This is a genomic window from Bacteroides timonensis (assembly GCF_000513195.1).
In the GTDB taxonomy this organism is placed as follows: domain Bacteria; phylum Bacteroidota; class Bacteroidia; order Bacteroidales; family Bacteroidaceae; genus Bacteroides; species Bacteroides timonensis.
The window spans coordinates 57,672-115,342 of the sequence record NZ_CBVI010000023.1; the positions used below are offsets into that span (position 1 = coordinate 57,672).

Sequence of the window (57,671 nt, forward strand, 5' to 3'; positions counted from 1 at the left end):
GGTGCCTTTGGTAACACCAACGATAATGCCGACCTGATTTCTCTTACCCACAGTTTTAATTGGGATACATTTAAGGAGCAAATGAATGGTGCTTTCTGCCGCGTTGCCGTAGAGCGTCAAGGTGCTGACCTCACAATTACCGTCAAAACCAGAACTGCTGCCGGCGAAGTATTGGGTGATATGATATTCACTTACCCCAACGGTATCACAACACCTGATATTGGTATATTCTTCACGGTAGATGGCTCATATCTTGACTTCCGTTCTGTGGGTTATATGCCTTTCTGGAGTGAAATTCAACAATAAAAACTTTAAATCAAAAGATATGATAAACAATAGCAAAGTTCATAAAGCATCGGGAAATTTGATTTCCCGACTGCTTCTGATGCTCGCCTTTACACTGGCAGGACAAATGTTGTTCGCCCAGTCAAAGCAAGTTACAGGTGTCGTAAAAGACGTCACCGGAGAAACTGTCATAGGTGCCAGCGTAGTTGAAAAAGGTACTACCAATGGTACTATAACAGATTTTGACGGAAACTTCAAATTAACAGTAAGCGACAAAGCTGTGTTGCAAATCTCTTTCGTCGGTTATCAGACGCAAGAAATCAACACAGCAGGCAAGACTTCTTTTGTCGTGACATTAAAAGAAGACTCAGAGATGCTGGAAGAAGTTGTGGTAGTAGGATATGGTGCACAGAAAAAGGAAAGTGTTGTGGGAGCTATCTCGCAAGTATCTTCCAAGGAGTTGCTCCAATCTCCTGCCGCCAACGTATCCCAAGCCATTGCCGGTAAAATATCAGGTGTCATCACCTCACAGACTTCCGGTGCTCCCGGTTCGGATGACACACAAATCTATATCCGCGGTCGTGCTACATTTGCCGGTGATGCCCAACCGCTTGTATTGGTAGATGGCGTGGAACGTGAATTCTCACAGATAGCCCCGGACGATATTGAGACGATTTCGGTATTGAAAGATGCTTCGGCAACAGCCGTTTATGGTGTACGTGGCGCAAACGGCGTTATGTTGATTACGACCAAACGCGGTAGAGAACAGAAACCGGAAGTAAGCCTGACCGCCAACTGGCAGATACAAAGCCCGACGCGCACGGATACTTACCTGAACTCTTACCAGTCTGTCAGCCTGCTGGAAGAAGCCCTCGCCAACGACGGACTTCCTTCACAGTTCTCTGCCAACGACCTGGAAATGTATCGCAGATCGGTTGCCGGCGAATTGAGCGGCTTAGAGGCAATGCTATATCCCAATGTAGACTGGTATGATGAGGTATTGAAGAGTTCTTCTCCCGCACAACGTTATAACGTCAGTGTACGTGGCGGTACAAAGCGTATGCGCTATTATGCCTCCGGTGAGCTATACGATCAAAAAGGGTTGATTAAAAATCTGAGCAACGACAAGTATGGCAACACCTCAAGCCCAAGCTTCCGTCGTTATGCATTCCGCGCTAATATGGACTTGTTCTTGACGAAAGATCTGACTTTCTCTGTCAACTTCGGTACTCGTTTTGAAGAGCGTAAAGGTTCCAATACGACTGAAAGAGCTGATTATAGCCAGATATTCTATGAAATGAACCACACACCCGGATGGCTTTTCCCCGTATCTACAGTAGTACAAAACGGTGAAAAACAGGAAACCATCTATGGTGGTAGCTCACAGTATCAGAACAACATCGTGGCATCTCTGACGAAAGGCGGATATTACAAAGCTACGAATACCATCAATGAAACCAACTTCATCCTTGATTACAAGATGGATTGGCTGACCGAAGGATTGAGCGTAAAGGGTATGGCTTCATTCGACTACGACTCTTACGACAAAACACTCTACGGAGCAAGTTTCGCCACTTACGAACTGAACAATCGGGATGATTTCGGTAACATTGATGCCTACAATCGCTTCAACTCTGATGGCGAATTAACGGGCAGCAAGGATTCTTATACGATTTATAAACTCTACATGGAAGCGCAAATCAATTATGCCCGCAAGTTCGGCAGACATGATGTAACAGCTATGGCGCTCTACAATCAGAATGACTATCGCTACAGAGCCGATCTTGCCAAGCGTTATCAAGGTCTGGTAGGTCGTGCCACTTATGGTTACGACGACCGCTATCTGGCAGAGGTTAACTTCGGTTACAACGGCTCGGAGAACTTCATGAAAGGCAAACGTTTCGGTTTCTTCCCCGCTTTCTCTTTAGGTTGGCGCATCAGCAACGAATCTTTCATGGAGAACACTAAGGAGTGGTTAAACAACCTGAAGTTGCGCGCTTCTTACGGTCAGGTAGGTAACGATATATATACTGTAGGCGGAGTGGCACAACGCTTCCTCTATGAAGAGAAATGGAGCCAGATCAGCAATGATTACATGTTCGGTACCAGCGGCCAGTCCGGCATCTACGAAACTCAATATCCTAACTATGCCGTTACGTGGGAGCGTGCCCACAAGTACAATGTCGGTCTGGAGTTCGGATTGTGGAACGGATTGCTGAATGGTAATATCGACCTTTTCTATGAAAAGCGTAACGATATCCTGACCAACTACCTGACACGCCCGGAATGGGTAGGCGTAACAATGGCTGCCGGTAACCTGGGTGAAACCGTGAACAGTGGTTTTGAGATTGAACTAAAACACAACAACCGTATCGGGAAGGACTTCCAATACAACGTCGGCCTGACATTCTCTCATGCCAAAAATGAAATTAAGAACATGGATGAGCCAGCACTGAAAACGGACTACCGCAAGCGTGAAGGCCATCCTATCGGTCAGTACTACGGACTGGTATGCGACGGCTTCGTAACTGCCGCAGACCTCGCTGATCCTAACTTCCCGACATCGACCTTTGGCAATGTACAGGTAGGTGACCTGAAATATCGCGATATGAACAAAGACGGTTTCATTGACGAACGCGACGAAACATTCATCGGCTATAGCGATGTGCCCGAAAATACGTATGCACTCACCTTGGGATGCAACTACAAAGGTATCGGTTTCAGCGTAATGTTCCAAGGCGTAGACCACGTAAGCCGTTATTATGACGCGGAAGCGATGTACGCCTTCGTTAGTGGCGGTAAAGTGAAGGAGCACCATCTGGATCGTTGGAATCCCGCGAAGTCGGAATCCGAGAACCTGGCAAGTGCCAAATACCCATTGCTACACTACGATAGTTACGGTGACCACAACCAGCGCCAGAACTCCTTCTTCCTGAAGAACGGTGCCTTCATGCGTCTGAAGAACATCGAGTTGAGCTATACATTGCCTACCAAATGGATAGAAAAAGTAGGCATGAGCGACTGCCGCCTCTACGTGAACGGCAACAACCTCATCACTTGGGATCATCTGGACGACCTGTGTGATCCGGAAAGCAACGGTTCCAACCGCTATCCGATTATGAAGACTGTGAACTTTGGTGTAAATATTAAATTCTGATAGAAGATGAAGAAAATATTATTATATAGCATTTTTGCACTGGGTGTTGCCTCTACTACACTTACTTCCTGCGAAGATATGTTTGGAGGTTTCCTTGACAAGCAACCCAGTAATGAGCTGACGGGCGACGAAGTGTTCGGCGACTGGAACTTAATGACACAGTTCCATTATGATACTTATAACTTCCTGCGCCACGGTGCCTGCCGCATCAACAACTCTTGGTTGGACGCCGCTACAGACTTGGCGGAAACCAGTTACGCGACCGGAGGTGTACGCACCACATTCAACATTGGTAACTACTACGGAGGTGGCGGTTCGGCCGAACTTAGCGGCACTTGGGAACATTATTATCGCGGTATCCGTAAATGTAACATGATAATTACGCGCATAGAAGACGTGCCTAAAAATCCTGATTTGGGCGATGACAAACATCTTGAATATAAACAGAACTATATCTCCGAAGCCCGCTTTCTGCGTGCCTGGTTTTATTGGGAACTCTTCCTGCGTTACGGTCCTATTCCCATCGTAACAGAAGTACTCGATCCTAATGGTGATTTATTGAGTAACTATAAAACCCGTCCGAGTCTAAAAGAATATGTAGTAGACTTTGTCCTGAAAGAACTAAGCGAGTGTGAAGACGGTCTGATGACCTATGCGGACGCTTCCGACAATGCTCGTGCAGGACGTATCGGTCAGCCGATGGCCCGCGCACTCTACAGCCGCATCATGCTGTATATGGCAAGCCCACGCTACAGCAACGAATCAGGTATCACCTGGCAACAAGCAGCCGATGCTGCAAAAGGTTTCATCGAGACCTATGGCAGTAACTACTCGTTGATGCAAGGTACGGACTCAAAGACAGCATTAACCAATGCCTGGTTGTTGACTCCATATACAGAAAGCAACAAAGAAATGATCTTCTACCGCAATGATGGAACCATCGCATGGGGTGGCATTTCAAATGACACCCCGGTGGGTGAAGGTGGCAACGGCGGTCTCTGTCCGTCACAAAATCTGGTGGACATGTACGACATGATTGACGGCAGCTCCCCCTTCCGGGAATATGACGAAACCGGTGCTCCGGTTTATAACGGGGTTAATCCGAGCGTCAACGCCGCAAGCGGTTACAGCGATGCCAATATGTGGGCCAACCGTGACGGACGTCTGGCAGCTTCCATTCTTTATAATGGTGTATCCTGGGGGAATGGTGTAATCAATGTTGTCAAAGGGCAGCGTGATAATCCTGTAGGAAATGCTAACGCTACCCCGACCGGTTATTATGTACGCAAGCTTATCCCTGAAACCATATTGAGCGCAAACCATAGCGGTAATTCACGCCGTCTCTGGACTATCATCCGCTATGCGGAAATCTTGCTGAACTATGCCGAAGCTGTGAACGAGGTACAAGGTCCCTGCAAGGAAGTGTATGACCAGCTCAACCTGATTCGTCATCGCGCAGGCATCACCGGCAATGTTGCCGACCGTACAGATCTGAATACCAAAGAGAAGATGCGCAACTTCATTCGCAAAGAACGCACGGTAGAATTGGCATTCGAAGAACATCGCGCATGGGACGTACGCCGCTGGAATGTAGCGGAAGAGGCATTGGGACGCAATATCATCGGTATCGATGTAGCTGCCAATGGAACCATCACCCGCAAAGTGGCCCAAGAACGCGTGTTCCAAAATAAGATGTACCTCTATCCTATCCCTGAAGGTGAATACTGGAAGACAGGAATTGAAAACAATCCGGAATGGTAATCCTTAAATCAACTATAGAATATGTATAATTTGAATCATATCATAAAGAAAATGACCGGAGCAGGCAAAGCCTTGCTACTGGTAACTTTACTCTTTGCCACCGGCGCTGTCTGGGCACAGAACACACAGACGTTGAAAGGCCGTATTGTGGACACGGAAGGCAATCCTATTGCCGGAGCCGTGGTGAATGTAGCCGAAGAAAGCCGCATCGTCCTCTCCGACGAGAACGGTTACTTCAGTTTGAAGAATGTAAGAGCATCGGATGAAATATGCATCAGCAGCGTGGGATATAAGAATGCACAAGTAGCGGTAGACTTTAATGAAGGTTTCAAGATTGAGCTGGAATCAGACCTTGACGAATACCTCCACACCACTCCTGTGGCATTCGGGCGCAAAGCCAAGAAGCTGGTTACCGAATCAACCTCTGTAGTAACCGGTGAGGAATTGCAAAAGCATCCTATCACAGTGCTTCAGAATGCATTCACCTCTACCGTTACCGGTATGGAAACTTACGAATGGTCCAGTGAACCGGGATGGACGGAAACAGCCATGTATATCCGTGGTATCCGTACCATGAACACCGGTGCACGTGCTCCGCTGGTTATGGTGGATAATATGGAACGTGACCTTTCTTTCCTCGATGCGTTCCCTATTGAGAATATCACCATCCTGAAAGATGCTGCCGCTACTGCCATCTACGGTATGCGCGGTGCCAACGGTGCAATCCTGGTAACTACCAAACGCGGTAGTGCAGGAAAGACGAACATCGACTTCACGCAGGAGGTAGGTTTCCAGATGTTGAGCAACAAGATGGAAAACCAGAATTCCTATAACATGGCTCTGACACGCAACCGGGTGAAATATCTGGATGGTTCAGACCCTATGTACACCGACGAACAGATTGAGATGTACCGCCGCGTATGCAACGGAGAAAAGCTGGATGGCATCGATCAATACAGATACTTCAATACCAGTTGGGCTGACGAACTTTATCGCGAAACAGCTCCTATGTACAAGACCAACCTGCAAATCAGTGGTGGTAACGAACGTGCCCGCTATTATGTTTCATTCTCTTATCTCCGCCAAGAGGGTATGTGGAATGACAAGTGGACTAATTACAACGAGAACTACAACACCGGTCATACATTGAACCGCTGGAACTTACGTTCTAACATCGACATTGATGTAACCAAGCACCTCAACGTTTCTCTTGATTTGGGTGGCCGCATCGATAACATTACGCAGCCTACGGAAGGCGTATTCAGCCTGACTACATTCGGTGTTGTCGAAGCCAATCCGATGGAACCGGTATACACACCGAATGGTCAGATCTATGCCTCCAGTACCGCTAACAATGCAGGTCGCTATCTCGCCGCTTCCGGTCAGGAAAAGAACCGTCGTCGTAATTTGTATTCTACACTGAACGTCAACGGTGACTTAAGCCCCATATTGAAAGGTCTGAAAGTGAATGCAACCATTAGTTTTGACTCTTATGAAACGTTCGAATCCACTCAAAGGAACAGTGTAAATTCATATAACTATGATTATATGAATATGGATGTAACCGATCCGTCACAATTCAAATATACGCCATACACTACCTATTCGGCATTGAGTGATCCTACGCCCAACCAGCGCGAGTTCTACTACAATCTGAACTTGATGGGAGGTTTAGGTTACAGCAACAAATTCGGTCAACACACCGTTGAAGCCCGTGCATTCGCTCGCGCTTACCGTAACCAGTCGAACGGATATGCATCTTCCAACCGTTACCTTTCATACAACGGACAAGTGACTTACGACTACGCCAACCGTTATATCTTCTCCGGAAACATCTCACGCATGGGTTCTGATAATTTCAGGGAAGACCAACGTTGGGGAACTTTCTACGGTGCATCCGCAGGTTGGGTAGCTTCCGAAGAGCCCTGGTTGAAAAATAAGAATATCAACCTCTTGAAACTTCGCGCTTCTTACGGTCGTTCCGGACAATCCACCACAGGCGGAGGTCGTTACGCTTATCAGAATACGTATGGTTCCGCTACCGGTTACGGTTTCGGGTATTCCGGTTCTTACATCAACGGATTTGCGGAAACAATGGCAGGTAACGCCAATAACAAATGGGAAATCTCGGACATGCTGAATATCGGGTTGGACTTCGACTTCTGGAATAAAAAGATCTATGGTTCGGTAGATGCTTTCAAAGAATGGCGTTCCAACATTCTGGTTACTCGCACCAGTGTACCTTCCCTATTGGGAATCTCTGTTGCACAAGACTCATACGGAAAAGCAGAAACCAAAGGTTTTGAAGTTACACTCGGACATCGTCATCATATTGGTGATTTCAACTACTATATTGAAGGTATGTTAACCTACAATACGAATAAGATTACTGAAATGGACGAAACAGAACCTAACGTGGAATGGCAACGTAAAACAGGCAACCGTATCTATGACTACACTTCTGTAGCCGGTTTGTACGAAAGTTCATTCAACAACGGTGTCGGCGGTTGGAACCGTTACAAATTCATTCAATGGGCCAGCGACGCCAACCTGATTGCAACCAGCCAGCAGGATGCTATCGACCATCCGGAAAAATATCCGTATAATGCAGCCTCCAATGGTGCACAGAAACTAGGTACAGCCATATTCAAAGATTTAAATGGCGACCGCCAGATTGACTCTAACGACATGATACCGGATACATACACCATTATCCCCGAGTTGATTCCGACCCTTAACTTCGGTTTCGAATGGAAAGGTTTCGATGCCCGTGCCGTATTTACCGCTTATCTGAACCGTGATGTATTCTTGTCTCCGGCTGTTGCCTGGTCAGGATGGGGTAATCAAGGTACCCACGAAGTGGTAAAAACATGGGGTTACTATACAGACGATCCGCTTGATCCGCGCAACGTGAATGCAACCTATCCTCGTCCTACTTACGGTAGTTATAATGCCATCGATAGTGACCGCGATACGGGAACTTATCAGAATGACATTTGGATTGTAAACGGCAACTTCTTGTCACTCCGCAACGTCGAAGTAGGCTATTCATTACCCAAACGGTTGATTGCAAAGGCCAACCTGACCAAGTGCCGTCTCTACTTCAGCGGATATAACCTCTGCACATGGAGCAGCGTACCCGATGGTTGTGACCCGGAAAAGCCGATGAGCTACGTATGGTGGTATCCAAAAACCCGGACATTTACATTCGGTATAAACATTGGTTTCTAATATGAAAAACAGAGAAATATGAAAAAGATATTCAAATATATGGCAGCCGCACTGCTGGCTGTAAATTTCACCTCTTGCAGCGACTTCTTAGACAAAGAGGTAGACTTGACCCTGGATGCGGAACAGGTGTTCCAGAAATTTGAGAATACCCGCGGCTATCTGGCAAATATATATACCTACCTACCGGATGCGTTCGTAGGTTATACAGATGGCCAGTTCCGTGGTGCATCGCGCGACTGTATGACGGATAATGCACTCTCTTTCTGGAGTGTACATTATTATCACAGTGTATTGACAGACGCTTATTCCGCAACCAAACATTCGTTTGCGGAAGATTTCTGGCCAAAGAACTTCAGAGGCATCCGTGCCGCCAACAACTTCCTGAAGTATGCCCGCGAAAGCGTTGTGAAGAATACTGAAATGGAGGGTGACGACAACCGTTTGTACGACCGTTACATGGCTGAAGCCCGACTGCTCCGTGCCATCTTCCACTTCGACCAAGCCAGTTGGTTCGGTGATATCCCCATCATAGGTGAAGATGAGAACGGCGAGCCCATCATTTTCGAATACACCAATCCGGAACAAATGAACATGGCACGCACCAATTGCGCCGATGCACTGAAATGGATTGCCGACGAATGTGATAAGATAAAAGACGTGTTACCTTTCCGATATGCACAGGAAGAGCTGAACTGGGGACGCGTGAACGGTGCTGCAGCGTATGCATTGAAAGCAAGAGCATTGTTGTACAGAGCATCGGCTTTGCACAATCCTAGCAATGACGCTTCCCTATGGAGGGAAGCTGCAACGGCTGCAACGGACTTCATCACGAAAAACAGAGTCCAGAGCAATCCGTACAGACTGTATACTACGACAGATAATGATCCGAACAAGAATTATTATGAATGTTTCGTTTCCACGCCTCACCTGAACAACGAGTATATATTAAGCCGTTCAGAATGGCAAACCCGTGAAATTGAACTATTCCTGGCTCCCTGCGGGTTCAGTGGTAGTGTAAACTCAACCGGACGTACCAATCCGACACAAAACCTGATAGATAGCTATGAGACAAAAAATGGTCTTCCCATAGATAAAGATTCGTCTTACGATCCGCAAAATCCGTATTCCAACCGCGACCCGCGTCTGGAGCAAACCATTCTGCATCACGGCTCCATCTGGGGAGATGCTAAACAAGATGAAGAGCGTGAAGTAGATGTTACTTATGGTTCCGGCAAAGATTATCATGAACTGCACGGTGGAACACTCACCGGATACTACACCAAGAAGTTCCTGAATAACATGTCATTTAAGAGCCCGACTACTTATACGCACGCCTGTCCTATCTTCCGCTATGCTGAAGTATTGCTGAATGCCGCCGAAGCCATCAACGAAGCAGAAGGACCGGATAATGCCTATCAATATGTAAACGAAGTGCGTGCCCGTGTAGGCATGCCACCATACAGTGGAATGAGTCAGTCGCAGCTTCGTGAACGTATCCGCAACGAACGCCGCATCGAACTTTGCTTTGAGGATCACCGTTTCTTTGACGAACGCCGTTGGAAGTTATTCGAGGGCAAAAGTGCCGCCAGCGAAAAGAGTCTGCCCTACTACCAACAGGTTTATAACCTTTACGGTGTAGCTGTAACTCCGGGGCAAAGCACGGTGTTCAATTACGGTCCGGCGGAAATGCACCAATCACGTGCTTTCAACAGCCCGAAGAACTACTACTTCCCGATACCGGATGCCGAAATCAAGAGATTGCCTAACTTAGGACAAAATCCCGGCTGGGAAATGCAATAAAAAAATAAACTCATTAAAACTCCGAAAATATGAAACTTAATAAATGGTTAAGCATGCTAATGGTGAGTTGCTCACTGCTCATCAGTTTTACCGCTTGTGATGACGATGACAACGATAACCAAGAACTATCTCTCGGTGCACCTGTACTAACTGAGATTGCAGCTCCTACCGCTATAGCAACTTCTGATGTAATGGTCAGTCAAAAAGATTTGGATGAAGGCGCTATCAGAGTAATGGCTTATGGTTTCTGCTATGATACCTCCAAGAATCCTACCATCTACAGTGCCACAGTGAAAACTCTTCCTGAGAATGAAAAGATGGAAGCAACTCTGACTGAGTTGGCAGACAATACTGTATATTATGTACGGGCTTTTGCTACTCTTTACCCTAATGGAGTAGTTTATTCGCCTGAAGTGGAAATGACTGTAGGAGTAACAGAACCGGAAACACCTTCTGAAGAAACTCCTACTGAATAAAACTATATTAATTACGAGTTACAATTATAAAAGCAACGCTTTTAAATTGTAACTCGTAATTTGTTTCTCTATAGTACTAATTTACCAATAACAATTTACTTATGAAGTTCTTCAAGTGGACCCTATTACTCTTCAGTTATTCAGTTTTATCAGGAGCGTGCAGCAGCGAAAGCAATGAGCCTGACATAGACGAGACAACTATTTCCATTTCGGCACCATCTGTGTCAAATGTTACGGAAGATAGAGCAACTATAATTGCGACTATCACAACAAATACCCCATCCGCAATTTTAAAGAAAGGTATTTGTTATGATACCCAGTCTAATCCGACCATTTCCAACCAGACTGTTGAAATGAGCAGCGCAGGTCTGTCACTCAACCTGACCATAACGGAACTTGAGCCTGAAACTAAATACTATGCCAAGGCTTTTGCTACTGTAGCCAATGGAAGTCCTGTCTATTCAACAGAAATTTCATTCACAACAGCAGCCCGCAGCATTACTTCCGAATTGGACAAATACATAGCTCCTTCCTATCCTGATGATTATACCAGCATTGCAGACTGGAGCAACAGAAGCCAATGGAATTTAGCCAATGTACATGACCCCAGTATAGTACTAGCTGAAGACGGTTATTATTATATGTATCAGACGGATGCCTCGTATGGTAATGCGCATGAATACGGCGGACATTTTCACTGCCGTCGATCCAAAGACCTCGTGAATTGGGAATACATGGGAGGTACCATGAACTCACTACCCGACTGGGTGATTCCTAAATTGAACGAAATACGCAAAGCCATGGGGTTGAATGAAGTTCAGCCTGCCATAAATACCTTTGGCTATTGGGCACCTTGTGTCCGGAAAGTCAGAAACGGACTTTACCGCATGTACTATTCCATCGTATGCCCGGGCTTACTCAACGGTGAGAACACTTGGAGCGAACGTGCCTTTATCGGCATGATGGAAAACACCGACCCTGCCAATAATGGAGGTTGGGAAGACAAAGGATACGTCATCACAAATGCCTCTGATAAAGAATTAAATTTCAACGTCAAGCCCGATGACTGGACAAATTGCTATTATAAATGGAATGCAATCGACCCCAGTTATATTATCGACAAAGATGGCAAGCACTATCTGGTTTACGGCTCATGGCATAGCGGCATAGCGGCGCTGGAAGTAGATGCAGCCACCGGAAAGCCACTGAATACATTGCCCAAGCCTTGGGGAACGGAAGAAGATATAGCTCCTTACGGGCAACTACTCGTCACCCGCCAGATTGGGAATCGCTGGCAGGCATCCGAAGGACCGGAAATCATTTATAATCCAAACACTGGATATTATTACCTGTTCATGGCTTATGATGCATTGGATGTACCTTATAACACACGCGTGTGTCGTTCTCAAAGCATTCTGGGTCCTTACTTAGGCATTGACGGAACAGATCTCACCAGATTCGGCGGCGAAATGCTCCCCATCGTTACACACCCCTACAAGTTCAGCAACAGCAACGGATGGGTAGGTATCGCTCACTGTGCTATTTTTGACGATGGAAACGGAAATTGGTACTATGCCTCGCAAGGACGTCTGCCCAAAGATATACCGGGTATCAATGCGAGCAATGCCGTGATGATGGGGCATGTACGTTCCATCAAATGGACCAGTACGGGATGGCCGGTAGTAATGCCGGAACGTTATGGCGCCGTGCCCCAACTGCCCATAACAGAAGATGAACTGACAGGAAGTTGGGAACATATAGACCTCTCCTACTCTTACGGAAAACAAAAAATATCCAATACAATGACACTTTCTGCCGATCATAAAGTAACCGATGGTTCTTGGAAAGGCACAACGTGGAGCTATGATGCCGACAACCAGCGCATCACATTCAGCAATGGAGTGGAAGTATGTCTGCAACGGGAAGTGGATTGGGAAGCCAGCCCGAGAACTCATACGATTGTCTATGCGGGCTATACCAACAGCAAAACGTATTGGGGTAAAAAGAAGAAATAAAATAAGATTCCGTCCATATCCGGATAGTATATGAACCGTATCTGGTCCGTATCTGCTTCGTGTCTATACATTTGGACTTGATAGGGAGTTGGTAAGGAGTTGATACGGACTTGGTAGGGAATTGGTAAATCTGGACTCTAAAAACAGCCTCAACAACCCGACATTTGAGGCTGTTTTTTTACTTTTATGTTACATAACATATACAAGTGTAGCTAATACACTCAAATAAAGTGTTACTTTTACACCCAAAATCGGATAATTATCTCATTTACATTAAAAATAGAACCATGAAAAACAATTTTCTACTTGCAGGAATTGCCGCACTGATGTTATCTGCGTGCAATAACAAGCCAGCTCAGGAGTTGACTTTGTCCGGTCTGAATCCGGTGAATTTCCAAACAGAAGTGAACAATGCCAAAACAGGTCTTTACACCTTGAAGAACAAGTCGGGCATGGAAGTGTGCATTACTAACTTCGGTGGCCGTATTGTTTCCATTATGGTTCCCGACAAAAACGGGAATATGCAGGACGTTGTTCTGGGTTTCGACAGCATTGCTGACTATGTAAACATCCCGAGCGACTTCGGCGCTTCTATCGGCCGTTATGCAAACCGCATCAACCAGGGAAGAATTGTATTGGACGGAGAGACGATCCAATTACCGCAAAACAACTTCGGACACTGTTTGCATGGCGGTCCTAAAGGCTGGCAATACCAAGTATATGAAGCCAATCCGATTGATGAAACTACTCTGGAACTGACTCGTATCTCACCGGACGGTGACTCTAACTTTCCCGGCAACGTAACTGCTAAAGTTCTTTTCAAACTGACAGATGACAACGCTATAGATATAAAGTATAGCGCTACTACAGATAAGAAAACAGTCATCAACATGACTAACCACTCTTACTTCAACTTATCCGGTAATCCTTCAAAAGCTGCAACAGATCATATCTTATATGTAAATGCAGACAATTACACTCCGGTAGACAGTACTTTCATGACCACTGGAGAAATCGTAACAGTTAAAGATACTCCGATGGACTTTACTACTCCTAAAACAATAGGACAAGACATCACAAACTTCGACTTCGTTCAGTTGAAAAACGGAAATGGCTATGACCACAACTGGGTACTGAATACGAATGGAGACATTGCTCAATTAGCAGCAAAACTGACTTCACCTGAAAGCGGCATCACTCTGGAAGTATATACCAACGAACCGGGTATACAAGTTTATACCGGTAACTTCCTGGACGGAACTGTAATAGGCAAAAAAGGCATTACTTATAATCAACGTGCTTCCGTATGCTTGGAAACACAACACTATCCCGACAGTCCTAATAAGCCGGAATGGCCTAGCGTGGTATTGGAGCCGGGACAAACTTACAACAGTGAATGTATTTTCAAATTCTCAGTAGAGAAATAATAGTTAACTTTTAAATATTAGAATTGTGGAAGCATTAGATTGGATTGTAATTGGAGTCTTCGCTTTAGCTCTGATTGGTATTATTGTTTGGGTTGTCAAACAGAAACAAAATGACTCAGCGGATTATTTCCTGGGTGGACGTGACGCTACGTGGATTGCTATTGGTGCATCTATTTTTGCATCAAACATTGGTTCGGAACACTTGATCGGACTGGCTGGTGCCGGAGCATCCAGTGGTATGGCTATGGCACACTGGGAAATCCAGGGATGGATGATTCTTATTTTGGGATGGGTATTCGTACCGTTCTATTCAAGAAGTATGGTATATACGATGCCGGAATTTCTGGAACGTCGTTATAACCCGCAATCCCGTACTATATTGTCTGTAATCTCCTTGATCAGTTATGTACTGACTAAGGTAGCGGTTACGGTATATGCCGGTGGTCTGGTATTCCAACAGGTATTCGGCATTGAAGAACTATGGGGAATCGATTTCTTCTGGATTGCAGCTATCGGTCTGGTTTTGATCACTGCATTATATACAATCTTCGGTGGTATGAAGTCAGTACTTTATACTTCTGTATTGCAGACACCGATTTTATTGTTAGGTTCACTGATAATCCTTGTACTCGGTTTCAGAGAACTGGGTGGATGGGACGAAATGATGAGAATTTGTGGTGCGGTAACTGTTAATGATCAGGGCAACACCATGACGGAATTAATTCGCAGCAATAGTGACCCGAACTTCCCTTGGTTGGGAGCATTAATCGGATCAGCTATCATCGGTTTCTGGTACTGGTGTACTGACCAGTTCATCGTACAACGCGTTCTTTCAGGTAAGAACCAGAAAGAAGCACGCCGCGGTACTATCTTCGGAGCTTATCTGAAATTGTTACCTGTATTCTTGTTCTTGATTCCTGGTATGATTGCTTTTGCACTTCATCAGAAATACCTCGGTGCAGGCGGTGAAGGTTTCTTGCCGATGTTGGCTAATGGCAGCGCCAATGCCGATGCGGCTTTCCCGACACTGGTAGCCAAGTTATTGCCGGCTGGTGTGAAAGGTCTGGTGGTTTGCGGTATCCTTGCAGCTTTGATGAGTTCGTTGGCATCTTTGTTCAACTCATCTGCCATGCTGTTTACAATTGACTTCTACAAACGCTTCAAACCTAATACATCAGAAAAGAAGCTGGTAGGTATCGGTCAGGCGGCAACTGTTGTAATTGTGATTCTGGGTATTTTGTGGATACCTATCATGCGTAGCGTAGGCGATGTACTTTATACTTATTTGCAAGACGTACAGTCTGTATTGGCACCGGGTATCGCCGCAGCCTTCCTGTTGGGTATCTGCTGGAAGCGTACTTCTGCACAAGGTGGTATGTGGGGATTGATCGCCGGTATGGTAATCGGTCTGACACGTCTGGGAGCAAAAGTATATTACAGTAATGCAGGAGATGTAGCCGGTGGCACATTCAAATATCTATTCTATGATATGAACTGGTTGTTCTTCTGCGGATGGATGTTCCTGTTCTGTATCATTGTAGTGATAGTAGTCAGTCTGGCTACAGAAGCACCATCTGAAGAAAAAATACGGGGATTGGTATTCGGTACCTCTACCCCGGCACAATTGGCGGAGACACGCGCCAGCTGGAATCATTGGGATATTATCCATACGGTTATTATCCTGGGTATCACTGCCGCTTTCTATATCTATTTCTGGTAAAATAGCGACGAGCTACAAGCTACAGGCGACGAGTGCCATCCGGCATGATAGCGTAGCCACTTGTAGCTTGTAGCCTGTAGCTCGTAACTAAACATATATGATGAATAACTATTATAGTTCAAATCCGACCTTTTACGTTGGTATCGACTGCATCATCTTCGGTTTCAACGAAGGAGAACTGAGCCTGTTATTGCTGAAACGAAATTTTCAGCCGGCAATGGGTGAATGGTCTCTGATGGGTGGATTCGTGCAACAAGGTGAAAGTGTGGATAATGCTGCCAAACGTGTACTGGCGGAACTCACCGGTTTGGAAAATGTATATATGGAGCAAGTAGGGTCGTTCGGCGAAGTGGAACGTGATCCGGGAGAACGGGTTATCTCTGTTGCTTACTATGCATTGATCAACATCAACGAGTACGACCGCGAACTGGTGCACCAGCATAATGCCTACTGGGTAAACATCAATGAATTACCGCCTTTGATCTTCGACCATCCGCAAATGGTGAAACAAGCACGGGAATTGATGCAACAGAAAGCATCCACAGAGCCTATCGGCTTCAACCTGTTACCGAAGTTATTCACGCTGTCTCAACTGCAAAGCCTCTACGAAGCTATTTACGGTGAACAGATAGACAAGCGTAACTTCCGTAAACGGATAGCCGAAATGGACTACATTGAAAAAACAGATAAGATTGATAAAACAGGTTCCAAACGCGGAGCTGCCTTATACAAATTCAATGAAAAGGCATACCGCAAGGCACCGAATTTTAAACTGTGATAGAGTGATAATGTGATAGAGCGATATCGCCTTTATCGCCCTATCACATTAACACCTTATCGCATTAACAAATGAAATTATGCTGGAAGAACTGAAAGAAAAGGTATTCCATGCCAACCTTGAACTGGTGAAGCATGGACTGGTTATCTTCACCTGGGGAAATGTATCGGCTATCGACCGTGAAACGGGGCTGGTAGTCATCAAACCCAGTGGTGTAAGTTATGACGATATGAAGGCGGAAGACATGGTGGTGGTGGACCTCGACGGCAAGGTAGTGGAAGGACGATTGAAACCGTCTTCAGACACTCCGACCCACGTGGTACTCTACAAGGCTTTCCCTGAAATCGGCGGTGTGGTACACACCCACTCTACTTACGCTACTGCCTGGGCACAAGCTGGATGTGACATTCCGAATATTGGAACGACACACGCAGATTACTTCCACGATGCCATACCTTGCACGGCAGATATGACAAAGGAAGAAGTGGAAGGAGCGTATGAAATGGAAACCGGAAATGTAATCGTGAAGCGCTTTGAAGGGCTGAACCCTGTACACACGCCGGGAGTACTGGTAAAGAATCACGGCCCTTTCTCTTGGGGCAAAGACGCGCACGATGCTGTACACAATGCAGTGGTAATGGAACAAGTGGCTAAGATGGCAAGCATTGCTTATGCTGTCAATCCGAAACTGACCATGAATCCGCTGTTGGTAGAAAAGCATTTCAACCGCAAGCATGGACCTAACGCTTATTATGGACAGTAATTTAATAAATGAAAGAATTAATAATTAAAGAATTAAACATTATGAACGCATTTGATCAATATGAAGTATGGTTCGTAACAGGAGCACAACTCTTGTACGGAGGTGACGCAGTAATCTCAGTAGATGCACACTCAAACGAAATGGTAGCCGGATTGAACGCCAGCGGCAAATTGCCGGTAAAGGTGGTTTATAAAGGTACGGTAAACTCTTCTAAAGAAGTAACTGAAGCTTTCAAAGCTGCTAACAATGATGAGAAATGTATCGGTGTTATCACCTGGATGCATACTTTCTCTCCTGCCAAGATGTGGATTCACGGTTTGCAGGAATTGAAGAAGCCGTTGCTGCATTTCCATACTCAGTTCAATAAAGAAATTCCTTGGGATACCATGGATATGGACTTCATGAACTTGAACCAGTCTGCTCACGGTGACCGTGAATTCGGCCACATAGTAACCCGTATGCGTAAAAACCGTAAGGTAGTGGTAGGTCACTGGCAAGATGAAAAAGCACAGGGCCAGATTGCAACATGGATGCGTGTTTGCGCCGGATGGGCTGATGCACAAGATATGCTGATTATCCGTTTCGGTGACCAGATGAACAACGTTGCTGTTACTGATGGTGACAAGGTATCCGCTGAACAAGTTTTGGGTTACCACGTAGACTACTGTCCGGTAAACGACCTGATGAAGTACTACAATGCAGTGGAAGACAAAGATGTACAGGCAATGGTAGATACTTACTTCAAAGAATACGACCATGCTCCTGAACTGGAAAAAGCCGGAACAGAAGCTTATACCAAAGTATGGAACTCTGCAAAAGCAGAAATCGCTCTCCGTCGTATCCTGAAAGACACAGGTGCCAAAGCATTTACCACCAACTTCAACGACCTCGGTGACTTTGACCAGATTCCGGGACTGGCTTCTCAACGTCTGATGGAAGAAGGTTATGGTTTCGGTGCGGAAGGTGACTGGAAAACTGCCGCTTTGTACCGTACCACATGGTTCATGAGTCAGGGTATGCCGAAAGGTTGTTCTTTCCTGGAAGACTACACTTTGCATTTCGACGGTGAAAAGAGCGCTATCCTCCAGGCACACATGCTGGAAGTTTGTCCGCTGATTGCCGAGGCAAAACCGAAACTGGAAGTACACCGTCTTGCCATTGGTATCGATAGCGAAACTGCACGCCTTGTATTCACCAGCAAACAAGGTGAAGGCGTAGCCGCTACTATCGTTGACCTGGGTAACCGTTTCCGCCTCATCGTGAACAAGGTAGAATGTATCAAGAGCAAACCGCTGCCCAAACTTCCCGTTGCCAGCGCATTGTGGATTCCGATGCCGAACCTCGAAGTAGGTGCCGCTGCATGGATTCTGGCAGGTGGTACTCACCACACCAGCTTCTCTTATGATCTGACTGTAGAATACTGGGAAGATTATGCAGAAATGGCAGGTATCGAAATGGTAGTCATCGATGAAAATACAACTATCAGCGAGTTCAAGAAAGAACTGCGCATGAATGAAGTATATTACATGTTGAACAAAGCGCTTTGTTGATTATGAAACTAGACGCAAAATCAACCATCGAAGCAGGCAAGGCCATTCTTGGCATAGAATTCGGTTCCACTCGAATCAAGGCTGTTTTGATTGACCAGGAAAACAAGCCCATCGCTCAAGGAAGTCACACCTGGGAGAACCAGTTGGTTGACGGACTTTGGACATATAGCGTTGAGGCCATCTGGTATGGACTGCAAGATTGTTACGCCGACCTTCGCTCAAACGTGAAGAGCCTGTATGACATAGAAATAGAAGCTCTGGCGGCAATTGGCGTCAGCGCCATGATGCATGGTTATATGGCATTCAATGATAAAGAAGAGATTCTCGTGCCCTTCCGTACTTGGAGAAACACCAATACAGGTCAGGCTGCGGCTGCTTTATCAGAACTGTTCGTTTATAATATTCCTCTGCGTTGGAGCATTTCTCACTTGTATCAGGCCATTCTGGACAACGAAGAACACGTGAAAGATATCAATTATCTGACAACGCTCGCAGGTTTTATCCATTGGCAGATGACCGGTAAAAAGGTATTAGGCATAGGCGATGCATCAGGTATGCTCCCTATAGACCCGGTTACCAAGAACTATTCCGCTGAAATGGTGGCCAAGTTCGACGAGTTAATCGCTCCGAAGGGATACGACTGGAAATTGCTGGATATTCTTCCCAAGGCATTGCCGGCTGGTGAAAATGCAGGTTTCCTGACACCGGAAGGTGCTAAGATGCTCGACGTATCCGGCCATTTGAAAGCTGGAATACCGGTTTGCCCGCCCGAAGGAGATGCAGGTACCGGTATGGTTGCAACCAATGCCGTTAAGCAGCGTACTGGAAACGTATCTGCAGGTACATCTTCATTCTCCATGATTGTATTGGAGAAAGATCTGTCAAAGCCCTACGAAATGATCGATATGGTTACTACTCCCGATGGAAGTCCCGTAGCCATGGTACACTGCAACAACTGTACATCTGATCTCAACGCATGGATCAACCTGTTCAAAGAATACCAGGAACTGCTGGGTATACCTGTAGATATGAACGAAGTATATGGAAAACTCTACAACCATGCTCTGACAGGCAATGCGGATTGTGGCGGCCTCATTTCATTCAATTACATCTCAGGCGAACCTGTAACAGGATTTGCAGATGGAAGACCGATGTTTGTACGTTCGGCCAATGACAAATTCAGCCTTGCGAACTTCATGCGGACGCACTTGTATGCTTCTGTCGGTGTCCTCAAGATTGGTAATGACATTCTTTTCAAAGAAGAAAAGGTGAAAGTTGACAGAATCACAGGACACGGAGGTTTATTCAAGACTAAGAATGTGGGCCAGAGAGTACTTGCAGCAGCACTGAATTCACCGATTTCCGTAATGGAAACGGCCGGTGAAGGTGGCGCCTGGGGTATTGCGCTGCTGGCTTCATTCCTTGTGAACAACGAGAAGAAGCAACCTCTCGACGCTTTCCTGGATGAGCAGGTGTTTGGTGGGGATGCAGGTGTTGAGATAGCGCCTACAGCTGAAGATGTGGCAGGCTTTAACGCATACATCGAAAACTACAAGGCAGCACTGCCCATCGAAGAAGCGGCGGTGAAGTTTAAGAAGTAAGCAGGTCACTGATATATTGAAAACATCTGTCATGCTGAGCGAAGCCGGAGCATCTCATCTCACCGGGTGCAAAGAGAAGAGAGCCCGCGGCAAGCTCAGGATGACAGATACTTTATGTACCGCTCGGTACGTACACCCCGTACCGCTCAGTACGTACACCCCGTACCACTCGGTACGTACACCCCGTACCACTCGGTACGCACACCCCGTACCGCTCAGTACGCACACCCCGTACCACTCGGTACGCACACCCCGTACCACTCGGTACGCACACCCCGTACCACTCGGTACGCACACCCCGTACAGCAGAGTACTAATAATTCCAAACCCAAATCCCTGATACAATATGAAATCAACCCTCATCACCTTCCTGTTCCTTTTCTGCTTTCTCCTGACCGGGAAAGCTCAAACCCAACAAGAAGTTTCCTATTTCCCTTTGCAAGACGTCAAGCTGTTGGAAAGCCCCTTCCTGCAAGCCCAACAGACTGACTTACATTACATCATGGCCATGGAGCCCGACCGCCTGCTCGCCCCTTTCCTGCGCGAAGCCGGACTGACGCCCAAAGCGCCAAGTTATACCAACTGGGAAAACACCGGACTGGACGGACACATCGGCGGACATTACATTTCCGCACTCTCTATGATGTATGCCGCTACCGGAGACACAGCCATATACAATCGGCTGAACTATATGCTCGCCGAACTACATCGTGCACAGCAAGCCGTAGGCACCGGATTCATCGGAGGCACTCCCGGAAGCCTGCAACTTTGGGAAGAAATTAAAGCCGGGAATATCCGTGCCGGAGGTTTCGACCTCAATGGCAAATGGGTACCCCTATACAATATACACAAGACTTATGCCGGACTGCGCGACGCTTACCTCTATGCCGGAAGCGACCTTGCCCGCCAGATGTTAGTGACCCTCACTGACTGGATGATAGACATCACCGCAGGACTCACCGACCAGCAAATGCAAGACATGCTCCGCAGCGAACACGGAGGACTGAACGAAACTTTCGCTGATGTTGCCGAAATCACAGGTGACAAGAAATACCTGGAACTGGCACGCCGCTTCTCCCATAAAGTGATTCTGGACCCTCTTGTGAAGGATGAAGACCGCCTGACAGGCATGCATGCCAATACACAGATACCGAAGGTTATCGGCTACAAACGTATCGCCGACCTCGCACAAGACCAGAACTGGGATCACGCCGCCCGCTTCTTCTGGAACACAGTGGTAAATCATCGTTCCGTCTGCATTGGTGGCAACAGTGTACGCGAACATTTTCATCCGGCAGACAATTTCACATCCATGCTCAATGATGTGCAAGGTCCGGAAACGTGTAATACTTACAACATGCTTCGCCTGACGAAGATGCTTTACCAGACTTCTCCCGACATTCGTTTTGCCGATTATTACGAACGTGCCCTATATAACCATATCCTTGCCTCGCAACAGCCCGAAAAGGGTGGATTTGTTTACTTCACCCCTATGCGTCCGGGACACTACCGCGTTTACTCGCAGCCGGAAACATCCATGTGGTGTTGCGTCGGTTCCGGATTGGAGAATCACACCAAATACGGAGAGTTTATTTACGCCCATGCAAAGGATACGCTGTATGTAAACCTCTTCATCCCCTCCCGTCTGACCTGGCAAGAGAAAAAGGTAACCCTGGTACAGGAAACCCGTTTCCCCGACGAAGAGCAAATCCGCTTCCGCGTGGAAAAGAGCAAGAAGAAAGCATTCAGCCTCAAACTCCGTTACCCCTCCTGGGCTAAAGGCGCCAGTGTTTCCGTTAATGGAAAAGTACAGGAAACAAATGCCCAACCGGGAGAGTACCTGACCATCCACCGCAAATGGAAAGCCGGAGACGAAATCACACTGAATATGCCCATGCAGGTTGCCCTGGAGCAAATACCGGATCAGGAAAATTTCTATGCATTCATGTATGGCCCTATCGTACTTGCCAGCCCCACAGGGACAGAGAATATGGACGGGCTTTATGCAGATGACAGCCGTGGCGGACACATTGCCCATGGCAAACAGATTTCCATGCAAGAAATACCGATGCTGATAGGTTCCGCCGCGTCTCTGCCTCAATCACTCCGGAAGATAAACGATGACTTGGTTGCATTTACTTATACCGGTAGTGTCTATCCGGCACAGAAAGAAGCGCTGAAATTGATTCCCTTCTTCCGTCTTCACGATTCCCGTTATGCTGTTTATTTCCATCAGGTAACCGAAGCCGAAGTAGAAAGTATCCGCAAAGAAGTGGCATTGAGCGAGCGTAAAGCAATGGAACTTGCCAACCAGACTGTAGATCTCATTTTCCCCGGTGAACAACAGCCAGAATCGGATCATGGCATTCTATATGAACAGGCAGAAACTGGAATCAATAAAGACCGTCACTTCCGGCGTGCCAAAGGTTGGTTCAGTTATAACCTCAAAGTAAAAGAGGAAGCCGCCCGGCTCATGATCACTGTACGGAAAGAGGATCATAACAAGGTAGCCATCCTTCTTAACAATGAAAAACTAACCGTTAGTCCTACGATCAGCAAACCTGATAAAGAGGGTTTTATAACGATCTGTTATTCTTTACCCCAAAAGTTAAGTACAGGCAGCTATCCGATACGCTTCAGTCCCGACGGAACAGAGTGGACACCTGCTATTTATGAGGTCCGCTTACTCAAATAATAACATTACAAACGTCATATAACTAATAACCATTATGAGAAACAAATTATTATTCAGCAGCGTACTTTTAGCTGCATCCGTATCGCTGTCCGCACAAAAGAGTGCAACGATCACGCTTCATGCCGACCAAGGCACACAAGTTATTCCCAAAGAAATCTACGGCCAGTTTGCCGAACACCTCGGCACTTGCATCTATGGTGGACTTTGGGTAGGAGAAAATTCGGATATCCCCAATATCAAAGGTTATCGTACCGATGTATTCAATGCACTGAAAGAACTTCAGGTTCCCGTACTTCGTTGGCCGGGTGGCTGTTTTGCCGATGAATATCACTGGATGGACGGTATCGGGCCGAAAGAGAACCGCCCCAAAATGGTAAACAATAACTGGGGAGGTACAATTGAAGACAACAGTTTCGGTACACATGAGTTCCTCAACCTCTGCGAAATGCTGGGTACTGAACCTTATATCAGCGGAAACGTAGGTAGTGGTACTGTAGAAGAACTGGCAAAATGGGTAGAATACATGACTTCCGAAGGAGATTCTCCGATGGCAAGACTTCGCCGCCAGAACGGTCGTGACAAAGCATGGAAAGTGAAATACCTCGGTGTAGGCAACGAAAGCTGGGGCTGCGGCGGAAGCATGCGTCCTGAATATTACGCTGATTTGTATCGCCGCTACTCCACCTACTGCCGCAACTACGACGGCAACCATCTGTTTAAGATTGCCAGTGGTGCCAGTGATTACGATTATAACTGGACTAAAGTCCTGATGGATCGCGTAGGCGGACGTATGAACGGACTCTCTCTCCATTATTACACCGTAACCGGCTGGAGCGGAAGTAAAGGAGCAGCCACTAAGTTCGACAAAGACGATTATTACTGGACAATGGGTAAGTGCCGTGAGATAGAAGACGTTATCAAAAAGCACTGCGACATCATGGACGAATATGATCCTAAAAAGCACGTAGCCCTTATGCTCGATGAGTGGGGTACCTGGTGGGACGAAGAACCCGGCACTATCCCAGGACACCTTTACCAACAGAATACCTTGCGTGACGCTTTCGTTGCATCTCTGAGCTTCGACATCTTCCATAAATACACCGACCGTCTGAAAATGGCGAATATTGCCCAGATAGTGAATGTATTGCAATCCATGATCCTGACAAAAGGTAAAGACATGGTGCTGACTCCCACTTATTATGTATTCAAGATGTACAATGTACACCAGGATGCCACTTTCCTCCCACTCGATCTGAACTGCGAGATCATGGATGTACGCGATAATCGCAAAGTACCTATGGTAAGTGCCACAGCTTCTAAAGACAAGGACGGCAAAATTCACATCTCAATGTCTAATATCGATGCCGACAATGCACAGGAAGTTACTATCAACCTGCCGGATGTGAAGGCTAAGAAAGCCGTTGGTGAAATCTTAACTTCTGCCAACCTGACGGATTACAACTCTTTTGAGAACCCTAATAATATAAAATTAGCTCCGTTCAAAGAGGTAAAAATCAATAAAAGCGTATTGAAGATAAAACTACCAGCCAAGTCTATTGTTACTATAGAGTTACAGTAAAATCACCCCTAAAGACTTATTGTATTTAAAACGAAAAGCGGACGGAAAGGTCACGAAAAAAGAGGTTCTTTCTATATTGCGAATTACGCATAAAGAGTTATCTTTGTCGCTGTTAAAATTAACAAGTGACACTTCAACCTGCTTTATTATAGTATTCAAATCAAATAAATATCAATATGAACGACAACAAACTTATGAACCGTGCAGCGGATAATATCCGTATCCTCGCTGCTTCTATGGTTGAGAAAGCTAATTCCGGTCACCCGGGCGGTGCCATGGGCGGTGCCGATTTTGTGAACGTACTCTTCTCTGAGTTTCTGGTGTATGATCCCGAAAATCCGGCATGGGAAGGTCGTGACCGCTTCTTCCTGGACCCGGGTCACATGTCACCGATGCTCTACTCTCAGTTGGCATTGACAGGCAAATTCACACTGGATGAATTGAAGGAGTTTCGCCAATGGGACAGTCCTACCCCGGGGCACCCTGAACGCGACATCATGCGTGGTATTGAAAACACTTCCGGTCCGCTCGGCCAAGGTCATACTTTCGCAGTGGGTGCAGCTATCGCAGCTAAATTCATGAAAGCCCGTTTCGAAGAAGTGATGCAGCAAACCATCTACGCTTATATTTCGGACGGTGGTGTACAGGAAGAAATTTCTCAGGGTGCAGGCCGTATCGCAGGTGCACTGGGACTGGATAACCTCATCATGTTCTATGATGCCAATGACATTCAGCTTTCTACTGAAACCAAAGACGTAACCATCGAAGATACTGCCAAGAAATACGAAGCTTGGGGCTGGAAGGTAATCAAGATCAACGGTAATGATCCCGATGCTATCCGTGGCGCTTTGAACGAAGCGAAAGCAGAAAACGAACGTCCGACCCTGATTATCGGTCATACCGTAATGGGTAAGGGTGCACGCAAGGCAGATGGTAGCAGCTACGAAGCTAACTGTGCGACTCACGGTGCTCCTCTGGGTGGTGATGCTTATGTAAATACCATCAAGAACCTGGGTGGCGATCCGACGAATCCATTCGTAATCTTCCCCGAAGTGAAGGAACTGTACGCAAAGCGTGCTGCCGAACTGAAAGAAATTATGGCTAAGAAATATGCCGCTAAATCAGAATGGGCAAAGGCTAATCCTGAAAAGGCTGCCAAACTCGACCTGTTCTTCTCCGGTAAAGCTCCTGAAGTAAACTGGGCAGCTATCGAGCAAAAAGCAGGTGCTGCTACACGTGCTGCATCAGCTACCGTATTGGGCGCTCTTGCTACTCAGGTAGAAAACATGATCGTTGCTTCCGCCGACCTTTCAAACTCTGATAAGACAGACGGCTTCCTAAAAAAGACGCATGCTTTCAAAAAAGGTGATTTCAGCGGTGCATTCTTCCAGGCTGGTGTTGCCGAACTGACTATGGCTTGCTGCTGTATCGGTATGGCACTGCATGGTGGTGTAATCCCTGCTTGCGGAACATTCTTCGTATTCTCTGACTATATGAAACCTGCCGTACGTATGGCTGCACTGATGGAAGTTCCCGTGAAGTTCATTTGGACACACGATGCATTCCGTGTAGGCGAAGACGGTCCTACTCATGAACCGGTAGAACAGGAAGCTCAGATCCGTCTGATGGAAAAACTGAAAAACCACAAAGGACACAACTCTATGTTGGTTCTTCGTCCGGCAGATGCAGAAGAAACAACAATTGCATGGAAACTGGCTATGGAGAATACTACTACTCCGACCGGTTTGATCTTCTCTCGTCAGGATATCGCTATGCTGCCCGCTGGAAATGACTACTCTCAGGCTGCTAAGGGTGCTTACATCGTAGCTGGTTCTGATGAGAACCCGGATGTAATATTGGTAGCCTCGGGTTCAGAAGTATCTACGCTGGTGGCAGGAACCGAATTGTTGCGCAAAGACGGCGTGAAAGTACGTATCGTATCTGCTCCTTCCGAAGGTTTGTTCCGTAGCCAGGCTCCGGGATATCAGGAAGGTGTTATCCCAGCTGATGCCAAAGTCTTCGGTCTGACAGCCGGTCTGCCTGTAAACCTGCAAGGTTTGGTAGGTGCTCACGGCAAAGTTTGGGGATTGGAATCTTTCGGTTTCTCAGCTCCTTACAAAGTACTGGATCAGAAGTTAGGTTTTACTGCTGAAAATGTTTATAAGCAAGTAAAAGCAATGTTATAAAAAGCCCTGGTGCATACCGGGCGAATGATTATTCGCCCCTACAGGTTGTAACAGGCTTGTAGGGGCGAAATATTTTTCACTTGGTATTCCATTATAGAGCCTCTAAATCAATCATACTACAACAGAAAATGAAAACAATTGGAATTTGTTCCGACCACGCCGGATTTGAATTGAAACAATACGTCAAGGGGTGGTTGGAAACTAAAGGATGGGCATACAAAGACTTCGGAACCTATACAACGGAGAGCTGTGACTATGCAGATTTTGCTCATCCCTTGGCATTATCCGTTGAAGCCGGAGAGTGTTACCCGGGTATTGCTATCTGCGGAAGTGGTGAAGGTATCAGCATGACACTGAACAAACATCAGGGCATTCGTGCTGCGCTTTGCTGGACAGCGGAAATAGCTCATCTGGCTCGCCAGCATAATGATGCCAATGTACTCGTCATGCCGGGACGCTTTATCAGCACAGAAGAAGCTGACATGATTATGAGAGAATTCTTCAGCACACAGTTTGAGGGAGGACGTCATCAAAAGCGTATTGATAAGATACCAGTGAAATAATGGTAGGTTATCAGTACAAGTAGCTTCTAAAAGAATATCTAAGAAGAAAAATATCGGTCTGTATATGCTGCGGGAAACGCATTCCCGGGTTACAGACCGATTTGCTTTTTCATTTTATAACTACCAACTATTTATAATTCAACATTTTTATAGTAAGTTTGCAACGGAAAGTAATACGAAGAGTATGGATAGCGATAAGCAGCTTTATATTATCAGTGGGTGTAATGGAGCCGGAAAGACGACTGCATCGTATACTGTATTACCTGAGGTACTGCAATGCAAGGAGTTCGTCAATGCCGACGAAATAGCGCGCGGCCTCTCCCCTTTCAACCCGGCGAACGTGGCCATCGAAGCCGGACGACTGATGCTGCAACGCATTGACGAATTACTGAAGAACAAAGAAAACTTTTCTATTGAAACTACCCTCGCCACACGTTCTTATATCCGCCTTGTCAACCAAGCACAAAAGCAGGGTTATAAGGTTAGCCTGATTTACTTCTGGCTGAACTCTCCGGAACTGGCCGTGGAACGTGTTGCACAACGTGTCAGCAATGGCGGGCACGATATCCCCAAAGAAACTGTCCTGCGCCGCTATCAGGCAGGAATCAACAATCTGTTTGATATTTATATGCCTCAAGTGGATTATTGGCTGCTGGCTGATAATAGCCATACCCCACGCGTCATTGTTGCAGAAGGCGGACGTGACATGGCAACCGAAGTACATGATGTGAAACTCTTTAACACCATACAAAATTATGTCAAATGATGAGAGAAAAGAATTGAGCCGTAAACTACACTACGGATTGGCGCTTGCCGAACGGAGAATGCTCGAAGAAAAAGCTTTGCGCAACGAGGACGTGATACAGGGCACGCCCGACGGAAAAATCAAAGCCGTACCGGCCCGGCGATTACTACGGAAAATGTATAAGGAAACTCCGGATAAGTAATCAAAAGCCTATAAAGTCATACCAATAACAACGGTCCGCATCAAAGGGAATATCTTCTCTGAGATGCGGGCTGGTTTGTTTAAGCTACAAAATCAATCAACCCCGTCAAATATTACACATTTTCTGTCAAAATCTCATCCTTGGCAACAGGACACTTCGCCTATCTTTGCCACAGATAAGTCTAAATAACCATTAACAAAGAAACAGAAAACGCATGAAAAAAGTACTCGGAATTATTTCCCTGCTTCTCTCGGCCACATTGGCAACAGCCAACTCGATAGATTTCGATAAGGCTTTCAAGGAGAGTGCAAAGATTGAAAAGCAAATCAAGAAAACATCTTTCCCAAAACAGACGTATCTCATTACGGACTTTGGTGCCAAGCCCGACACCCCGGATACTCCCTGTCATGAGGCAATCAACCAAGCTATCGTTACATGTTGCCTGAATGGTGGTGGTACGGTTGTAGTTCCCAAAGGTACATTCTACACAGGTCCCATCACACTGAAAAGCAACGTCAACTTTCATGTAGAAGAAGGAGCCGTATTGAAATTTTCAACTGACCAGAGCCTCTACTTTCCCGGAGTTATCACCCGTTGGGAAGGAATAGACTGCTATAATGCCCGCCCGTTGATTTATGCATACGGTGAAACAAATATCGCCATCACCGGTAAAGGGACTATCGACGGACAAGGCTCCAACGAAACCTGGTGGCCTATGTGTGGCGCCCCCCGCTATGGCTGGAAAGAGGGCATGGTGGCACAACGCAACGGAGGACGGGAACGCCTGCTGATGTACGGTGAAACCTCCACTCCTATTTATAAACGTGTAATGACACCTGAAGACGGATTACGTCCGCAACTTATCAACCTGTACTCATGTAATACAGTGCTGATAGAAGATGTAACTTTATTGAATTCCCCTTTCTGGGTTATTCATCCGCTATTCTGCGAAAGCCTTACCGTACGCGGCGTATACGTTTATAATCGCGGTCCCAATGGCGATGGCTGCGACCCTGAATCCTGCAAAAATGTATTGATAGAGAACTGTACCTTCGATACCGGAGATGACTGTATTGCTATCAAGTCCGGACGTAACCAGGACGGACGTAAATGGGGTATTCCCAGCGAGAACATCATTGTACGCGGCTGTTATATGAAAAAAGGACATGGCGGTGTAGTCATCGGTAGCGAAATCTCCGGCGGGTACCGCAACCTGTATGTAGAAAACTGTAAGATGGATAGCCCGGACCTCGACCGTGTTATCCGCATCAAGACCAGCACCTGCCGCGGCGGACTGATTGAAAATGTGTTCGTGCGTAACGTCACCGTAGGCCAGTGTCGCGAAGCCGTGCTGCGCATCAACCTGCAATACGAAAACCGTGAGAACTGTAACCGCGGTTTTACTCCTACTGTCCGCAACGTTCACCTAAAGAATGTAACCTGCGAAAAGAGCAAACTTGGTATCCTTATTATCGGTCTCGACGACGATGATCATGTGTACAATATCAGCGTTGAAGACTCCCACTTTAATAATGTTGCCAAAGATGGAAATGACATAAAAGGAGCTAAAGACGTTACGTTCAAAAATCTCTATATAAATGGAAAACTTGTAAAGTAGCAAAACCACATTTTACATCATATACGCCCGAAGTTGTGACATTCTGACAGAATTTCATTCAACTTCGGGCTTCTTATTTCCCCATTTTTCTTATTTTTCACAGAATACTTGTTCGTTGTCTCTAAATAAAAACTATCTTTGTATTCCAATAATCCGGAACTCAATACGATATGGAGCAACTGAAAACTATCAAAGAGCTTATCAATCAAGGAGATGTAGCAGAAGCTATCCGGCAGCTCGATGAATATCTGATCACCGACTCTACCGACCGGGATGAAGCTTTCTATCTCCTGGGAAATGCCTACCGTAAACAAGGTAACTGGCAACTGGCTTTGAACAACTACCAATATGCTATCGACCTCAATCCCGACAGCCCTGCCCGTGAAGCCTATCGTATGGCAATGGATATCCTGAATTTCTTCAATAAGGATATGTATAATCAATAACATATAAAAGTAACGTAAATTATGGCAAAGATTAAAGGAGCAATCGTAGTGGACACCGAACGGTGCAAAGGCTGCAATCTATGCGTGGTAGCCTGTCCTCTGCATGTAATAGCCCTCACCAAAGAGGTGAACGTAAAAGGGTATAACTATGCCCACCAAATATTGGAAGATACCTGCAACGGCTGTGCGTCGTGCGCCCAGGTTTGCCCGGACGGATGTATCTCTGTTTTTAAAGTAAAAGTTGAATAAATCTGTAAATCAGTAGAATATGGCAGAAGAAGTTGTATTAATGAAAGGAAACGAAGCCATCGCCCACGCCGCTATCCGTTGCGGTGCTGATGGATACTTCGGTTATCCTATTACTCCGCAATCGGAAGTATTGGAAACTCTTGCCGAACTGAAACCCTGGGAAACTACCGGTATGGTAGTACTGCAGGCAGAAAGTGAAGTGGCAGCTATTAATATGGTGTACGGCGGTGCCGGAAGTGGAAAAATGGTATTAACCTCATCGTCCAGCCCCGGTGTCAGCCTGAAACAAGAAGGTATCTCCTACCTGGCAGGTGCCGAATTACCCTGTTTGATTGTAAACGTAATGCGTGGCGGCCCCGGATTGGGAACCATCCAACCCAGTCAAGCAGACTACTTCCAGACTGTTAAGGGTGGAGGTCACGGTGACTACCGTCTGATTACTTTGGCTCCCGCTTCCGTACAGGAAATGGCTGATTTCGTTGGATTGGCCTTTGATCTTGCCTTCAAATATCGCAACCCGGCTATCATTCTTGCCGACGGTGTTATCGGTCAGATGATGGAAAAGGTTGTATTGCCTCCGCAAAAGCCCCGCCGTACAGATGCAGAAGTTATCGAGCAATGCCCGTGGGCTACTACCGGCAGAGTAAACGGACGTAAGCCCAATATCATTACTTCTCTGGAATTGAAACCGGAAGAGATGGAAAAGAATAACATCCGCTTCCAGGCTAAATACAAACTGATTGAAGAAAACGAAGTACGTTTCGAAGAAATCAATTGTAAAGATGCCGATTACCTGATTATCGCCTTCGGTTCTATGGCCCGTATCGGACAAAAAGCAATGGAACTTGCACGCGAAGAAGGTATCAAAGTCGGTATACTGCGCCCCATTACCCTTTGGCCCTTCCCCACAAAGGCCATTGCAGCCTATGCTGAAAAAGTGAAAGGCATGCTGGTTACCGAATTGAATGCGGGACAGATGGTTGAAGATGTACGCCTCGCTGTGAATGGTAAAGTAAAAGTAGAACACTTCGGGCGTCTCGGCGGTATCGTACCCGATCCGGAAGAGATTGTAAGTGCACTGAAAGAAAAATTAATCGAGAAATGAACCCTGATAAGATAAGAAGCGTATTGAATATACTCTTTATGATACTTGCCTTGGCAGCTATCATCGTATATTTCGTTGCAAAGGATGACTTCAAACTGTTCATCTATGTTTGTGGCGCAGCAATATTCGTTAAGCTGATGGAGTTTTTTATACGGTTCACCAACAGATAAGGAGAAGTGATTATGACAAAAGAAGATATTATCAAGCCTGAGAATCTGGTTTATAAGAAACCGACTCTGATGAACGATAATCCCATGCACTACTGTCCGGGATGCAGCCACGGTGTGGTACACAAGCTGATAGCCGAAGTAATCGAAGAAATGGGCATGGAAGACAAAGCAGTAGGTATCTCCCCCGTGGGATGTGCCGTGTTTATCTATAACTATCTGGATATTGACTGGCAGGAAGCTGCACACGGACGTGCACCCGCTCTTGCCACTGCAATCAAGCGCCTGTGGCCGGACAGACTGGTATTCACTTACCAGGGAGACGGTGACCTGGCATGTATCGGTACGGCAGAAACAATCCATGCACTGAACCGCGGTGAGAACATTACTATCATCTTCATCAACAACGCCATTTATGGTATGACGGGTGGACAGATGGCTCCTACTACCCTGGTCGGCATGAAGACTTCTACCAGTCCTTACGGACGTGATGTTCATTTGCACGGTTATCCGCTGAAGATGGCAGATATCGCCGCACAACTGGAAGGAACCGCTTACGTTACCCGCCAGAGTGTACAAACAGTCGGTGCTATCCGCAAAGCAAAAAAAGCCATCCGCAAAGCATTCGAGAACTCCATGGCAGGCAAAGGCTCCAACCTGGTAGAAATCGTTTCCACTTGTAACTCCGGTTGGAAACAGACACCTGCGCAATCTAACAAATGGATGGAAGAGCACATGTTCCCGTTCTATCCGCTGGGTGACTTGAAAGATAAATAATCACATGCTAAAAGACTAAGAACAATGAAAGAAGAAATCATTATAGCAGGCTTCGGTGGACAAGGCGTATTATCTATGGGAAAGATTTTGGCATACTCGGGACTGATGGAAGATAAGGAAGTGAGCTGGATGCCCGCTTACGGACCGGAACAACGTGGTGGTACAGCCAACGTTACGGTGATTGTAAGCGATGAGAAAATCTCCTCTCCTATTCTGAGCAAGTATGACGCTGCCATTATTCTGAACCAGCCCTCACTGGAGAAATTCGAAAGTAAGGTAAAGACGGGCGGTATCCTGATTTACGACGGATATGGTATCATCAACCCGCCGACGCGTAAGGATATCAAAGTGTATCGTATCGACGCAATGGATGCAGCCAATGAAATGAATAATGCCAAAGCATTCAACATGATTGTGCTGGGTGGATTGCTGAAACTGAAACCGATGGTTACGCTGGATAGCGTGCTCAGAGGCTTGAAGAAGACATTGCCCGAACGTCATCATCACTTGATACCGATGAATGAAGAAGCGATTAAAAAAGGAATGGAATTGATTAAAGAGGTATAATTCCATTGACTCTTACGATAAATCAATAAGCCCTTGCAATAGTTTCTTTTTGCAAGGGCTTATTTTATAAGTTACCATATTTATATCAAAGAAATAAAAAGTACGTTTGTAAAAATAGGCAAAAAAGGCTGAATTCCGCAAGCGAATAATTTTTTATTGTATCTTTGCGCCTAATTATGAGACGCATTCTACTGACATATATACTTCTATTCGTATTGGGATTGCTGGCAGCACAGGCACAGCGGCCACTCAATACATTGGATAACCGTGACCGCTATGGGAATCAGGTTGACCCGTCAACACAACCAGATAGCCTGGATACCAGCACTGACGTTCAAAGTATTCCGCCTAAACTCTATATGTGGCAATTAAGTGAGACTCTGGGTAACCGGACCATCGTTCCTGCCGACACTCTTTCCTTGAATTTCCAGAATACAAACCTGGTAGACGGTATGACGGGACAATACAATTTCCTGGGTAATCTCGGTTCTCCCCGTCTTTCACGTATATTCTTTGATCGTGAAAGCACCGAACCGACTATTTTTATGACGCCATTCTCCAGTTTCTTTGTTCGTCCCGATCAGGTATTCTTCACCAACAGTAATGTTCCTTATACAAATCTGACTTATTATAAGGCGGGCAATAAGGTAAACGGTGAAGAGCGATTCAAATCTTATTTTTCTGTCAATGTAAACAAACGGTTGGCATTTGGCTTCAATTTCGATTACCTGTACGGACGTGGATACTACTCCAATCAGTCTACTTCGCACTTCAATGCCGGCATATTCGGAAGTTATATTGGTGAACGCTACCAACTGCAAGCTGTCTACAACAACTTCTTCATGAAGATGAATGAAAACGGCGGTATAGCAAATGACGGTTACATTACCCGCCCCGATACAATGGCTGACGGTAAGAAAGAATATGAATCCACCACTATTCCTGTGAAGCTGGAACAGACTTCCAACCGTAACAAAGACTTCTATATTTACCTTACGCAACGCTATCGGTTAGGATTCAAGCGGAGAGTATTGAAAGAAGTAGCCCAAAACAATAACGTTAAACAAAACTTCGCTCCCACGGCAGCATCTACTGCCATGATTCCCGACACCGCCATTACAGACAGCTTAGGTATGGATAGTTTAGGTGCTGACAGTTTAGGCACCGACAGCCTTTCAGCAGAAAGGCTTGCAATGAGAAAAAGCCTGAGTCTGGATAGCCTTAACAACGCCACCGCCTTGGCAGAAGATACCAACTACGTTGAAGAATTCGTCCCTGTCACAAGTTTCATTCATACTTTTAAAGTGGAGCGCTCACGCCATCGTTTCCAATCATACAACGAACCGGAGGGTATGTATGAAAACACTTACTTCAATAAAAACGGAAGTGTCAGCCGGGACTCCACCACAGCATTCAGCATAAAGAACATCTTTGGCATAGCCCTGTTGGAAGGTTTCAACAAATATGCCAAAGCAGGATTAACCGCTTATATCTCTCATAAGTTCAGCCGTTATGACCTGATGAATGCAGATTCCATGACGGTAGACCGCTTTACGGAACAAGAAATATTTGTGGGCGGTGAACTTGCCAAACGACAAGGTAAAGTCCTTCACTATTCCATAGATGGTGAAATAGGTATTATGGACAAAGCGCTGGGGCAATTCCGTGTACATGGTAATATGGATTTGAATTTCCGATTGGGAAAAGATACGGTAAACCTTATCGCACGAGGTTTTGTGACGAATACACTACCATCTTTCTATATGCGGCATTATCACTCCAACCATTTCTTCTGGGACAATGACAATATGGAGAAAGAATTCCGTACCCGTGTAGAAGGCGAATTAAACATTGACCGCTGGGGTACTAATCTTCGTGCCGGTGTAGAAAACATCAAAAACTATACCTATTTCAACCAGAAAGCTGTACCCGAGCAGTATAGCGGTAATATACAAATACTTTCAGCAACACTGAAACAGAACTTCCGTGCAGGTATTTTCCATTTGGATAACGAAGTAACCTGGCAAAAGTCAAGCAATGAAACAATTCTCCCATTGCCACAACTTTCACTATACTCCAACTTATACATTCTGACCAAGTTGGCAAAGAAAGTTCTTACAGTGCAATTGGGAGCCGATGTGCGCTATTTCACCAAATACAATGCGCCGGCCTATACGCCTGCCGTTCAACAATTCCACCTGCAACCGGGAAATGACCAGGTAGAGATAGGTGGTTATCCTATAGTGAACATTTATGCAAACCTGCAACTGAAGCGTACGCGGCTATTCGCTATGTACTCTCACGTAAATCAAGGCATGGGTACGCGTAATTCTTTCCTTGTACCACACTACCCCATCAACCCGAGCCTGCTTAAGCTAGGTGTTTCGTGGAATTTCTACGATTAAAACTCTTTCCACATGAAGATCCCGAAAGCCAAGATTCTGAAATACGCTGCTATGGGTATAATAGCTGCCTTCATTGCTACCTTCTTTTTTAAAAAGGAGAAGCAGCAAGGGCATCCGCGTGACTATGCAGAAATTGCAGCCGAGAAAATAATCCGTGCTGCCACAGAATATAACTCCATCAGTTTCTATGTTGACGGAGATACGCTATCGGGCTTTCATTATGAACTGATAGAAGCGTTTGCCCGTGACCATGGCTGGAAAGCTGCCATCACTCCCGAAATGAGTTTTGACAAACGGCTGGAAGGACTTGCAACAGGCGAGTTCGATGTTATCGCTTATGGTATTCTCGCCACCAGTGAACTGAAAGACTCTTTGCTCCTTACTACTCCGATTGTACTTAATAAACAGGTTCTCGTACAGCGCAAAGCCATATCTCCCACTGACTCTCTATTCGTTAAAAGTCAGTTAGACCTGGCAGGCAAAACCCTGCACGTAGTGAAAGGATCGCCTTCCATCCTCCGTATTCGTAATCTGGGAAACGAAATTGGTGACACTATATATATTAAGGAAATAGATAAATACGGTTCGGAACAGCTGATATCACTTGTAGCTCATGGGGATATAGATTATGCCGTATGCGATGAAAGCATCGCCCGTGCCGTAGCGGATAGTCTTCCACAGATAGATATCAATACCGATATCAGTTTTACCCAGTTCTATTCCTGGGGAGTCAGCAAACAATCACCTGTTCTATTGGACAGCCTCAACAGCTGGCTTCAGACTTTTCGGAACAGTGATGAGTTTAAATCTATCTACCGTAAATATTACCGGACTTCAAATAAAAGATAAGTTCCTTTCAAACAAGCTTATACAATAAAACCGGAAGTTCCCTGTGCGGAACTTCCGGTTTTATTCTTTTCCATTCCTAGTTTCATGCCTTGAAACTAATTGCATCAAGCAAGGCTCTCTACTTCCCGAAGCCACATCTCTGATGATGCATCGCTTGGCATACGCCAATCCCCGCGCGGACTGATAGAAATACTACCTACTTTAGGTCCGTCCGGCAGACAAGAGCGCTTAAATTGTTGATTGAAAAAGCGACGGAAGAATGTCTGCAACCATTTCTTGATTGTCTCTTCATCATACACGTCCTTAAATGTACGCGCTGCAAGGAAGAATATCTTGGAAGGACGGAAACCACAACGAAGGAAATAATACAGGAAGAAATCATGCAGCTCATAAGGACCTACCAGATCTTCCGTTATCTGTTTGATATTGCCGTTTTCATCTGCCGGAATCAATTCAGGACTAATCGGAGTATCCACAATATCCAGCAACGTCATGCGTGAAGCTTCGTCCATATCATTCTCGGCTACCCATTTCACCAGATATTTAACCAAAGTCTTAGGCACACTTCCATTCACACCATACATGGACATATGATCTCCATTATAAGTAGCCCAGCCCAATGCCAGTTCCGAAAGATCGCCCGTACCAATTACCATTCCGCAAGTCTGGTTGGCAATATCCATCAATATCTGCGTACGCTCGCGCGCCTGAGCATTTTCATAAACTACATCATGCACATCGATATCATGGTCTATATCTTTGAAATGCTGAATACAGGCTTCCTTGATGCTGACTTCACGAACAGTGATTCCCAAAGAATTCATCAGATCTACGGCATTCGTATGCGTGCGGTCTGTTGTTCCAAACCCCGGCATTGTTACACCGATAATATCTTTACGAGACCATCCCAATTTATCGAAGGTTTTGACACACACCAGTAATGCCAATGTAGAATCCAACCCACCGGAAATGCCGACTACCGCACTCTTGGCAGCAGTGTGTACCAGACGCTGAGCCAAACCGGAAACTTGTATGGAGAATATTTCCTCGCAACGCTCGTTCAACTCAACTCCTTGCGGCACAAAAGGATGAGGGTCAAAACTACGCGTCAGGTTCAGTTCTTTACTATTTACATATTCTGTAGAAACACGTACCGCCTCTCCCGGCGCGCAATGCGCCCGACAAGCGGAAAAAGTTGTATTAACACGACGTTCCGTGCGCAAATGTTCCACATCTATTTCACTGATAATCATCTGTCCCTCGAAAGAGAAACGCTTGCTGCGAGCTATTAGGCTGCCATTTTCGAAAATCAGTCCGTTCCCTGCAAACACCACATCCGTAGTAGACTCACCGAACCCACACGAACAGAAAACATAACCGGCAATGCAACGAGCCGACTGCTGGCTGATCAAAGAACACAAATAGTTGTGCTTACCAATCCCTTCATTATCCGCCGACAGATTAAACAGAATTTCCGCACCTTGCAATGCCAGTGAAGAACTGGGCGGAATAGGTGCCCATAAATCCTCACAAATTTCAATGCCGAACGTCGTATCCGCAGTTTCGAACAATAAGTCAGTTCCCATTGGAACCACCTGTCCACAAAGGCGTACGCTCCTTTCGCTCACATCTACAGCAGATGTAAACCAGCGTTTCTCATAAAATTCCTTGTAGTTGGGGAGGTAAGTCTTGGGCACTACTCCCAACACCTTTCCTTTTTGAATTACGACTGCGGCATTCAGCAATACTCCGTTCATCGCTATCGGCATGCCAAGTATGGCTATGATATCCAACTGCCTTGTATTACTTACAATCTGTATCAATCCCATTTCCGCTTCTTCAAGCAATAATTGCTGGGCAAATAAATCACCGCATGTATATCCCGTCACACACAACTCCGGAAAAGCAATGATCTGCACACCTTTCCCCTCGGCTATGATTATTTCCTTTTCAATTTCCCTGGCATTGAACTTACAGTCCGCTACCTTCACACGGGGCACAGCCGCCGCTACCTTTACATATCCGTAATTCATAAGGATGTCATTTAAAAATATGGCGGCAAAAATACGGTTATTTATCCATAAACACAAAATAATCACTTCATTCACCTCAGATATCCAAGATTATTTGTACTTTTAGCAACATTTTTAAAGCACGCCATACAAAACTCATGAGAGCTCCTAGTACAGTCCATAAATGGTTACTTTCCCTGATACTTCTAATCGGGTGCCTGTCAGTTTCCGCTAAAGAAAAAGAGTATATATTATTCCTCAGTTCCGTCAATGCAGAAGAAGCATGGATTCACGGTTTCCGGAACGAACTTCAAAAACGCTTCCCTTATGAAGGAAATATCGAATTACGTGAATACTTTCTGGCAGTCCCGGTGCTTACCAATGAAGAAGAAATCAAACAAGCCCAAGATAATCTTCTGCAAACATTTCCTACACCACCTAAAGTTGTCATAATCGTAGGAGATCCGGGATGGTTGGTCAGTGCGTCCATTTTCGACGGCCCCTGGAAAAATATCCCTGTCATACTTTGCTATTCACGCGGACGGGTTCCCTCTACTCTGCAAACATTATTAGCAAAAACTCCTTTGACAGAAGCAAACAGTATCCCTATCGAAGAATTTAACAAAAACTATAATATCACCGTACTGAAACAACCCTATTACATCAAGGAAACTCTGACACTCATCAGACAGCTTCAGCCGGAAGTCAACAGGATTGCTTTTATTTCCGACAACCGCTATATCAGCACAGTTACCCGCCAAGCCGTGAGTACGGTGATGCAAAAAGATTTTCCTGATCTGAAACTGGAACTTCTATCTTCAGAGCAAATAAGTACAGAAGAATTACTGGATACACTTACCAGTTACAGGAAAACCACCGGCGTCATCTATTACGCATGGCTCCGGCAATATGGAAATAACAAGAATTACTATCTGTCGGACCATCTCAAAAAGATACTTCCCAGTTTCCTGGAAGTTCCCGTATTTACATTAGCTGACTTAAACCTGCAAGAAAATCTCTATGCTGGCGGACATTATATCTCTATCCGCGACTTCACGGATACGGTAATGTCCACAATCAGCCGCATCCTATCGGGAGAAACTGCTTCTTCCATTCCTTACCAGAATGGCGGAGTTGCACATACCTATCTGAACTTTGCCGACCTAAAATGGTGCAAGATATCAGAAAATTTATACCCGAAAGACGCTATTTACTTCTTCCAGCCTCCTACTTTCTATCAGCAGTATAAGACTTATATCTGGATGACAATCCTATTTATCGCTTTATTCTTCAGCCTATATATCTTCTATTATATTCATTCCCAAAAGCATAAAAAGGAGCTGATTCTTGCAAAGGAACGTGCCGAAGAATCCGACCGTCTCAAATCTGCTTTTCTTGCTAATATGAGTCATGAGATACGCACTCCGCTCAATGCTATCGTGGGCTTTTCCAGTATCCTTGCCGAAACGGCTAATACTCCTGAAAGCCATGAATATATCCGGATTATTGAAGACAACAACTGCCTGTTGCTACAACTCATTAACGATATACTCGACCTGTCCAGGATAGAAGCCGGTTTGCTGGACTTCTGTTATACCGAAGTAGACATCAACGGCTGTATCCGTAAACTTGAAGATGCTTTCCATTTTAGAATGCCTGCAAATGTGGAATGTATTGCAGAGTTCGGCATGAAGAAATGCTACATCTATACAGAAACGAATCGTCTGAGTCAAGTACTTGGCAATTATCTCTCCAATGCCATTAAGTACACCACAGAGGGAAGTATCACTGTCGGCTACTATCCACCCAAAGACGGAAACATGCGATTCTATGTGCGGGACACCGGTTGCGGAATTTCTCCCGAAAAGCAGAAAGCCATTTTCCAACGTTTTGTAAAGCTGGATAACTTCAAACAAGGTACCGGCCTTGGCTTATCCATTTGCCAAATGATTGCCGAAAAGATGCATGCCACCATCGGAGTTTCTTCCGAAATAGGTAAAGGTTCCGAGTTCTGGATAGAAATACCTTACCAGCCAATTCACACTGTTTAACGAAAAGGAGGAAAAAAGAATGGAAATCTTTTGGTAAAATCGAATAAGTCTTTATCTTTGCAAGCGAAATAAAAATGTAATTATTACAAGTTTGAATTAAACGAATATGGAAGTAGTAGTAGAACGATTGCAAGGACATAACATTAAACCCTCGGTACAGCGTATTGCTATCATGAAATATCTTATGGAGCACCGCACACATCCGACGGTAGATGAGATTTATACGGCATTATCTCCTACTATACCGACACTCTCAAAAACTACAGTCTACAACACGCTGAAGATTTTGAGCGAACAAGGAGCCGCACAAACGCTTACCATCGACGAGCGTAACACATGCTATGATGCCGACACCACTCCACATTCACATTTCTTGTGCAAACGTTGCGGAAGAATCTATGACTTACCCTGTGACGATGCAATAAAAAAAGTGGTAGATACGGATATGGATGGACACGAAGTGCAGGAAATCCATTATTATTACAAAGGAATCTGTAAACAATGTAAAGAAGACTAACGTTTTTTATAAAACGAACGAATAACTAATTCAATTAAATCAAAAAGAAAATGAAAAAATTTAGATGTACTGTATGCGGTTACGTATATGAAGGTGATGCCGCTCCTGAGAAATGCCCGTTGTGTAAAGCTCCTGCCAGCAAGTTCGTAGAAGTTGTAGAAACCACAGAAGACGGTCCTCTGTCTTTTGCTGACGAACACGTGATCGGTGTAGCTAAAGGTTGTGATGATGAAATGATTAAAGACCTGAACAACCACTTCATGGGTGAATGTACAGAAGTAGGTATGTATTTGGCTATGAGCCGTCAGGCTGACCGTGAAGGTTATCCCGAAGTAGCTGAAGCTTTCAAGCGTTATGCTTGGGAAGAAGCAGAACATGCTTCTAAGTTTGCTGAACTGTTGGGTGACTGTGTATGGGATACCAAAACTAACCTCGAAAAGAGAATGAACGCTGAGTCAGGCGCTTGCGAAGACAAGAAACGTATTGCCACTCGTGCAAAAGCTCTGAATCTGGATGCTATTCATGACACTGTTCATGAAATGGCAAAAGACGAAGCTCGTCACGGTAAAGGCTTTGAAGGTCTGTACAACCGTTACTTCAAGAAATAATCCTTTTTAGTATTTTTAGGGGAAAGAGGTTGCCATTCTGGTAACCTCTTTTTCTATAATACTATTCATCCCCTCTCAAGTTATCCCACGAAATGTAACACATCATTTGCTATACGTTACATTCCCCTTTTATAAAGGGGGTTTTCCTCCATATTATGTTTGCGAGAATATCTGTTTTCAATTACTTTTGTATCACAACTGCTAACCCCAACGTAATCATGAAAACACTATTATCCATCTTATTCCTTTTCTTTGCAACCTACGGATACAGTCAATCAGAGAAACTATTTACGGTAGACCGTGAATTATCAAACAGCAATATCAATCAGATTTATCAAGCCAAAGACGGAGTTATCTGGATAGCCACCGAAGACGGACTTAATCGCTACGACGGCGCAAAGTTCAGTGTGTACAAACATAAAGAAGGGAATGACAGTTCATTAGTGGATAACAATGTACAGATACTCTTCGAAGACAACAAAGGGAACTTCCTGATAGGTACACAACGTGGATTACAACTATACGATCCGGCAACAGATCTCTTTAAAGAAATACCCATCCTGTACGAAACAGGAATAAACATGAGCGCACATATCAGTACGATCCTGGAGCGTAAGGATGGAGAATTATTAATAGGCACTTCCGGCCACGGCGTTTATTCATTGATATTAGGAGAAACAGAACCTCTTGTCAAAGAGGCGCAACTACCGGTTCCCAGTTTTTTCATCACCTACCTATTCGAAGACCAAAACGAAAACCTGTGGGTTTCTACAGAAGGCAAGGGAGTATACCGTATTGACGGATCAGGTCAAATCTATCACTATTTCATCGGAAAAGAGAATGCCTGGAATATAATCACCTCCATTTGCCTGGATGAGAAAGGGAATATCTATGCCAGTAACTTAAACAAAGGAATATTTATCTACGACCGGCAGAAAGATACTTTTACCCCTATCTCCTGCCCGATACTTCCCGACCTGCCCATCAATACGATATATGCTGCCGGACAAGGAAAAATCTATATCGGAACCATAGGTTACGGCATTAAAGTATATGATATACACACACAGAAAATAAAGGAAAGCGAGTTCAGTTTCAGTACTTTCGATTTCAGCAAAGCCGATGTACACGCCATCACAAAGGACAGGGCAGGCAACTTATGGCTGGGTATCAATGGCAAAGGGGTAATGCTTCTTCCGGCTACAACAAACCAATTCAAGTACATGGGCTACAAGTCCGCGACCACCAATAAGATAGGTTCTAACAGTATAAAAGCAGTATGTAAAGACAATGAAGGAACCTTATGGCTCGGAACAGCGAATGACGGTATATATGGTATAAAAGGAAAGAATAAACCTTCCCTGCACTTTGAGCACAAAGAGACTTCCAATTCCGTACCGTCCACAATCAACCACATCCACCAGACAGCAGACGGCAGATTGTGGCTGGCTTCGCCTTTGGAAGGGCTGGCAGAGATGGATCCCAAGACCGGCCTGTGCCAATACTATAAATTACAGGACCATCATCAAAATGAAGTGAAAAATATATCGTATCTGACATCAGACAAGAACGGTGAACGATTGTGGGTGGCCGTTATGGGCGGAGGCGTGTTTTACATCGATCTAAAAACCGGAAAAGTCAACAGATGCGATACTTTTGAAAGTGGAAAAGAATATCAGGAGAATTACAATGTACTCCACAACCGTTGGGTAGCCTCATTGCTGTACACCCGCAACAATAAGTTATATATCGGCACCTACGATGGCTTAGGATGTCTGGACGTACCCACAATGAACTTCGCCTCAACCTATGGGAAAAACAGAATATTCAGTGGCAGTATCATACTGACCCTCTTTGAGGATGAACAAGGCGACATCTGGGCAGGTACCACCAAAGGGCTTATTCATATAGACGGGAAAAGTGGAAGCTCTAAAACTTATACTACACACGATGGATTGCCTAATAATACCATTTGTGCCATTCAAGGCAATAAACAACATGGATTATGGATAAGCACCAATTACGGTATCACAAACATGGACCCGGAAACAGGTACCTTTATCAACTACTATGCAGGAAATGGGTTACAAGGAAATGAATTTAGCAAAAATGCAGCCTGTACAGATAAAGATGGATATCTCATCTTTGGAGGTATCAATGGTATCACCTTTTTCCGACCAGCAGAAATCACTACAGAAGTCAAAAAGCCCGAGGTCAGAATTGCCGACTTCTACATCCATAACAAAGCTGTTAAGAAAGGCACACGTTCCGGTAACCATAAAGTTATAGAAACAGCGGTACAGGAAGCCAGCCGGTTCCGTTTATGTCATAGAGACAACTCGTTCAGCATCGAATTCTCAGCTATGGAGTTCTATAATCCGGAACGGATCACCTATCTTTATTCCATGAATGGAGCAACCTGGGTGGCATTAGCACCGGGTGTCAACAGAGTTTCTTTCAGTGATTTGGCACCGGGTACTTATCACTTCAGGATGAAAGCCAAAGACTATACAGCCTACTCGGAAGAGAAAGAAATCATCATCCAGATAGATCCGGCATGGTGGGCATCGGGTTGGGCTAAATTAATATACGTCCTATTGATATTATCAATCATCGGATTCATTGTGATGCAGGTGCATCATCGTTACCGTATGCATCAAAAGATGTTGCAACACATCCATGCCGAGCAAATTAACGAAGCAAAGTTACAGTTCTTCATTAATATTTCTCACGAAATACGAACTCCGATGTCGCTTATCATCAGTCCCTTGCAACAACTGATGGCAAAAGATAAGGATGCAGAATGCAGAAAGCTCTACAGTACTATACAACGGAATGCCGAGCGCATCCTGCAATTGGTAAATCAATTAATGGATATCCGAAAAATAGACAAAGGTCAAATGTCCCTCATGTTTAAAAAGGCTGAAATAGTTAGTTTCACCCGTGACCTGTTAGAAACCTTCGAACAACAGACAAGGGTAAAGAAACTCGACTTAAAATTCCACACCTCCGCTCCTGAAATAGAAATGTGGATAGATCCTAAGAACTTTGATAAGATCATACTGAACCTGCTGTCGAATGCTTGTAAGTTCACGCCTGAAAACGGACAAGTGGAAATCAGCCTCAGCACAGGTGAGGATACCCACCTTCCCCAAAATGCACCTCTGCGCCGATATGTTGAGCTTACAGTTGCGGACAGTGGTATCGGCATTGCTTCCACTGAACGGGAACATATATTCGAGCGATTCTACCAGATACACAACAGTCAGAACAACTCAAATATAGGAACAGGTATCGGGCTTCATCTTACACGCTCTTTAGTGGAGCTGCATTACGGAAATATTCACGTAGAGGACAATGGCGAAGGCAAACCGGGCTCCCGGTTTATCATACGGCTACCGCTAGGAAACGGGCATTTGAAAAAGGAAGAAATAGAAGAAGCAACAACCGCCAACACCATAATAAATATCCCGGCGGCAGAACCAGCTATCATAGCTTCCCCACTACCTTATGATGACGATGAAGAAGCCAGCGGTAAAGTCCGTGCCCGCAGTCGTCGCCATGTACTTGTGGTAGAAGACGATGAAGAGATTCGCCACTACATTTGCCGCGAACTGAGCAATGACTTTTACATGACCGAATGCAGTAACGGAAAAGAAGCATTAGCATTGATATTATCCCATACGCCCGATCTGATAATCAGCGATGTGATGATGCCAGAAATGGACGGATTGACACTCTGCCGCAAGATACGACAGAATGTGAACATCAACTATCTACCCATCATCCTGCTTACCGCCCGTACCAGTGAGGAGGACAATCTGGAAGGGTTGGATACCGGTGCCGATGCTTATCTGATGAAACCATTCAGCATTGAGTTGCTGAGAAAAACTGTCTTAAACCTCATCCGCCGCCGGGAACAATTGCGTAATGCTTTCAGTGGCCGTCAGAATCAGGAGGAACAAATCTCAATCCCAGAAGTAAAATCTCCCGATGACCGGCTTATGGAACGTGTCATGCGCGTTATCAATGAGAATTTAGGCAATCCGGCATTAACTGTCGAAATGATCAGTACGGAAGTAGGTATCAGCCGTGTACATCTGCATCGCAAGCTCAAAGAACTCACGAATCAGACTACACAACAACTCATTCGTAACTTGCGTCTGAAGCAGGCAGCCACCCTGTTGGCCGACAAGCGGCATAGCATAACAGAAGTAGCCACATTAACCGGTTTTACGCATCCCACTTACTTCGCCACAGCATTCCGCGAAATGTATGGCATATCACCATCAGAGTATATGGAACGCCATATAGGGCAGGATAAAACGAAAGATGGCATCTTTTGATATGAAAGATGCCAACTTATACAACAAGAGATGCCAACTTTTGATAAAAAAGATGACATCTTTTACATAGCTATTTTAAAGTTCTTGTCCGAGGGCTTTCCGTTAGGTTAAGCCTACCGGGCATATCGCCTCCGCAATCTACTATGATCTTATGCAATACTATCGCCGGACTGAGAGGGCGAATAGTCAGAGTATGTACCCCGGCCTCCAGAGTGACATCAGGAAAAGTTACTTTTGACTCTATCACCCGTGCCGCTCCTGCAGGATACATTTTTGAATAACAGTTGGCCCAAGTCAGGTCTGAATTGTAATTCACGATTTGTTCTTCACCGTCATCTAAACGAATGGCATAACTATGCCCTCCCTTAATAAAAGGCAAGGTACTATCCAATATCAGGCGTACACGCACACCGGACAAGTCAGACTTTAATCGCATTTGATAGGTCAACGAAGCACCGGATACCGGCTTGGTATATGGCATCAAAGAAAGTCCGGAGAGTGTACGTCCCAAGTCCGGTATAACAGTCCATTGTGTACCGGGTTCCTGCACGGATGTAGCAAAACGCTCCGCTTCCATTACCACTACCCTACTGCTCTCTTCATATTCATAACCACCCATTGCCATATTTCCGTTCCGGGAAGCATCCACACGGGTTACTTTCGGCATTATATTTCCTCCTTTCGGTTCATCCCATGAAGTATAGCCTATATGGGTCTGATCCATCATGTGTTTCCATTTGCCACCGGCAATATTATTATTATAATCGGCGCATAGCTCCGCATCTCTCCGGAAGCAATACTCCACACGATCCGCCCAGGCATTGGCACGCACATCATTTTCAGCAGCCAACTGCCGATTCATGGCGGTAGCACAGTACATTTCATAAAGATTGGCCATAGCCTGCACAGGGAATAATATCAGCTCCTTATAAGCATCGCGCCTATTCTCCGGCAGCAAAGCAAACTGACGGACAGCATGTGCTTCCAATGCCAGAAACTCATCGGCCACAGCTTTAAATTCACCACTTTGCAAATTATAGGTTTTGTGATCCAACATCTCTGCCGTCACACGAGCGCAATACTTACAATAAAGATTTAAAATTCGTGCAGCTTCGCCAGCATACTCATTACCAAATTGCTGGCGGCAAAATTCTCTTGTATAATCCATCAGATTACCCGCATTAAAAGCATCAGGATTCCATGCCATTTTCAAGAAGAAATCCGTAGGAAACTCATTCGGTTTCAAATCACCTACATTCAATATCCACATCTTATCCACACCATAAGCATATGTCAGATAAAGCTGTTCCCACATATGCTGGATTTGAGTCATATTCAACCACTGATAAGCACGCGGAGCACCATGCAAATCCACATGATAGTACATGCCATAACCACCGGGATGACGTTTAACACCCGGTTCGGGCAGACGGCGAACATCTCCCCAATTGTCATCACATAACAGAATCATTACATCATCCGGTATCTGCATACCTTGATCGTAATATTCCAGTACCTCACTATAAAGCGCCCATAATTGCGGAGTCTTAGAAGCAGATTTTCCCGTAACCTCGGCTATGATACGACGCTGTTCTTTCACTATATTTTCCAACAGTTTTGTATCTGTATCAGGTCCCATCGGCGCATCACCGTCACCACGCATCGCAATGGTCACCACTTCTTCTTTACCCCGCATACGCTCTATACCTTCACGGAAAAAGCGGTCGATACCATCTTTGTTTGTCTGATAGTTCCAGGCTCCATACACTTTACGATTGCGAGCATACTCCTGATGGTTACGCGCCATAGGCTCATGGTGGGAAGTACCGATTATGATACCCATCTCATCAGCCAATGGACTGTTCATGGGATCATCCGCATAGAAAGCAGCACTCCACATAGCAGGCCATAGGAAGTTGGCTTTCAGGCGAAGCAGTAATTCATACACATGCACGTACATTTTACTATTGAAGCCACCATAACGTTCCGTGGTCCAACCTCCCATGCAAGGCCATTCATCATTAATAAAAATACCGCGATACTTCACTGCCGGTTCTCCGTCGGTATATACACCTTTCTTAATATAGAGTTCCTCATGCCGTTCCGCCGGAACATCCGCCCACCAATACCAGGGAGATACCCCTATCTGACGAGATAACTCATAAACTCCATAGATAGTTCCACGCTTATCGCTACCAGCAATTAACAACACTTCACCCGGTATTCCTTCCACCGGATCCTTTACTGTGGTGATTATAAACTTCTCATTCTTGCCTTTCAACTCGCGGGTATCCAGTTTCTTCGATTTCACCAATTGCTTTATGAATGGAGACTCGTCAAAAGAACCAATAAGAATACGTACATTTTGCCCATCCGTACTTCCCTTCCGTTTTGCATCGGTCACTAATGCAGGACGTATATCGGCCACTTTATAAAAATCCTCCTGCAAATTATGTACAGCCGTTAATACTCCTTTATGTTCCTCATCAGCACATAAAATACTGAAACTCCTTTGTTGAGATGTTACAAGCTCCAACGTACCTTCTTCCCGAATGAAAGAGACAAACTTATCCGCCGCTTGCAGTGTCGAAGCCAGAGTGAGACAAAGTTGCAGGCAGACAATCCGTGTTTTTAATGATATTCTCATCATGTAGAAATAAATTAGATTAATAATACTATGAAACAAAGGTACACGGCTTCCAGAAGCCTGCCAAAGATCACTGTTACAGATACTTTCGAGCATATTACGAGCTAAAAGAATAAGGCTGTGTTACATCAATTAAAGTCTATGATACACCTCTAATATAGAATGCAACATCAGTTAATCTTTCTGCAATAGCAACATATTTATTACTATTATTATACTTCCTACTTTTGCTTCGGGAACAAAAAGGTTCTTTATCATTATTTATTAATCTTAAAACTAAAAGAATTATGGAAAGCATGTATGACAACAGTTAATCCTAACTTTATGACATCAGAGAAAACATAGTTATTAACTATCTTAAACTAATGGTAATGAAAAATGTAAAAAAGAAAATTCAAAGGATTCCTTACTTGTTCCTTTTGATGCTTTTTAGCTGCCTGACAGCTTCGGCACAACAAGGAATAACAGTGAAAGGAACAGTCGTGGACGACAATGGCGAGACTATAATTGGAGCCTCGGTAGTTGTAAAAGGAAATAATTCAATAGGTACGATCTCAGATATAGACGGTAATTTTGTATTGACCGTGCCCAATGAAAAGTCAGTTCTTGTCGTTTCGTTTGTAGGTATGGAGCCGCAGGAAGTGAAGGCTTCTTCAAAAGGGACAATCAAAGTAGTTCTGAAAGATGATACACAGCTACTGGACGAAGTTGTTGTAGTAGGTTACGGACAGCAAAAGAAAGCGTCGGTGGTAGGAGCCATTACACAGACTTCCGGAAAAACGCTGGAGCGGTCTGGAGTAAGCAATTTAGGAGCTGCCTTAACGGGTAACCTTCCGGGAGTCATTACTTCCAGTTCTACCGGTATGCCCGGTGCCGAAGACCCGAAGATTATTATCCGCACACAGAGCTCGTGGAATAATAGCGAACCCCTGGTACTGGTAGACGGCATCGAACGTGAAATGAGTTCAGTAGACATCTCCTCGGTGGAGAACATTTCTGTATTGAAAGATGCATCCGCTACTGCTGTTTATGGTGTGAAAGGTGCCAACGGAGTAATCCTTATCACTACCAAACGCGGTAAGGAAGGAAAAGCCAACGTACAGATCAAGGCCAATATGACAGCTAAAGTAGTATCAAAACTCCCTGAAAAGTATGATGCTTATGACACATTCTACTTGATGAATAACTCCATTGAGCGCGAAGCTTGTCTCAATCCTGCCGGATGGGCAAACTACACACCGGCGGCCATCATCGATAAGTATCGTCATCCGGCCAATGCCGAAGAGTGGGACCGCTATCCTAATGTGGATTGGGAGGATGAGCTTTTCAAGAAAGTCGCTATGTCCTATAATACCAGCGTCAACGTATCAGGTGGTACTAAAGTTGTAAATTACTTCGCAGCTGTAGATTTCGTAAACGAAGGTGACTTGTTCAAGAGCTTTGAAAACGGACGTGGTTACAACTCCGGCTTTGGCTATAACCGCATCAACGTACGCAGTAATCTGGACTTCCATTTGACAAAAACGACCAAATTCTCTACCAACCTGTTTGGTTCGAATGCACAACGTCAGCTGCCTTGGGATATGAGCGACAATGACACCGGTTTCTGGAACTCAGCTTATAAATCCGCTCCCGACGCCATGCGTCCCATCTACTCCAATGGTATGTGGGGATGGTATGCGCCGCGTGATGCCGATGTACCCAACTCAGCCTATTTCCTGGCTGTAGGCGGTAAAGAGAAACGCACCACCACCAAAATGACTACTGACTTCATTTTGGAGCAGGACCTGGCTATGCTGACCAAAGGACTGAGATTCAAGGCGAATTTCTCTATGGACTACACTTTTGCGGAGAACAAACGCGGCCTCAGTGACCAGTACAACGATGCACAACGCATCTGGGTGGATCCGGATACAGGCAATATCTCCTATAAATATGACCCTGATACAGGAACAGGACTCGACAAAGTCACTAATCCGATCTATTGGTTACAACAATCCGGTAGTGCAAATATTGGAGCCACTTATCGCAAACTATACTACTCCATGCAGTTTGACTATGCCCGTACCTTCGGCAAGCATGAAGTGACCGGTCTTGGCCTTTTCAGCCGATTAAAAGAGGCACAGGGAAGTGTGTTCCCCATCTATCGGGAAGACTGGGTATTCCGTTTTACCTATAACTACGCCATGCGCTATTTCTTCGAGGCGAATGGTGCTTATAACGGTTCCGAAAAGTTCGGTCCTGATTATCGTTTCGCCTTCTTCCCCTCCCTCTCACTGGGTTGGATGATCAGTGAAGAGAGTTTCATGAAAAAACTGAAGTTCGTCGATATGTTAAAGCTTCGCGCTTCTTGGGGACGAGTAGGTGATGATGCCGTGGTCGCTCCGTGGCAGAGATTTACAGCAGGTCGTTTCTTATACAAAGATCAGTTGAGTTATGGTGGTAACACTGTCATGGGTAGCATCAATCCGGACAACTCTCCTTATACTCACTGGAAAATCTCTTCTCTGGGTAACCCGAATGTCTCTTGGGAAACTGTAGAGAAACGTAATATTGGTTTAGACTACGCTTTCTTTAATGGACTGATAGCAGGTTCAGTAGATGTATTCAACGATACCCGTACGGACATTATAATTAGCGGTGACAGCCGTGCCATTCCGTCTTATTTTGGTACAACGGCTCCCCGAACCAATTTAGGTAAAGTCAACAGCCACGGTTATGAATTGGAATTACGTTTAAATCATGTATTCAACAATGGTCTACGTGCCTGGCTTAACACCAGTATGACTCACGCCATCAATGAAATCAAGTTCAGAGATGACGCTCCTTTGCTACCTGCTTATCAGAAGGGAGCCGGACATACAATTAACCAAGTATATTCATATATCGACCATGGGAATCTGGCTACCTGGGACGATGTGATAGGTAGTAGTAATTGGACAACCGGAAATGACATGAAGTTACCGGGCGACTACAATATTATAGACTTCAACGGTGACGGCATAGTTGACAACGACGACCGTGCTCCTTATCAGTATGCCAGTACACCGCAGAACACCTATAATGCCTCTCTCGGTTTTGAGTGGAAAGGGTTCAGTTGCTTTGCCCAATTCTATGGCGTAACCAATGTAACCCGTGAAGTCAATTTCCCGACATTCCGTTCTACAGCCCACGTAGCTTATGCAGAAGGTCCATACTGGACACCGGGAGGTAATGCCACCCTACCCACTCCACGCTGGGGAACTACTGTAGACGCAGCTGCTACCGGAACACGTTACTGGTATGATGGTGCTTACCTTCGTCTGAAGAATGTTGAATTATCCTATACATTCAAGAACAATTGGCTGAAGAAAATGGGCATCAATTCCTGCCGTCTCTACTTGAACGGCGATAATCTCTACATGTGGACCGACATGCCGGATGACCGTGAAGCCAACTACGGTACAGGCTCTTCGGACGGTGCCTACCCTACGGTACGCCGCTTCAATTTTGGTATCGACATAACCTTATAATAACGAAGAGATAATTATGAATAAATATATAAATAAACTATTTATGATGTCGGCTATTGCAATGGCTGGCATAATGGGGATGACCTCATGTACAGACTATCTGAATAAAGCTCCGGAAAGTGACTACCAGGATAATGACCCTTACAAGAATTTTAAGAACTTTCAGGGTTTCACTGAAGAACTCTATAATTGTATCCCGGTAGTTTCAAACAACAAAGATGCCGGACATACTTGCTTCAACTATGGTGAAGATGAATACTGGGAACCACAGGAAATGCGTATGCAAGCCCGTAGTGTGGACAACGGAGACTTCTGGGCCTGGACTACTGTTTACTATGGTTACCCGAACAATCAAGGCTCGGCAGGTTCAAACAACCGAACTGATAAAGGTCACTTATGGGCCAACTCCTGGTATGCCATCCGTAAAGCCAATATCGGTATCGCCAACCTCGGCAATCTGATAAGCGCCACCGAGGAAGAACGCAATCTCATAGAAGGACAACTTTACTTCTTCCGCGCATGGTACCACTTTATGCTAATGGAATGGTGGGGCGGCATGCCGTATATTGATACAGTGTTGTCTTCGGATGTAGCTCCCACGTTAGCCCGTCTTACATGGCAAGAATGTGCGGAAAAATGCGTAGCCGACTTTGAACATGCAGCCAGCCTACTTCCTGTTGATTGGGATGCAACCACCGCCGGTAAAGTGACTTTAGGCAAAAACAATATGCGTATCAACCGTATCATGGCTTTAGCTTATAAAGGCAAGACCTTGCTTTGGGCAGGCAGCCCGTTGATGAACTGGGCTTCCGGAGGTACAAAGGAATACAATGCAGAGTTGTGCAAACGAGGTGCCGATGCTCTCGGACAAGCCCTTGCCCTCACCGAATCGACCAACCGTTACGAACTGGCTGACTTCTCCAAATATAATGACATCTTTCTGTTGCATAACTCAAGCGGCAAGCTGAACGGAGTAAAAGAGTCCATCTTTATGGAGAATATCAAGGATTATAGTGGACGCTGGCGCTGGAATATGGTTAACGACTTCCGACCTCAATCCATTGAGTATTCCGGTATTAAATGCTATCCTACCGCCAACTATGTAAACTACTATGGCATGCAGAACGGTTACCCGATTAATGACATGACAAAGGCAGATGCCGAATCAGGCTATGATCCCACACATCCCTGGAAAAACCGCGACCCACGCTTCTATAAAACCATCATGTTCGACGGTGTGAAGTGGAAAAGTACCGGTGGTGCAGGTGGAACGGCAGAACTTTTCACCGGAGGTAGAGAGAGTGAAGAAGCAAATGAAAAGAAAGGCTGCTTCACAGCCTATATGAACAGCAAACTCTGTCCGCAATTGATGAATACGGTTGACGGTTATAAAGAAAACAATATCATGATCCTCAGCCTTATGCGCCTGGCAGATGTATATCTGATGTATGCTGAAGCTACAGCTGTAGGCTACAACGGTCCGAAGGGTAAAGCTGCTACCTACGCACTCACAGCCGAAGAGGCATTGAACAAGATCCGCGAACGTGCCGGGGTAGCTCCCGTACTCGACAAGTTCCTAGGTAGTACTGCTGACTTCCTGAGCGAATTACGCCGTGAACGCGCCGTGGAACTGTCCTTCGAAGGTTTCCGTTTTGCCGACCTTCGCCGCTGGATGCTTCTCACCCAATATCCTTACACACTGAAGACCAAGATTGAGTTCGACCGTGCCGATCCTAGTGACTATAATTATGACGAACCGGAAGAAAATGCTATCAAGAACTTGCGTGAAGTAGTATTGCTTGAGCGTAAATATACCGACAGACACTATTGGTATCCACTCCCTAAAAAGGATGTTAGCATGTATGAAGGGTTCTACCAGAATCCCGGATGGTAATCTTGACGTATTAACTAATAATGACGCAAAAAATGAATAGAAAGTTTATATATATTGGCTGTACTGTTTTCGCCATGTCTCTGTTTTATGCAGGAGGTATTCAGGCGCAAGAAGAAAACAAAGATAGCCTGGTGAATGTGGCTTTCGGTACGGTTGCCCAGGAAGACTTGACGCATGCCATTTCTACGGTCAACACGTCCGAACTGACCCAAAAAGTAAATAGTTCCAGTAGCTTAGTTGGACTGGAAAGTCTGATAAGTGGATACACCGGTAACGTATGGGGGCAAGAAGCACTTGTCCTTGTGGATGGAGTACCCCGCAGTGCAAGTAATGTACGCGCTTCGGAAATAGAAAGTGTTTCGGTAATGAAAGATGCTGCTGCCGTGGTACTTTATGGTAGCCGTGCAGCAAAGGGTGTTATCCTGATCACTACCAAACGCGGTAAAAATGAACCGATGCGCATCGACGTACGGGGCAATGCAGGCATTAATGTTCCCAAATCTTATCCAAAATATTTGGATTCAGACTGCTACATGACCCTTTACAATGAAGCTTGCCGTAATGACGGGGTGTCCCCCAAATACAGCGCATCAGATATCTACAACACTGCCATGGGAACCAATCCTTATCGTTATCCGAATATTGATTTCTATAGTTCGGACTATCTGAAAAAGGCATATTATAATGCAGATGTGACAGGTGAAGTATATGGAGGTAATGATCGCACACACTATTACCTGAATTTCGGTATGGATTATAGTAACGATCTGCTGAAATATGGTGAATCAAAGAATGCCTACAATATGCGTTTCAATGTACGCGGTAACGTAGACATGACACTTGCCTCATGGCTAAAGGCTACTACCAATGCGGCAGTTGTCTTTACCAATCAGTATGCAGGTCGCGGAAACTTTTGGGGAACCGCATCCACCTTGCGTCCCAACTGGTTTGCTCCGCTATTACCCATCGACATGATGGATACCAGCGTCGCTCAAATACAGGAATATATTACCAACAGTAATCACCTGATTGACGGCAAATATCTGCTTGGAGGAACTTCCTCCGACATGACCAATCCTTTTGCTGATCTTCTGGCTGCCGGATATGTTAAGGAAAAGGCACGTATGTTTATGTTCGATGTCAGCCTTGCCGCCGATCTGGGTTCTTTCTTGAAAGGCCTGACGTTTAAGACTTCTTATAGTGTAGACTATACTTCTTACTATTCGGAAGCTTTCAGCGAGACCTACGCCGTTTATGAACCTACATGGTCTCAGGTGAATGGTAAAGATATGATTATTGCCTTGAAGAAACACAATGAAGACAAAAAAGATCCCAATGAATACGTCGGGAAGTCCACTTATGATCAGACCATGACGTTCAGTGCACAGTTTGACTATGCCCGCACTTTCGCAAAATACCACAACGTAGCAGCCACATTCATAGGTTGGGGTTATCAAACGCAGAATTCTGCTGACGAAAACCATGAAAGCAGTGATTATCACCGTACCAGTAATGTGAACTTAGGCTTACGGGCATCCTATAATTATAATCATAAATATTATGCCGATTTCAGTGGTGCCGTGATCCATTCGGCCAAATTACCCGAAGGCAAGCGTAACGCTTTCTCTCCGTCAGTCACTTTGGGGTGGAGGATCAGCAAAGAAAAGTTTATGGAGAATGTAAAGTTTATAGACGATCTGAAAATCACAGCTTCTTATGCCAACCTGCATCAGGATCTCGATATCACCGACTATTATCTGTATAAAGGCACTTTCTCCAAAAGAACAAACGAAGGCTTCTATGTACAATGGCATGATGGAACAGCCGGCGGATGGACTCCGGCTTCCAAGCGCGGTGATAACCCCAATCTGGGTTTCATCACACGTGAGGAGTTCCGTGCCGGCATTGATGCCACACTGTTCAACCGTCTGCTGAAAATAAATGCGAATTACTTCAGACAAGATACGAAAGGCTTGCTCACCCAAGGTTCATCTTCTATCTATCCTTCCTATTTTGCTTTAAGCAGCAATTCCACTTTCATGCCCTGGATCAATTATAACGAGGACAGACGCAGTGGTTTTGACTTCGCGCTGAGTGCCAACAAGAAATTCGGCGACTTTGACGTAACACTCGGTTTCAATGGTATGGTGTACTCCTCCGAAGCTCTGAAACGTGACGAACTTTACGACGAAGATTACCAGTATCGCAAAGGTCGTGCACTCGATGCTTCCTATGGTTATGTATGCGAAGGTTTCTTCCAGGATCAGACTGACATAGACAATCATGCCCGTCAAACATTTGGTACGGTAAAGCCCGGTGACCTGAAGTACAAAGATATTAACGAGGATGGTGTAATCGACAGCAAGGACCAAATTGAATTAGGAAAGAACGGTTGGTCAGCTCCTCCTTTCTCCTTCGGATTGAACTTAACTGTGAAGTGGAAAAATTTCTCGCTATTTGCCATGGGATCAGGTCAAACCGGCTCTGTAGACTTTAAAAGCAATTCCTACTACTGGAACCGCGGTACGAGCAAATTCTCAGAAGTGGTATGGGGACGTTGGACCGAAGATACAAAGGATGTGGCCACCTACCCACGCCTGACCACCACCAATGGTGACAATAACTACCGCAATTCCACTTTCTGGATGTATAAGCGTAACTATTTCCGCCTGAACCAAGTGCAGTTGACGTATGACTTCCCTGAAAATACTTTCAAAGGAACGTTTGTTCGTGGTTTAAGTGTTTATTGCGGAGGTAGCAATCTGCTTACCATCTCTAAAGAGCGGAAGCATATGGAGCTGAGTACCGGTTCCCCTCAATGCCGTAACTTCTATGCAGGTTTCAAGGCTGCATTCTGATTTTATTGATTAATAAAGAAGAAGATTATGAAAAAGAAAATTATACCTTTTATAATAGGTGCCCTGATGCTCACCGGTTGTGATGATTTGTTTTCACCAGCCATCGAAAATTTCCAAGGCGTGGAAAACATGTACAACGATGCGGAATACGCACGGGGAATATTGCACAATGTATACAGTCTGATTCCGGGCTATTACGATAACAGCGAGTATGGCACGGATGACGCCGTAACCAACCAGCCAAGTAATGTGTATCTGCAAATGGCCACCGGTGCCTGGACTACAAGTTCATATAATCCACAGAATCAGTGGACCAATTCCTACGGTGCCATTCAATACATCAACCTCTTCCTGGAGAATGTGGGAGGCGTAAAATGGTCGGATGATGAAGAACTGAACAAATTGTTTGCGCAACGCCTCACTGGCGAAGCTTACGGACTCCGTGGGATGTTCTATTTTTATCTGCTTCGTGCCCATGCCGGTTTTGGTGCAAATGGCGAACTGCTCGG

The 57,671-nt window shown here is 45.3% G+C and carries 38 protein-coding genes (2 of these 38 cut by a window edge); 36 read left to right on the forward strand and 2 right to left on the reverse strand.

The window, feature by feature from the left end; translation table 11 throughout:
- The 28 genes from BN161_RS06495 to BN161_RS06625 form a co-directional block, all read left to right on the forward strand.
- On the forward strand, nucleotides 1–306 hold the end of the coding sequence (locus tag BN161_RS06495) for a LamG-like jellyroll fold domain-containing protein (protein WP_052356193.1). The gene continues 1,533 nt to the left of window position 1, outside the view; only the last 306 of its 1,839 coding nucleotides appear in the window; its start codon lies off the left edge, out of view; its stop codon occupies nucleotides 304–306.
- A gap of 79 nt (nucleotides 307–385) precedes the next feature.
- On the forward strand, nucleotides 386–3,442 hold the full coding sequence (locus BN161_RS06500) for a SusC/RagA family TonB-linked outer membrane protein (protein WP_125910767.1): 3,057 nt from the start codon (nucleotides 386–388) through the stop codon (nucleotides 3,440–3,442).
- A 6-nt stretch (nucleotides 3,443–3,448) separates the two neighbouring features.
- Nucleotides 3,449–5,203 carry a RagB/SusD family nutrient uptake outer membrane protein gene (locus tag BN161_RS06505; protein ID WP_044264086.1) on the forward strand — a complete coding sequence of 585 codons (1,755 nt, stop codon included), beginning with the start codon at nucleotides 3,449–3,451 and terminating at the stop codon, nucleotides 5,201–5,203.
- Between the two features lie 21 nt (nucleotides 5,204–5,224).
- On the forward strand, nucleotides 5,225–8,434 hold the full coding sequence (locus BN161_RS06510) for a SusC/RagA family TonB-linked outer membrane protein (protein ID WP_044264089.1): 3,210 nt from the start codon (nucleotides 5,225–5,227) through the stop codon (nucleotides 8,432–8,434).
- An 18-nt stretch (nucleotides 8,435–8,452) separates the two neighbouring features.
- The gene (locus tag BN161_RS06515; protein WP_044264091.1) at nucleotides 8,453–10,234 is read left to right on the forward strand and encodes a RagB/SusD family nutrient uptake outer membrane protein; all 1,782 of its coding nucleotides are present in this window, start codon (nucleotides 8,453–8,455) and stop codon (nucleotides 10,232–10,234) included.
- 29 nt (nucleotides 10,235–10,263) lie between these two features.
- A complete protein-coding gene (locus BN161_RS06520; protein ID WP_044264093.1) occupies nucleotides 10,264–10,710 on the forward strand; it encodes a hypothetical protein in 447 nt (148 codons plus the stop codon).
- 101 nt (nucleotides 10,711–10,811) lie between these two features.
- Entirely contained in the window at nucleotides 10,812–12,725 is a 1,914-nt protein-coding gene (locus tag BN161_RS06525) for an arabinan endo-1,5-alpha-L-arabinosidase (RefSeq protein ID WP_044264095.1), read from the forward strand.
- Between the two features lie 287 nt (nucleotides 12,726–13,012).
- Nucleotides 13,013–14,152 (forward strand): aldose epimerase family protein, encoded by a 1,140-nt coding sequence (locus BN161_RS06530; RefSeq protein WP_044264098.1) that lies wholly within the window; start codon nucleotides 13,013–13,015, stop codon nucleotides 14,150–14,152.
- A gap of 25 nt (nucleotides 14,153–14,177) precedes the next feature.
- On the forward strand, nucleotides 14,178–15,872 hold the full coding sequence (locus BN161_RS06535; protein ID WP_044264100.1) for a sodium:solute symporter: 1,695 nt from the start codon (nucleotides 14,178–14,180) through the stop codon (nucleotides 15,870–15,872).
- A gap of 100 nt (nucleotides 15,873–15,972) precedes the next feature.
- Entirely contained in the window at nucleotides 15,973–16,650 is a 678-nt protein-coding gene (locus BN161_RS06540) for an NUDIX hydrolase (protein WP_044264199.1), read from the forward strand.
- A 79-nt stretch (nucleotides 16,651–16,729) separates the two neighbouring features.
- Nucleotides 16,730–17,413 (forward strand): L-ribulose-5-phosphate 4-epimerase, encoded by a 684-nt coding sequence (locus BN161_RS06545; protein WP_007663863.1) that lies wholly within the window; start codon nucleotides 16,730–16,732, stop codon nucleotides 17,411–17,413.
- A 41-nt stretch (nucleotides 17,414–17,454) separates the two neighbouring features.
- The gene (gene araA, locus BN161_RS06550; protein WP_044264105.1) at nucleotides 17,455–18,963 is read left to right on the forward strand and encodes an L-arabinose isomerase; all 1,509 of its coding nucleotides are present in this window, start codon (nucleotides 17,455–17,457) and stop codon (nucleotides 18,961–18,963) included.
- A 2-nt stretch (nucleotides 18,964–18,965) separates the two neighbouring features.
- Nucleotides 18,966–20,564 (forward strand): xylulokinase, encoded by a 1,599-nt coding sequence (locus BN161_RS06555; RefSeq protein WP_044264107.1) that lies wholly within the window; start codon nucleotides 18,966–18,968, stop codon nucleotides 20,562–20,564.
- A 346-nt stretch (nucleotides 20,565–20,910) separates the two neighbouring features.
- Nucleotides 20,911–23,259, forward strand: coding sequence for a beta-L-arabinofuranosidase (locus tag BN161_RS06560; protein WP_044264110.1), 2,349 nt, complete (start codon nucleotides 20,911–20,913; stop codon nucleotides 23,257–23,259).
- 34 nt (nucleotides 23,260–23,293) lie between these two features.
- On the forward strand, nucleotides 23,294–24,838 hold the full coding sequence (locus BN161_RS06565) for an alpha-N-arabinofuranosidase (RefSeq protein ID WP_044264112.1): 1,545 nt from the start codon (nucleotides 23,294–23,296) through the stop codon (nucleotides 24,836–24,838).
- A 176-nt stretch (nucleotides 24,839–25,014) separates the two neighbouring features.
- Nucleotides 25,015–27,024, forward strand: a complete 2,010-nt coding sequence (locus BN161_RS06570; RefSeq protein ID WP_044264113.1) for a transketolase family protein — start codon at nucleotides 25,015–25,017, stop codon at nucleotides 27,022–27,024.
- Between the two features lie 128 nt (nucleotides 27,025–27,152).
- Nucleotides 27,153–27,587 (forward strand): ribose 5-phosphate isomerase B, encoded by a 435-nt coding sequence (rpiB, locus tag BN161_RS06575; RefSeq protein ID WP_044264116.1) that lies wholly within the window; start codon nucleotides 27,153–27,155, stop codon nucleotides 27,585–27,587.
- 184 nt (nucleotides 27,588–27,771) lie between these two features.
- Nucleotides 27,772–28,353, forward strand: coding sequence for a zeta toxin family protein (locus tag BN161_RS06580; RefSeq protein WP_044264200.1), 582 nt, complete (start codon nucleotides 27,772–27,774; stop codon nucleotides 28,351–28,353).
- On the forward strand, nucleotides 28,343–28,534 hold the full coding sequence (locus BN161_RS06585; RefSeq protein ID WP_044264118.1) for a calponin homology domain-containing protein: 192 nt from the start codon (nucleotides 28,343–28,345) through the stop codon (nucleotides 28,532–28,534). The genes BN161_RS06580 and BN161_RS06585 overlap by 11 nt, the downstream gene beginning before the upstream one ends.
- Nucleotides 28,535–28,748: 214 nt before the next feature.
- Nucleotides 28,749–30,152, forward strand: a complete 1,404-nt coding sequence (locus BN161_RS06590; RefSeq protein ID WP_044264120.1) for a glycoside hydrolase family 28 protein — start codon at nucleotides 28,749–28,751, stop codon at nucleotides 30,150–30,152.
- A gap of 170 nt (nucleotides 30,153–30,322) precedes the next feature.
- On the forward strand, nucleotides 30,323–30,598 hold the full coding sequence (locus tag BN161_RS06595; RefSeq protein ID WP_007214998.1) for a tetratricopeptide repeat protein: 276 nt from the start codon (nucleotides 30,323–30,325) through the stop codon (nucleotides 30,596–30,598).
- 21 nt (nucleotides 30,599–30,619) lie between these two features.
- Entirely contained in the window at nucleotides 30,620–30,847 is a 228-nt protein-coding gene (locus tag BN161_RS06600) for an indolepyruvate ferredoxin oxidoreductase subunit alpha (protein ID WP_007217729.1), read from the forward strand.
- 19 nt (nucleotides 30,848–30,866) lie between these two features.
- Entirely contained in the window at nucleotides 30,867–31,952 is a 1,086-nt protein-coding gene (locus BN161_RS06605) for a 3-methyl-2-oxobutanoate dehydrogenase subunit VorB (RefSeq protein WP_044264123.1), read from the forward strand.
- Complete coding sequence (locus BN161_RS29365) at nucleotides 31,949–32,122, forward strand: hypothetical protein (RefSeq protein ID WP_007215001.1); 174 nt, start codon at nucleotides 31,949–31,951, stop codon at nucleotides 32,120–32,122. The genes BN161_RS06605 and BN161_RS29365 overlap by 4 nt, the downstream gene beginning before the upstream one ends.
- Nucleotides 32,123–32,134: 12 nt before the next feature.
- Nucleotides 32,135–32,896: a thiamine pyrophosphate-dependent enzyme gene (locus BN161_RS06610; RefSeq protein WP_044264126.1), complete on the forward strand. Its 762-nt coding sequence runs from the start codon at nucleotides 32,135–32,137 to the stop codon at nucleotides 32,894–32,896.
- Between the two features lie 24 nt (nucleotides 32,897–32,920).
- A complete protein-coding gene (locus BN161_RS06615; RefSeq protein WP_007215003.1) occupies nucleotides 32,921–33,463 on the forward strand; it encodes a 2-oxoacid:acceptor oxidoreductase family protein in 543 nt (180 codons plus the stop codon).
- 176 nt (nucleotides 33,464–33,639) lie between these two features.
- The gene (locus BN161_RS06620) at nucleotides 33,640–35,868 is read left to right on the forward strand and encodes a putative porin (protein ID WP_044264128.1); all 2,229 of its coding nucleotides are present in this window, start codon (nucleotides 33,640–33,642) and stop codon (nucleotides 35,866–35,868) included.
- 12 nt (nucleotides 35,869–35,880) lie between these two features.
- Nucleotides 35,881–36,717, forward strand: a complete 837-nt coding sequence (locus BN161_RS06625; RefSeq protein WP_081743648.1) for a transporter substrate-binding domain-containing protein — start codon at nucleotides 35,881–35,883, stop codon at nucleotides 36,715–36,717.
- A 104-nt stretch (nucleotides 36,718–36,821) separates the two neighbouring features.
- On the opposite strand, the gene BN161_RS06630 is transcribed toward BN161_RS06625, so the two are convergent.
- Nucleotides 36,822–38,750 (reverse strand): NAD(+) synthase, encoded by a 1,929-nt coding sequence (locus tag BN161_RS06630; RefSeq protein WP_044264204.1) that lies wholly within the window; start codon nucleotides 38,748–38,750, stop codon nucleotides 36,822–36,824.
- 137 nt (nucleotides 38,751–38,887) lie between these two features.
- Here BN161_RS06630 and BN161_RS06635 point away from each other — a divergent pair, with 137 nt between their 5' ends.
- The 4 genes from BN161_RS06635 to BN161_RS06650 all read left to right on the forward strand — a co-directional run bounded on the left by BN161_RS06635 (nucleotide 38,888) and on the right by BN161_RS06650 (nucleotide 46,251).
- Entirely contained in the window at nucleotides 38,888–40,780 is a 1,893-nt protein-coding gene (locus BN161_RS06635; RefSeq protein ID WP_044264130.1) for a sensor histidine kinase, read from the forward strand.
- A gap of 106 nt (nucleotides 40,781–40,886) precedes the next feature.
- Complete coding sequence (locus tag BN161_RS06640) at nucleotides 40,887–41,297, forward strand: Fur family transcriptional regulator (protein ID WP_007215009.1); 411 nt, start codon at nucleotides 40,887–40,889, stop codon at nucleotides 41,295–41,297.
- A 50-nt stretch (nucleotides 41,298–41,347) separates the two neighbouring features.
- Nucleotides 41,348–41,905, forward strand: a complete 558-nt coding sequence (locus tag BN161_RS06645; RefSeq protein ID WP_007215010.1) for an NADH peroxidase — start codon at nucleotides 41,348–41,350, stop codon at nucleotides 41,903–41,905.
- Nucleotides 41,906–42,123: 218 nt separating this feature from the next.
- On the forward strand, nucleotides 42,124–46,251 hold the full coding sequence (locus BN161_RS06650) for a hybrid sensor histidine kinase/response regulator transcription factor (protein WP_044264131.1): 4,128 nt from the start codon (nucleotides 42,124–42,126) through the stop codon (nucleotides 46,249–46,251).
- Between the two features lie 70 nt (nucleotides 46,252–46,321).
- Here the strand turns inward: BN161_RS06650 and BN161_RS06655 are convergent, their stop codons facing one another.
- On the reverse strand, nucleotides 46,322–48,901 hold the full coding sequence (locus BN161_RS06655) for a glycosyl hydrolase 115 family protein (RefSeq protein WP_081743651.1): 2,580 nt from the start codon (nucleotides 48,899–48,901) through the stop codon (nucleotides 46,322–46,324).
- A 362-nt stretch (nucleotides 48,902–49,263) separates the two neighbouring features.
- Here BN161_RS06655 and BN161_RS06660 point away from each other — a divergent pair, with 362 nt between their 5' ends.
- The 4 genes in view from BN161_RS06660 to BN161_RS06675 are tightly spaced (at most 32 nt apart) and all read left to right on the forward strand, a layout consistent with a single transcriptional unit that may run on beyond the window.
- Nucleotides 49,264–52,410 (forward strand): SusC/RagA family TonB-linked outer membrane protein, encoded by a 3,147-nt coding sequence (locus BN161_RS06660; RefSeq protein WP_044264132.1) that lies wholly within the window; start codon nucleotides 49,264–49,266, stop codon nucleotides 52,408–52,410.
- Between the two features lie 16 nt (nucleotides 52,411–52,426).
- The gene (locus tag BN161_RS06665) at nucleotides 52,427–54,304 is read left to right on the forward strand and encodes a RagB/SusD family nutrient uptake outer membrane protein (RefSeq protein WP_044264134.1); all 1,878 of its coding nucleotides are present in this window, start codon (nucleotides 52,427–52,429) and stop codon (nucleotides 54,302–54,304) included.
- 32 nt (nucleotides 54,305–54,336) lie between these two features.
- Nucleotides 54,337–57,162 (forward strand): SusC/RagA family TonB-linked outer membrane protein, encoded by a 2,826-nt coding sequence (locus BN161_RS06670; protein WP_044264137.1) that lies wholly within the window; start codon nucleotides 54,337–54,339, stop codon nucleotides 57,160–57,162.
- Nucleotides 57,163–57,189: 27 nt separating this feature from the next.
- Nucleotides 57,190–57,671 carry the 5' portion of a RagB/SusD family nutrient uptake outer membrane protein gene (locus BN161_RS06675; protein WP_044264139.1) on the forward strand. Its footprint extends 1,276 nt past the window's final position, so 482 of the gene's 1,758 nt are visible here — the first part of the coding sequence; it begins with the start codon at nucleotides 57,190–57,192; its stop codon lies off the right edge, out of view.

Coding starts and splice junctions, on each gene's coding strand:
- BN161_RS06500 (WP_125910767.1), top strand. CDS start 386: ATGCTCGCCTTTACACTGGCAGGACAAATGTTGTTCGCCCAGTCAAAG.
- BN161_RS06505 (WP_044264086.1), top strand. CDS start 3,449: ATGAAGAAAATATTATTATATAGCATTTTTGCACTGGGTGTTGCCTCT.
- BN161_RS06510 (WP_044264089.1), top strand. CDS start 5,225: ATGTATAATTTGAATCATATCATAAAGAAAATGACCGGAGCAGGCAAA.
- BN161_RS06515 (WP_044264091.1), top strand. CDS start 8,453: ATGAAAAAGATATTCAAATATATGGCAGCCGCACTGCTGGCTGTAAAT.
- BN161_RS06520 (WP_044264093.1), top strand. CDS start 10,264: ATGAAACTTAATAAATGGTTAAGCATGCTAATGGTGAGTTGCTCACTG.
- BN161_RS06525 (WP_044264095.1), top strand. CDS start 10,812: ATGAAGTTCTTCAAGTGGACCCTATTACTCTTCAGTTATTCAGTTTTA.
- BN161_RS06530 (WP_044264098.1), top strand. CDS start 13,013: ATGAAAAACAATTTTCTACTTGCAGGAATTGCCGCACTGATGTTATCT.
- BN161_RS06540 (WP_044264199.1), top strand. CDS start 15,973: ATGAATAACTATTATAGTTCAAATCCGACCTTTTACGTTGGTATCGAC.
- BN161_RS06545 (WP_007663863.1), top strand. CDS start 16,730: ATGCTGGAAGAACTGAAAGAAAAGGTATTCCATGCCAACCTTGAACTG.
- araA (WP_044264105.1), top strand. CDS start 17,455: ATGAACGCATTTGATCAATATGAAGTATGGTTCGTAACAGGAGCACAA.
- BN161_RS06555 (WP_044264107.1), top strand. CDS start 18,966: ATGAAACTAGACGCAAAATCAACCATCGAAGCAGGCAAGGCCATTCTT.
- BN161_RS06560 (WP_044264110.1), top strand. CDS start 20,911: ATGAAATCAACCCTCATCACCTTCCTGTTCCTTTTCTGCTTTCTCCTG.
- BN161_RS06565 (WP_044264112.1), top strand. CDS start 23,294: ATGAGAAACAAATTATTATTCAGCAGCGTACTTTTAGCTGCATCCGTA.
- BN161_RS06570 (WP_044264113.1), top strand. CDS start 25,015: ATGAACGACAACAAACTTATGAACCGTGCAGCGGATAATATCCGTATC.
- rpiB (WP_044264116.1), top strand. CDS start 27,153: ATGAAAACAATTGGAATTTGTTCCGACCACGCCGGATTTGAATTGAAA.
- BN161_RS06580 (WP_044264200.1), top strand. CDS start 27,772: ATGGATAGCGATAAGCAGCTTTATATTATCAGTGGGTGTAATGGAGCC.
- BN161_RS06585 (WP_044264118.1), top strand. CDS start 28,343: ATGTCAAATGATGAGAGAAAAGAATTGAGCCGTAAACTACACTACGGA.
- BN161_RS06590 (WP_044264120.1), top strand. CDS start 28,749: ATGAAAAAAGTACTCGGAATTATTTCCCTGCTTCTCTCGGCCACATTG.
- BN161_RS06595 (WP_007214998.1), top strand. CDS start 30,323: ATGGAGCAACTGAAAACTATCAAAGAGCTTATCAATCAAGGAGATGTA.
- BN161_RS06600 (WP_007217729.1), top strand. CDS start 30,620: ATGGCAAAGATTAAAGGAGCAATCGTAGTGGACACCGAACGGTGCAAA.
- BN161_RS06605 (WP_044264123.1), top strand. CDS start 30,867: ATGGCAGAAGAAGTTGTATTAATGAAAGGAAACGAAGCCATCGCCCAC.
- BN161_RS29365 (WP_007215001.1), top strand. CDS start 31,949: ATGAACCCTGATAAGATAAGAAGCGTATTGAATATACTCTTTATGATA.
- BN161_RS06610 (WP_044264126.1), top strand. CDS start 32,135: ATGACAAAAGAAGATATTATCAAGCCTGAGAATCTGGTTTATAAGAAA.
- BN161_RS06615 (WP_007215003.1), top strand. CDS start 32,921: ATGAAAGAAGAAATCATTATAGCAGGCTTCGGTGGACAAGGCGTATTA.
- BN161_RS06620 (WP_044264128.1), top strand. CDS start 33,640: ATGAGACGCATTCTACTGACATATATACTTCTATTCGTATTGGGATTG.
- BN161_RS06625 (WP_081743648.1), top strand. CDS start 35,881: ATGAAGATCCCGAAAGCCAAGATTCTGAAATACGCTGCTATGGGTATA.
- BN161_RS06630 (WP_044264204.1), bottom strand. CDS start 38,750: ATGAATTACGGATATGTAAAGGTAGCGGCGGCTGTGCCCCGTGTGAAG.
- BN161_RS06635 (WP_044264130.1), top strand. CDS start 38,888: ATGAGAGCTCCTAGTACAGTCCATAAATGGTTACTTTCCCTGATACTT.
- BN161_RS06640 (WP_007215009.1), top strand. CDS start 40,887: ATGGAAGTAGTAGTAGAACGATTGCAAGGACATAACATTAAACCCTCG.
- BN161_RS06645 (WP_007215010.1), top strand. CDS start 41,348: ATGAAAAAATTTAGATGTACTGTATGCGGTTACGTATATGAAGGTGAT.
- BN161_RS06650 (WP_044264131.1), top strand. CDS start 42,124: ATGAAAACACTATTATCCATCTTATTCCTTTTCTTTGCAACCTACGGA.
- BN161_RS06655 (WP_081743651.1), bottom strand. CDS start 48,901: ATGATGAGAATATCATTAAAAACACGGATTGTCTGCCTGCAACTTTGT.
- BN161_RS06660 (WP_044264132.1), top strand. CDS start 49,264: ATGGTAATGAAAAATGTAAAAAAGAAAATTCAAAGGATTCCTTACTTG.
- BN161_RS06665 (WP_044264134.1), top strand. CDS start 52,427: ATGAATAAATATATAAATAAACTATTTATGATGTCGGCTATTGCAATG.
- BN161_RS06670 (WP_044264137.1), top strand. CDS start 54,337: ATGAATAGAAAGTTTATATATATTGGCTGTACTGTTTTCGCCATGTCT.